Source organism: Streptomyces sp. NPDC001970, assembly GCF_053594115.1.
The window spans coordinates 1-57671 of record NZ_JBSFDW010000022.1; the positions used below are offsets into that span (position 1 = coordinate 1).

Annotated in this window: 46 protein-coding genes, 6 tRNA genes, 1 pseudogene and 1 riboswitch (1 of these 54 running past the window's edge); of the genes and pseudogenes, 29 read left to right on the top strand and 24 right to left on the bottom strand. The window is 71.0% G+C overall.

Annotated elements, in window-relative coordinates:
* Positions 1 to 508: 508 nt before the first annotated feature.
* Entirely contained in the window at positions 509 to 1159 is a 651-nt protein-coding gene (locus ACWCP0_RS24710) for a MarR family winged helix-turn-helix transcriptional regulator (RefSeq protein ID WP_451080982.1), read from the bottom strand.
* A gap of 130 nt (positions 1160 to 1289) precedes the next feature.
* On the opposite strand from ACWCP0_RS24710, the gene ACWCP0_RS24715 reads away from it, so the two are divergent.
* Positions 1290 to 2594, top strand: coding sequence for an MFS transporter (locus ACWCP0_RS24715; RefSeq protein WP_451080983.1), 1305 nt, complete (start codon positions 1290 to 1292; stop codon positions 2592 to 2594).
* 79 nt (positions 2595 to 2673) lie between these two features.
* Here ACWCP0_RS24715 and ACWCP0_RS24720 read toward each other — a convergent pair whose 3' ends face one another.
* Together ACWCP0_RS24720 and ACWCP0_RS24725 are read right to left on the bottom strand one after the other, a co-directional pair.
* A complete protein-coding gene (locus ACWCP0_RS24720) occupies positions 2674 to 4362 on the bottom strand; it encodes an ATP-binding SpoIIE family protein phosphatase (protein WP_451080984.1) in 1689 nt (562 codons plus the stop codon).
* A gap of 135 nt (positions 4363 to 4497) precedes the next feature.
* Positions 4498 to 5967: an NAD(P)/FAD-dependent oxidoreductase gene (locus tag ACWCP0_RS24725; protein ID WP_451080985.1), complete on the bottom strand. Its 1470-nt coding sequence runs from the start codon at positions 5965 to 5967 to the stop codon at positions 4498 to 4500.
* 337 nt (positions 5968 to 6304) lie between these two features.
* On the opposite strand from ACWCP0_RS24725, the gene ACWCP0_RS24730 reads away from it, so the two are divergent.
* Together ACWCP0_RS24730 and ACWCP0_RS24735 are read left to right on the top strand one after the other, a co-directional pair.
* A complete protein-coding gene (locus ACWCP0_RS24730; RefSeq protein ID WP_451080986.1) occupies positions 6305 to 7186 on the top strand; it encodes a TetR/AcrR family transcriptional regulator in 882 nt (293 codons plus the stop codon).
* Between the two features lie 238 nt (positions 7187 to 7424).
* Positions 7425 to 9362 carry a sigma-70 family RNA polymerase sigma factor gene (locus ACWCP0_RS24735; RefSeq protein WP_451080987.1) on the top strand — a complete coding sequence of 646 codons (1938 nt, stop codon included), beginning with the start codon at positions 7425 to 7427 and terminating at the stop codon, positions 9360 to 9362.
* A 64-nt stretch (positions 9363 to 9426) separates the two neighbouring features.
* Here ACWCP0_RS24735 and ACWCP0_RS24740 read toward each other — a convergent pair whose 3' ends face one another.
* Together ACWCP0_RS24740 and ACWCP0_RS24745 are read right to left on the bottom strand one after the other, a co-directional pair.
* The gene (locus ACWCP0_RS24740; protein ID WP_451080988.1) at positions 9427 to 9564 is read right to left on the bottom strand and encodes a hypothetical protein; all 138 of its coding nucleotides are present in this window, start codon (positions 9562 to 9564) and stop codon (positions 9427 to 9429) included.
* Positions 9565 to 10326: 762 nt separating this feature from the next.
* On the bottom strand, positions 10327 to 12474 hold the full coding sequence (locus ACWCP0_RS24745; protein ID WP_451080989.1) for an asparagine synthase-related protein: 2148 nt from the start codon (positions 12472 to 12474) through the stop codon (positions 10327 to 10329).
* Positions 12475 to 13191: 717 nt separating this feature from the next.
* On the opposite strand from ACWCP0_RS24745, the gene ACWCP0_RS24750 reads away from it, so the two are divergent.
* From ACWCP0_RS24750 to ACWCP0_RS24765, 4 genes are all read left to right on the top strand, one after another.
* On the top strand, positions 13192 to 14676 hold the full coding sequence (locus tag ACWCP0_RS24750; protein ID WP_451080990.1) for an MFS transporter: 1485 nt from the start codon (positions 13192 to 13194) through the stop codon (positions 14674 to 14676).
* Positions 14677 to 14805: 129 nt separating this feature from the next.
* The gene (gene lhgO, locus ACWCP0_RS24755) at positions 14806 to 16035 is read left to right on the top strand and encodes an L-2-hydroxyglutarate oxidase (RefSeq protein WP_451080991.1); all 1230 of its coding nucleotides are present in this window, start codon (positions 14806 to 14808) and stop codon (positions 16033 to 16035) included.
* Between the two features lie 206 nt (positions 16036 to 16241).
* A complete protein-coding gene (gene trmB, locus ACWCP0_RS24760; protein ID WP_451081095.1) occupies positions 16242 to 17012 on the top strand; it encodes a tRNA (guanosine(46)-N7)-methyltransferase TrmB in 771 nt (256 codons plus the stop codon).
* Between the two features lie 85 nt (positions 17013 to 17097).
* The gene (locus ACWCP0_RS24765) at positions 17098 to 18453 is read left to right on the top strand and encodes a PrsW family intramembrane metalloprotease (RefSeq protein WP_451080992.1); all 1356 of its coding nucleotides are present in this window, start codon (positions 17098 to 17100) and stop codon (positions 18451 to 18453) included.
* Positions 18454 to 18708: 255 nt separating this feature from the next.
* Here ACWCP0_RS24765 and ACWCP0_RS24770 read toward each other — a convergent pair whose 3' ends face one another.
* The 6 genes from ACWCP0_RS24770 to ACWCP0_RS24795 form a co-directional block, all read right to left on the bottom strand.
* Positions 18709 to 19767 (bottom strand): M23 family metallopeptidase, encoded by a 1059-nt coding sequence (locus ACWCP0_RS24770; protein WP_451080993.1) that lies wholly within the window; start codon positions 19765 to 19767, stop codon positions 18709 to 18711.
* An 11-nt stretch (positions 19768 to 19778) separates the two neighbouring features.
* Positions 19779 to 19914, bottom strand: a riboswitch (cyclic di-AMP (ydaO/yuaA leader).
* A gap of 250 nt (positions 19915 to 20164) precedes the next feature.
* Complete coding sequence (locus tag ACWCP0_RS24775; protein ID WP_451080994.1) at positions 20165 to 21334, bottom strand: PP2C family protein-serine/threonine phosphatase; 1170 nt, start codon at positions 21332 to 21334, stop codon at positions 20165 to 20167.
* A gap of 321 nt (positions 21335 to 21655) precedes the next feature.
* Positions 21656 to 22405 (bottom strand): MerR family transcriptional regulator, encoded by a 750-nt coding sequence (locus ACWCP0_RS24780; RefSeq protein WP_451080995.1) that lies wholly within the window; start codon positions 22403 to 22405, stop codon positions 21656 to 21658.
* Between the two features lie 123 nt (positions 22406 to 22528).
* Positions 22529 to 22602: transfer RNA gene (locus ACWCP0_RS24785), tRNA-Met, on the bottom strand.
* Between the two features lie 184 nt (positions 22603 to 22786).
* Positions 22787 to 22987 (bottom strand): DUF5988 family protein, encoded by a 201-nt coding sequence (locus ACWCP0_RS24790; RefSeq protein WP_351231212.1) that lies wholly within the window; start codon positions 22985 to 22987, stop codon positions 22787 to 22789.
* Between the two features lie 54 nt (positions 22988 to 23041).
* Positions 23042 to 23530: an FBP domain-containing protein gene (locus tag ACWCP0_RS24795; protein ID WP_451080996.1), complete on the bottom strand. Its 489-nt coding sequence runs from the start codon at positions 23528 to 23530 to the stop codon at positions 23042 to 23044.
* A gap of 791 nt (positions 23531 to 24321) precedes the next feature.
* Here ACWCP0_RS24795 and ACWCP0_RS24800 point away from each other — a divergent pair.
* From ACWCP0_RS24800 to ACWCP0_RS24840, 9 genes and pseudogenes are all read left to right on the top strand, one after another.
* A complete protein-coding gene (locus ACWCP0_RS24800; RefSeq protein WP_451081101.1) occupies positions 24322 to 24480 on the top strand; it encodes a hypothetical protein in 159 nt (52 codons plus the stop codon).
* A gap of 477 nt (positions 24481 to 24957) precedes the next feature.
* Positions 24958 to 25389: a peptidase inhibitor family I36 protein gene (locus ACWCP0_RS24805; RefSeq protein WP_451080997.1), complete on the top strand. Its 432-nt coding sequence runs from the start codon at positions 24958 to 24960 to the stop codon at positions 25387 to 25389.
* Between the two features lie 137 nt (positions 25390 to 25526).
* Positions 25527 to 26390, top strand: a complete 864-nt coding sequence (locus tag ACWCP0_RS24810; protein ID WP_451080998.1) for a hypothetical protein — start codon at positions 25527 to 25529, stop codon at positions 26388 to 26390.
* A 56-nt stretch (positions 26391 to 26446) separates the two neighbouring features.
* Positions 26447 to 27922 carry a peptidoglycan-binding protein gene (locus tag ACWCP0_RS24815; RefSeq protein WP_451080999.1) on the top strand — a complete coding sequence of 492 codons (1476 nt, stop codon included), beginning with the start codon at positions 26447 to 26449 and terminating at the stop codon, positions 27920 to 27922.
* Positions 27923 to 27960: 38 nt separating this feature from the next.
* A complete protein-coding gene (locus tag ACWCP0_RS24820) occupies positions 27961 to 28647 on the top strand; it encodes an ABC transporter ATP-binding protein (RefSeq protein ID WP_451081096.1) in 687 nt (228 codons plus the stop codon).
* 98 nt (positions 28648 to 28745) lie between these two features.
* Positions 28746 to 29927: an ABC transporter permease gene (locus ACWCP0_RS24825; protein ID WP_451081000.1), complete on the top strand. Its 1182-nt coding sequence runs from the start codon at positions 28746 to 28748 to the stop codon at positions 29925 to 29927.
* A gap of 217 nt (positions 29928 to 30144) precedes the next feature.
* A pseudogene (locus ACWCP0_RS24830) lies at positions 30145 to 30360 on the top strand (site-specific integrase); the annotation flags it as partial.
* On the top strand, positions 30335 to 30553 hold the full coding sequence (locus tag ACWCP0_RS24835) for a holin (protein ID WP_451081001.1): 219 nt from the start codon (positions 30335 to 30337) through the stop codon (positions 30551 to 30553). The pseudogene ACWCP0_RS24830 and the gene ACWCP0_RS24835, both read left to right, overlap by 26 nt.
* A gap of 17 nt (positions 30554 to 30570) precedes the next feature.
* Positions 30571 to 30804, top strand: coding sequence for a hypothetical protein (locus ACWCP0_RS24840; RefSeq protein WP_451081002.1), 234 nt, complete (start codon positions 30571 to 30573; stop codon positions 30802 to 30804).
* Positions 30805 to 30866: 62 nt separating this feature from the next.
* Here the strand turns inward: ACWCP0_RS24840 and ACWCP0_RS24845 are convergent, their stop codons facing one another.
* On the bottom strand, positions 30867 to 31622 hold the full coding sequence (locus ACWCP0_RS24845; RefSeq protein WP_451081003.1) for an XRE family transcriptional regulator: 756 nt from the start codon (positions 31620 to 31622) through the stop codon (positions 30867 to 30869).
* Between the two features lie 305 nt (positions 31623 to 31927).
* On the opposite strand from ACWCP0_RS24845, the gene ACWCP0_RS24850 reads away from it, so the two are divergent.
* From ACWCP0_RS24850 to ACWCP0_RS24865, 4 genes are all read left to right on the top strand, one after another.
* Positions 31928 to 32137: a hypothetical protein gene (locus ACWCP0_RS24850; protein ID WP_451081004.1), complete on the top strand. Its 210-nt coding sequence runs from the start codon at positions 31928 to 31930 to the stop codon at positions 32135 to 32137.
* Positions 32134 to 32601: a glycine-rich domain-containing protein gene (locus tag ACWCP0_RS24855; protein WP_451081005.1), complete on the top strand. Its 468-nt coding sequence runs from the start codon at positions 32134 to 32136 to the stop codon at positions 32599 to 32601. The genes ACWCP0_RS24850 and ACWCP0_RS24855 overlap by 4 nt, the downstream gene beginning before the upstream one ends.
* Positions 32602 to 32663: 62 nt before the next feature.
* Positions 32664 to 33326: a class I SAM-dependent methyltransferase gene (locus ACWCP0_RS24860; RefSeq protein ID WP_451081006.1), complete on the top strand. Its 663-nt coding sequence runs from the start codon at positions 32664 to 32666 to the stop codon at positions 33324 to 33326.
* Between the two features lie 96 nt (positions 33327 to 33422).
* Positions 33423 to 33647 carry a hypothetical protein gene (locus ACWCP0_RS24865; protein ID WP_451081007.1) on the top strand — a complete coding sequence of 75 codons (225 nt, stop codon included), beginning with the start codon at positions 33423 to 33425 and terminating at the stop codon, positions 33645 to 33647.
* A gap of 102 nt (positions 33648 to 33749) precedes the next feature.
* Here the strand turns inward: ACWCP0_RS24865 and ACWCP0_RS24870 are convergent.
* From ACWCP0_RS24870 to ACWCP0_RS24905, 8 genes are all read right to left on the bottom strand, one after another.
* Positions 33750 to 33822: transfer RNA gene (locus tag ACWCP0_RS24870), tRNA-Lys, on the bottom strand.
* Between the two features lie 137 nt (positions 33823 to 33959).
* On the bottom strand, positions 33960 to 36983 hold the full coding sequence (locus tag ACWCP0_RS24875; RefSeq protein WP_451081008.1) for an FG-GAP repeat domain-containing protein: 3024 nt from the start codon (positions 36981 to 36983) through the stop codon (positions 33960 to 33962).
* 35 nt (positions 36984 to 37018) lie between these two features.
* Positions 37019 to 37561 (bottom strand): FG-GAP repeat domain-containing protein, encoded by a 543-nt coding sequence (locus ACWCP0_RS24880; protein WP_451081009.1) that lies wholly within the window; start codon positions 37559 to 37561, stop codon positions 37019 to 37021.
* Positions 37562 to 38309: 748 nt separating this feature from the next.
* Positions 38310 to 38471: a hypothetical protein gene (locus ACWCP0_RS24885; RefSeq protein ID WP_451081010.1), complete on the bottom strand. Its 162-nt coding sequence runs from the start codon at positions 38469 to 38471 to the stop codon at positions 38310 to 38312.
* A gap of 150 nt (positions 38472 to 38621) precedes the next feature.
* Positions 38622 to 41795 (bottom strand): FG-GAP-like repeat-containing protein, encoded by a 3174-nt coding sequence (locus ACWCP0_RS24890; RefSeq protein WP_451081011.1) that lies wholly within the window; start codon positions 41793 to 41795, stop codon positions 38622 to 38624.
* Positions 41796 to 41980: 185 nt separating this feature from the next.
* On the bottom strand, positions 41981 to 44182 hold the full coding sequence (locus tag ACWCP0_RS24895) for a DEAD/DEAH box helicase (RefSeq protein ID WP_451081012.1): 2202 nt from the start codon (positions 44180 to 44182) through the stop codon (positions 41981 to 41983).
* A gap of 208 nt (positions 44183 to 44390) precedes the next feature.
* Positions 44391 to 45023 (bottom strand): hypothetical protein, encoded by a 633-nt coding sequence (locus tag ACWCP0_RS24900; protein WP_451081013.1) that lies wholly within the window; start codon positions 45021 to 45023, stop codon positions 44391 to 44393.
* A 105-nt stretch (positions 45024 to 45128) separates the two neighbouring features.
* Positions 45129 to 45479: a metallopeptidase family protein gene (locus ACWCP0_RS24905; protein ID WP_267245427.1), complete on the bottom strand. Its 351-nt coding sequence runs from the start codon at positions 45477 to 45479 to the stop codon at positions 45129 to 45131.
* A gap of 71 nt (positions 45480 to 45550) precedes the next feature.
* Here ACWCP0_RS24905 and ACWCP0_RS24910 point away from each other — a divergent pair, with 71 nt between their 5' ends.
* From ACWCP0_RS24910 to ACWCP0_RS24925, 4 genes are all read left to right on the top strand, one after another.
* Entirely contained in the window at positions 45551 to 47164 is a 1614-nt protein-coding gene (locus tag ACWCP0_RS24910; RefSeq protein WP_451081014.1) for a metallophosphoesterase family protein, read from the top strand.
* A 225-nt stretch (positions 47165 to 47389) separates the two neighbouring features.
* Positions 47390 to 47462 (top strand) — tRNA-Glu (locus ACWCP0_RS24915).
* Between the two features lie 46 nt (positions 47463 to 47508).
* Positions 47509 to 47583, top strand: a tRNA-Asp gene (locus ACWCP0_RS24920).
* Positions 47584 to 47605: 22 nt separating this feature from the next.
* A tRNA-Phe gene (locus ACWCP0_RS24925) sits at positions 47606 to 47679 on the top strand.
* 234 nt (positions 47680 to 47913) lie between these two features.
* On the opposite strand, the gene ACWCP0_RS24930 is transcribed toward ACWCP0_RS24925, so the two are convergent.
* Positions 47914 to 48120 carry a hypothetical protein gene (locus tag ACWCP0_RS24930; protein ID WP_451081015.1) on the bottom strand — a complete coding sequence of 69 codons (207 nt, stop codon included), beginning with the start codon at positions 48118 to 48120 and terminating at the stop codon, positions 47914 to 47916.
* Between the two features lie 283 nt (positions 48121 to 48403).
* Here ACWCP0_RS24930 and hrpA point away from each other — a divergent pair, with 283 nt between their 5' ends.
* The 3 genes from hrpA to ACWCP0_RS24945 all read left to right on the top strand — a co-directional run bounded on the left by hrpA (position 48404) and on the right by ACWCP0_RS24945 (position 53042).
* Positions 48404 to 52354 (top strand): ATP-dependent RNA helicase HrpA, encoded by a 3951-nt coding sequence (gene hrpA / locus ACWCP0_RS24935; protein WP_451081016.1) that lies wholly within the window; start codon positions 48404 to 48406, stop codon positions 52352 to 52354.
* 100 nt (positions 52355 to 52454) lie between these two features.
* Positions 52455 to 52529, top strand: a tRNA-Asp gene (locus ACWCP0_RS24940).
* Positions 52530 to 52805: 276 nt separating this feature from the next.
* Positions 52806 to 53042 (top strand): DUF6274 family protein, encoded by a 237-nt coding sequence (locus tag ACWCP0_RS24945; protein ID WP_451081017.1) that lies wholly within the window; start codon positions 52806 to 52808, stop codon positions 53040 to 53042.
* Positions 53043 to 53340: 298 nt separating this feature from the next.
* On the opposite strand, the gene bldC is transcribed toward ACWCP0_RS24945, so the two are convergent.
* Complete coding sequence (gene bldC / locus ACWCP0_RS24950; protein WP_003949541.1) at positions 53341 to 53547, bottom strand: developmental transcriptional regulator BldC; 207 nt, start codon at positions 53545 to 53547, stop codon at positions 53341 to 53343.
* Between the two features lie 479 nt (positions 53548 to 54026).
* Entirely contained in the window at positions 54027 to 54872 is an 846-nt protein-coding gene (locus ACWCP0_RS24955; protein WP_451081018.1) for a hypothetical protein, read from the bottom strand.
* Positions 54873 to 55028: 156 nt separating this feature from the next.
* Here ACWCP0_RS24955 and ACWCP0_RS24960 point away from each other — a divergent pair, with 156 nt between their 5' ends.
* Positions 55029 to 56111 carry a Leu/Phe/Val dehydrogenase gene (locus ACWCP0_RS24960; RefSeq protein ID WP_451081019.1) on the top strand — a complete coding sequence of 361 codons (1083 nt, stop codon included), beginning with the start codon at positions 55029 to 55031 and terminating at the stop codon, positions 56109 to 56111.
* 335 nt (positions 56112 to 56446) lie between these two features.
* Positions 56447 to 56710, top strand: coding sequence for a DUF3073 domain-containing protein (locus tag ACWCP0_RS24965; protein ID WP_351231185.1), 264 nt, complete (start codon positions 56447 to 56449; stop codon positions 56708 to 56710).
* Positions 56711 to 56766: 56 nt separating this feature from the next.
* On the opposite strand, the gene purM is transcribed toward ACWCP0_RS24965, so the two are convergent.
* Positions 56767 to 57671 carry the 3' portion of a phosphoribosylformylglycinamidine cyclo-ligase gene (purM, locus tag ACWCP0_RS24970; protein WP_451081020.1) on the bottom strand. The gene runs 163 nt beyond the window's last position, so the window shows 905 of its 1068 coding nt (coding positions 164–1068); the start codon falls outside the window, past its right edge — the gene reads right to left on this strand; its stop codon occupies positions 56767 to 56769.

Consider the following 57671-nt stretch of genomic DNA (forward strand, 5'->3'; position numbering starts at 1 on the left):
ATTTTTGGCACGCTGTTGAGTTCTCAAGGAACGGACGCTTCCTTCGTACTCACCCTCTCGGGCTTTCCTCCGGGCGCTTCCCTTCGGTGTTTCCAGCTTAGCAGATCCGATTTCCGTTTCCGCCACCCGCTGGAGCGGGCTGCCGGGCCGTTCTTCGCTTTCGCGTTTCCCTTTCCGGCGGTTCCGACTCTATCAGACTCTTTCGGGCCTGACTCCCAGTCAGAGGGGGGCTGTCTTCCTGGCTGTTGGGCCGTTCCGACGTTTCAAACCCTAGCGGATTTCCCGGGCGACTCATAATCGAGTCGTCGAAATGAATTTCGGCATGCCGAAATTCATCCCGGTTGGGAGATCGTGCAGAGTTTGGTTGCCGCATCAGCGGCGGGATCGGTCGTCGCAGAACCGTTCCGGCTCCGTGACAACTCGAAGAACCTTACGGATCGGCGAGGGGTGTGTCAACCCGCCCGGCCGTCCATCTTCCCGACACCTTCGGGACAGCTCTCCGGTCCGGCTAGTCCAGGTCGGTGAGCCGGCCGCCCGCGTCCGGTTGGGTGTGCTCCACCCGGCGCAGGACGCGGATGAGCATCTCGCCCAGCACGCCCCGTTCCCCGCTCGTGAGGTCCTGGAGCAGGTCCTCCTCGAAGGCCGTGGCCATGCGCATCGCCTCCAGCCACTTCGCGCGGCCTTCGTCCGTGAGCTCGACGATGACGCGCACCCGGTTGCTCTCGTCGCGGTCGCGGGTGACCAGGCCCTCGCTCGCCATGCGGTCGATGCGGTGGGTCATGGCGGCCGGGGTGAGGCCGAGGCGCTTGGCGAGTTCGCCGGGGCCGAGGCGGTACGGAGCGCCGGCCAGGACAAGGGTCTTGAGGACTTCCCACTCGGCGTTGCTGATGCCGAGGGCGGCGATCTGGCGGCCGTACGCGACGTTCATCCGGCGGTTGAGCCGGCCGAGGGCGGAGACGACCTCCTCGACCTGGGGGTCCAGGTCGCGGAATTCGCGCTGGTATGCGGCGATCTGCTCGTCGAGGCTCGGCTCCTGCGCGGCTCCCGCGGCCTCCACGACCTGCGTGGCTTGTGCGGCACGGGTGTTCTTCGCGGCCTGGACCGAGGTGGGACCGGGTGCCTGCCCGTGGGCGGGCTGCTCGTCGGGGGTGTCGGGCATGCGGCCACTATCCCACGCATCGAGTTGGCATCTAAGTCCTTGGATATGTATTGTTAACGTTCTAACTTTAGCTTCGAAGTCTTCAGACTTCAGTCCTTCCGTACCGACGGACAGACCAAGGCAGGTGAGTATGACCAGGCAGATGGGCGCCGCGATGCGCCGGATCCAGGCGGGGAACGTGCTGAGCGCGTTCGGGCTCGGGTTCACCGTTCCGTATCTCTATGTGTACGTGGCCCAGGTGCGTGACCTGGGCGCCGGTACGGCGGGGGCTGTCCTTGCCGTCTTCGCCATGGCCGCGCTCGTCGTCCTGCCCTTCACCGGGCGGGCCATCGACCGCCGGGGTCCGCTGCCTGTCGTGATCGTCGCCTCGCTGCTCGCGTCCGCCGGTGCGCTGAGCATGGGGCTGTCCGGGAATGTCCCGATGGCCGTGCTGTCCGCCGCGCTGCTGGGTGCGGGAACGGCAGTAATGCAGCCGGCGCTCGCGACGATGATCGTCTGGTGCTCCAGCCCGGCGACCCGGACCCGGGCGTTCGCGACGCAGTTCTTCCTGCAGAACCTGGGGCTGGGCGTCGGCGGTCTGATCGGTGGGCAGATCGTCGACGAGAGCCGGCCCGGCAGCTTCACGCTCTTGTTCGCGATCGAGGCGGCGATGTTCGTCGTACTGGCCGGTGTCGCGGCGACCGTGCGGGTGCCCGCGTGCCCGTCGATCCCGGACGCGATGCCGGAGAACACCGAGGCGAAGGCCCGGGGTGGGCTGCGGGCGCTGCTCGGGCACCGGGCGATGGTGCAGCTGTGCGTCCTCGGGTTCGTCCTCTTCTTCGCCTGCTACGGACAGTTCGAGTCCGGCCTTGCGGCGTACGGCACCGAGGCCGCAGGGATCGACCCGGCGACGCTCGGCTTCGCTCTGGCGGCGAACACGGCCGTCATCGTGGTCGCGCAGTTCGTCGTGCTCAAGTTCGTCGAGCGGCGGCGGCGTACGCGGGTGATCGCGGCGGTCGGGCTGATCTGGGCCGTCGCGTGGCTCTTCGCGGGGTACGCGGGGCTCGGGCACGGCAGCCAGGCGATGGCGACGGCCGCGTTCATCTCCACGTACGCGCTCTTCGGGCTCGGTGAGGCGATGCTGTCGCCGACCGTGGCGCCGCTCGTCGCCGACCTGGCGCCGGAGTCGATGGTCGGGCAGTACAACTCGGCGTTCGCGCTGGTCAAGCAGCTCGCGCTGGCGATCGGTCCGGCCGTGGGCGGGCCGATGGGCGCCGCGCTGCACGGCCCGTACATCGTGACGTTCGTACTCTTCTCGCTCGGCATCACCGCGCTCGCGCTGCGGCTGGGGAAGCGGCTCACGCCCGTGCAGGACCAGCCGTCGCTCGTCTCGAAGTCGCGGGTCGTGGCCAGGCACCTGCCCGAACAGGGCGGCCTCGTGGAGACCGCCGTCTGACGATGGCCGGCCCCCGACGATGGACGCCGTCCGACTCGACCGCCGTCCATCCGAGGCTGCCCACTCGTCGTCCGGTCGCCTAGACGTCGGGCAGCGCGAACTCGCACCACACCGCTTTGCCGCCGCCGGGTGTGCGGCGGCTGCCCCAGGACGAGGCGATCGTCGCGACGATGGAGATTCCGCGACCCGCCTCGTCCTCCGTTTCGGCGCGGCGGCGGCGCGGCAGATGGTCGTCCCCGTCCGTCACCTCGATGATCAGGCGGCGGTCGGTGCGGCGGAGCCGCAGCCGCATGGGCGGGGTGCCGTGCTGCAGGGAGTTCGCCACGAGCTCGCTCGCGGCGAGCACGCCCAGGTCGCGCAGCTCGCCCGGGAACCGCCAGGAAGCCAGCACCCCCGACGCGAACGCACGCGCGCGAGGCGCCGCTTCGACGCCGCCGAGCAGGTCCAGGGCGGCGTTGTGGAACAGCTCCGCATCCGGGCCCCTGCGGGTCGGGTGCTGGAGGACGAGGACCGCGACGTCGTCGTCATGCTCCGCGGTCACGCCCAGGGAGCGGATCAGCCGGTCGCACACCACCTGAGGTGTGCCCGTCGCCCCCGCCAGCGCGCGCTCCAGGGCGGCGACGCCTTCGTCGATGTCCTCGCCGCGCCGCTCGACCAGACCGTCCGTGTAGAGGACGGCCGTGGAGCCGGGCTGGAGCGGGATCGTGCCGGAGGTGTGCAGCCAGCCTCCGGTGCCGAGCGGGGGCCCGGTCGGCTCCTCGGCGCGGTGGACCGTGCCGTCCTCGTCGCGTACGAGGATCGGCAGATGGCCCGCCGACGCGTACACGAGCCGCCCCTCGTTGGGGTCGTGAACCGCGTAGACACAAGTGGCGATCTGGCTGGGATCGATCTCGGCCGCGAGTCCGTCGAGGAGTTGCAGCACCTCGTGCGGGGGCAGGTCGAGGCGTGCGTACGCGCGGACGGCCGTGCGCAGCTGGCCCATCACTGCGGCGGCGCGGACGCCGCGGCCCATGACGTCGCCGATGACGAGGGCGGTGCGGCCGGCGCCGAGTGTGATCACGTCGTACCAGTCGCCGCCGACCGCGGCGTCCGTGCCGCCCGGGCGGTAGTCGGCGGCGATGCGCAGGTCGTCGGGCTGCTCCAGCTCCTGCGGGAGCAGGGAGCGCTGGAGGGTGACGGCGGTTTCGCGCTGGCGGCGCTCGCTGGCGCGAAGGCGCTCGGCGGCCTCGGCGTGGTCGGTGACGTCGGCGGCGAAGACGAGGACGCCGCGGCCGGTGCCCGTGACCGGCTTGGCTTCGGAGCCTGCTCCGGGAGCAGGCGTCGCGGCCCCGGCGGGCAGGCAGGTGATCGTGTACGAGCCGCCGCCCTGGATGCGGCGGGATTTCACGGTGCGGGGTTTTCCGCTGCGCAGCACCTGGTCCATCAGCGGGAGCAGACCCAGCTCGGCGAGCTCGGGGCAGGCCGCGGCGGCGGTGGCGCCGACGGCACGCGGCCCGAACGCGGCGGCGTACGCATCGTTGACGTACGCGATCCGGTGCTCGGGGCCGTGGACGAGGGCGACGAGGGCCGGGAGCGGGCCGAGCAGCTCCCGTACGGAGAAGTGATCGAGCGTGGGTACGCCGGAGTCGGGCACGTCGGTGGCGTCGGACGGGGGCTCCGGCCGCTGGTCGTACTCACCGCGGGCCGCGGGCACCGACCCTCGGTCGATCCGCGCTGCGGCGCGACGCTGCGTACCGGGGAGCCGGGCGCTCCAACGCGTGAAGTTCACGGATTTTCTAGCCTCGTGTGTCGATTGCTGATCGTCGTGGGCGCTCGGCCGCGCCGCGGGGACAGGTCACTCTGTGCAGGTGTCGGCCCACCTATCGTCACACGTCCAGTGTGACCGACGGCACTGACAACGTCGTCAGTACAACCCGGGGTCCTCCCCCGGCCCCGGGTTCCTGCTGCCCTTCGGGCCCTTGGGCGGGTCCTCGTGGCGGCGGGTGAGGGGGCGGGACGGGACGGCGCCCGCGGCGAGTTCGAACTCGGCGCGCGGATGCTCCAACGAGCCCAGCGAGACGATCTCACGTTTGAAGAGCCCCGACAGCGTCCACTCGGCCAGAATCCGTGCCTTCCGGTTGAACGTGGGCATGCGGCTGAGGTGGTAGACGCGGTGCATCAGCCAGGCCGGGTAGCCCTTGAGCTTGCGGCCGTACACATGCGCCACGCCCTTGTGCAGCCCGAGCGACGCCACGGATCCCACATAGGCGTGGGCGTACTCCTTGAGGGGCCGGCCGCGCAGCGAGGCGACGATGTTCTCGGCGAGCACCTTGGTCTGGCGTACGGCGTGCTGTGCGTTCGGCGCGGTCTCCTTGCCGGCCTCCTTCGCGGTGAGGTCGGGTACGGCGGCGGCGTCACCGGCCGACCAGGCGTGCTCGACGCCCTCGACGGTGAGCCGGGCGGTGCACTTGAGGCGGCCGCGTTCGTTGAGCGGCAGGTCGGTGGAGGCGAGCACGGGAGCGGGTTTGACGCCGGCGGTCCACACGACGGTGCGGGTCGGGAACCGGGTGCCGTCACTCAGGACGGCGACGCGGTTCTCACAGGACTCCAAGCGGGTTTCCAGCCGTACGTCGATGTTGCGGGCGCGCAGCTCACGGATGGCGTACCGGCCCATCTGCTCCCCGACTTCGGGGAGGATGCGGTCGCTCGCCTCGACCAGGACCCATTTCAGGTCCTCCGGCTTGATGTTGTGGTAGTAGCGCGTGGCGTAGCGGGCCATGTCCTCCAGCTCGCCGAGCGCTTCGACGCCTGCGAAGCCGCCGCCCACGAAGACGAAGGTGAGGGCCGCGTCGCGCAGGGCGGGCTCGCGGGTGGAGGAGGCGATGTCCATCTGTTCGATGACGTGGTTGCGCAGGCCGATGGCCTCCTCCACGGACTTGAAGCCGATGCCGTACATGGCCAGGCCGGGGACCGGAAGCGTACGGGAGATCGAGCCGGGGGCGATGACGAGCTCGTCGTACCCGAGCTGGATGCCGCCCGCGCCCTCCTCGGCGGTGGCGAGGGTCGTGACGGTGGCGGTGCGCTTGGCGTGGTCGACGGTCCTGACCTCGCCGATGAGGATCTTGCATCTGCTCAGGACACGGCGGAGCGGGACCACCACGTGGCGGGGCGAGATCGCGCCGGCCGCCGCCTCGGGCAGGAAGGGCTGATAGGTCATGTACGGCTCGGGCGCCACGACGAGGATCTCGATGTCGCCTCGCGCCAGCTCCGCCTTGAGTCTGTCCTGGAGGCGGAGCGCGGTGTACATCCCCACGTAGCCGCCGCCGACGACGAGAATGCGCGTGCGCGGCGAGGAGCCGGGTGCCGTGTCCCGGGAGTATGCAGCCTTCACCATCCCATGACGCAACGGCCCCAGGAGTTTGTCCACAGGCCCGGCAAATTGTGTGACCGGAGGTTTTCGCCGGGCACCGACGGCCGGAACCCGGGTGCCGGGGAAGGTGTGCAGGTCAGGGTGGGCGAGGGGGGTGGCGGGAGGGTGCCGAATCGGGAACGTTCCGGCCCTTGCTCCGATCGGGGGGCACACCGTGCGGAAGAGCCCCTTCTGAATTGACCTCGACTCAACTATGTTCGTACTTCGTCGGGGTGTCGGGTCGGTGACTCGTCTGCTTCACCTCGGCTGTCAGGGCGGGGCGTCTCCGGGGGGAGACGACTTCATTACCGGGGGAACGGTTATGCACATTCAGGATTCGCATTGGCAGGCCGCTGTCGCTTCCGACGGCAACGGACGTGCGGTGGCGGGGGCGGTGGCCGGAGCGGGGACCGCCGGGGGCCTGGGCGGTTCCGTGGCCGGAGGGCCTGGTGGAGCCGGTCCGGCCGGGCGTTCGGCTCCGCTGCGCGTGGACGCGCAGCGCAATCTGGAGCATGTTCTGCGGGCCGCGCGCGAGGTGTTCGGCGAGCTGGGCTACGGCGCGCCGATGGAGGACGTGGCGCGCCGGGCGCGTGTTGGTGTGGGCACGGTCTACCGCCGCTTCCCGAGCAAGGACGTGCTGGTGCGGCGGATAGCCGAGGAGGAGACCTCCCGGCTGACGGAGCAGGCGCGTACGGCTCTGGGGCAGGAGGAGGAGCCGTGGTCGGCCCTCTCCCGCTTCCTGCGGACGTCGGTCGCGTCGGGCGCGGGCAGGCTTCTGCCGCCGCAGGTCCTGCGCGTCGGCGTGGACGTGGACGACTCGACGGTCGTGCCCGAGGTCCTGGGCGGCGGCGAACAGGACGGCCGGGGCGACGGCCGGGAGGAGTCGCGCGTGCCGCAGCAGCGGCAGGGCTTCGGCGGGCAGCCCGAGTTGCGGGTCGTCGGGGCGCGTCCGGCGTCGGCGTCGGTGCAGCTGCCGGTGGCCGAGCAGGACGACGCGGGTGCGGGCGAACTGCTGGAGGTCGTGGGGCGGCTGGTCGAGCGGGCGCGGGCGGCCGGTGAGCTGCGGCGCGATGTCACGGTGGCCGATGTGCTGCTGGTGATAGCCACGGCAGCACCGTCACTGCCGGACGCGGCACAGCAGGCGGCGGCCTCTGCCCGGCTGCTGGACATCCTGCTGGACGGCTTGCGGTCGCGGCCTGCGTGATGGCCGGCGCAACGCTGCGGGCCGCGGTTGCGCGGCCCACGGCCCGTCAGGTGGAAGCCGGTCGTACGGCGCAGTCGTACAGTCTGTTGAGCATTCCTCGTACGGGTGAAGGCTCGTGCCCGGTTCCGGAAGGCTTCCCCGGATGAGTGGTTGCCGGAAGGCTGTGTCCTGAGGCCCATCGCTCTGTGGCACTCTTGCCCGGTGTTCGTGTCATTGGGTGCGTACAAGGGCTTCCTCGATGAGCGGTGACGGGCGGGACGAACCACTCGGCGGTGCGACCGGCCCGGAGGCCGGCGGTGGCGGGCGCCATCGGCAGGTCCCGAGCCAGGGCGGACCCGGGCACCCGATGGCCGCCGGGCATGCCTCCGAGGCCGAGTTCGGGCGGGACGTCGACGCGAGTGTGCCGTCGCAGCGCGAAGGCGGAAGCGGGGCCATGGCCGCCGGTCTGCAGACGTCGGACGGCGACTTGATCCAGCGGTTGCGGCTCGGCGACGACAGTGCGTACGAGGAGCTGTTCCGCCGTCACTCGGACGCGGTACGGCGCTACGCGCGCACGTGCTGTCGCGACGCGCACACGGCGGACGACCTGACGGCCGAGGTGTTCGCGCGCACGCTGCAGGCGGTGCGGGGCGGTGCCGGGCCCGAGCAGGCGGTACGGGCGTATCTGCTGACGACCGTGCGCCGGGTCGCCGCCGCCTGGATGAATTCCTCGAAACGGGAGCAACTGGTCCAGGACTTCGCGGTCTTCGCCGAGCAGGCCGCCCGTGCCTCGGAGGCGACGGACCAGGAGACGCTCGATCTGGGCGCGGACGTACGGGCCATGCACGAGGCCGAACAGTCGCTGGCGCTGCAGGCCTTCCGCTCGCTGCCCGAGCGCTGGCAGGCGGTGCTCTGGCACACGACCGTCGAGGAGGAGTCGCCGAGCGAGGTCGCACCGCTCTTCGGACTCACCGCCAATGCCACGGCGGTGCTGGCCAGCCGGGCCCGCGAAGGTCTCAAGCAGGCCTATCTGCAGGCCCATGTGAGCACCGCGCTCACGTCGGGCGGCGACTGCGCGCGCTACGCCGACCGACTCGGGGCCTTCGCCCGGGGCGGGCTGCGGATGCGGGCCGAGCGAGGGCTGCGCAAGCACCTGGAGGAGTGCGCCACGTGCCGGCTGGCCGCGGGCGAACTGGAGCAGGTCAACGCCGGGATCCCGGCCCTGCTGCCGGTCGCGGTCATCGGCTGGTTCGCCGCCGGGTGCTCGCTCAAGGCGGCGGGGATCATGGCAGGCGGTGCCGCGGGCGCGACGGGTGCGGGTGCCGCCGCGGCGGCGACCGGGTCCGGTGGGGCCGCGGGGTCCGGCGCGCAGTCCGGAGGAGCCGCGGCGTCGAAGGGTCTCGGCGCTCCACTGAAGGCGGGGCTCGCCGCGGCTGCGGCCCTCGCGGCGGCCGCCGGGCTCGTGTTTGCGCTCTCGGGCGACCCCCGGCCGGCGCCGCAGCCCGAGGCGAAGCCGCCGGCCGCGCAGCCCGTCGTACCGGGGGCCGCCCCGTCACCGAAGCCGGAGCCCCCGGCTCCGCCCGCGGCGCCGGACCCCGAGCCGACTCCGCCACCGGAGCAGCCTTCGCCCGTGCCGACCGACGCGAAGCCGGCAGCGGAGGATGCGAAGCCGCCTGCGGCCGAGCCGACCCCGAAGCCGACACCGGCGGATGCGAAGCCGTCGGCGACCAAGCCGAAGACACCGCCGCCCCCGGCGCCCGCCCCGCGGGTCTACCAGGTCAACCGGCTGGAGTACGGCGTGTTCGGCGACCACACCCGGCCGGAGGTGCGGCTCGGCCGGAGCAGCTGGCTCTGGCAGCGCTGGGGCATGTCGATCGACGGCACCCGGTACGGTCACGGGATCTCGGTCCACGCGATGTCGTCCGTGACCATCGACCTGAACCGCGCGTGCACCTCGTACGACGCACTGGTCGGCGTCGACGACATGACGCTGGGCCTGGGCACGCTGCGGTTCTCGGTGTACGCGGACGGAGCGCGGCTGTGGCGGTCGCCGGTGATGCGCGGCGGCGATGCGGCGGTGCCGGTGAGCGTCGGTATCTCCGGGCGGAAGACGATCCGGCTCGTGGTGGAGCCGCACAGGCCGTTCGACTCGGTGGCGGTCGCGGACTGGGCGCAGTCGCGCATCAGCTGCGGCTGAGAAGATATCCGCCGGGCGTCCGGGCGCCTGTCGGTATGCACAGGCGCCCAGGGCCTGGGCCGGATCAGCCGCCGCTGCGCGTTGCGGCCTCGAGAGCCTCGATGACCTGGGTGGGCGTGAGTCCGGCGCCGGCGATGCGCTCCGCCTCGTAGCGCAGGTCACCGAGGTTCTCGCGGGCCCGGGCCTCGACGGGGTCGGTCATGCGACGCTCGGGCACGGACCGGTGTACGCCGCCTCGCCACGCCTCTGCCGCGGCGAGGATCCGCACAGGCGAGCCGGTCCTCGTCGAGCCGCGGCAGCAGGGATGCGGCGCTCTCCGCAAGATGCGCGGTGACGATCTCGGCGCAGCGGGCTCCTGTGCGGCCCGCAGGGCCGCGGCCATGTCGGCGATCTGGCGCGGCGTGAGCATCCGCAGCCGGGCGGCGGCCGGCTCGATGGCGAGCGGCAGATCTCCGCGGAGATACCGCCCCGGCCCCGGCCCCGACCCCGCGGGCGCGCGTCGTTTTCCGGTGCGGGGCTGCGCCTGGCGGTGCGCGGTGCGCCTGGCGGTGCGCGGTGCACTTGGCGGTGCGCGGTGCGCCTGGCGGTGCGCGGTGCACTTGGCGGTGCGCGGTGCGCCTGGCGGTGCGCGGTGCGGGGTGCGGTGGTGGCCGGTGCCGCGACGGTGACCTGTGTGTCCGTCCTCGAACTCCCCCTACGCCCTGCGGCGTGGGGGGACCCCGGACCGGCTGGGTGCGGCTGCTGTCGGTGGGTGGGGGTCGGCCCCTCCGGGCTCGCCTCCTCGACATCGGTGGGTACGGCGTCACCCGGCACCACCGCCCGATTTCTGCGGGGGCGACCCTGCACGGCCCCGCCCCCGCCGTCCCCCGACTCCGGCCCGGTGGTTGGTACAAAGCCTGATTCGTGGCGCGCGGCGTGGGCGATCACGACCCGGCACGGGGCAACCCCGCACCCCGTCGGAGGCCTACGCCTGCAGCGTCGGCCGGGGTGGCACCCCCGCCGCCACCGCGCGGCTGCGCGGGGCCGCCGTGCCCGTCCAGCAGGTGCCGCGCCGCGCGAGGAGGCGGCGGAGCCAGAGCTCCGTGGAGACCAGGTCCGCGAGCCCGTCCAGCGGGACCGGCTCCCCCTCCGACGCCGCGCGCAGCGCCTTGCGGACGACGCGTGCCTCGACGATGCCCGCGTCCGCGAGCAGCGGCGTGTCGAAGAGCGCCAGCAGCTCGGGCAGCGCCAGCCGCAGTCCCGCCCGTGTCGCCGCCGTCGCCACCGCCTGGGACGTCGCGCCCCAGCCTGGCGGCAGGTCGTGGATGCCCGCGTCAGCGAGCACCGACCGCAGGACCGTCGCCCGCGCGCCCGGCTGGACCCGGAGCGCCTCGGGCAGATCGCGCGCGGCACGTACGACCTGGTTGTCGAGAAAGGGCGCGTGCAGCCGCTGGCTGCGCACCTCCGCGGCCTGCTCCAGGACCCGGTGGTCCGCGGCGTACCGCGTGAGCGCCGCCCGCGCCCGCGCCTCTCCGGGCCGCTGCACCGACGTCGGCCGGGTCGCCGCCTCCTGCAGACGAACCGATACTTCAGCGAGCGCCTCCCCGGTGAGCCACCGCGCCGCCGGCCCCGGCCTGGACCAGGCGAGGGCGGCCAGGGACGCGCCCAGCGGCCCGTTCACCGCGGCGGTTGCCCGGTTGGCCGAAGGAAGGTGGGCCGCGGCGGACTCCAGGCCGGTCCGGTACGGCGTACGGGCCAGCCGCCGCGCCGCCCGGTACACCGTGAGCGGAACGAGCAGCGAACCCGCCGACGCCCCCTGCGCCCGTGCCAGCGCCGAGACGGGCCGCAGCAGCGGCCGGCGCCGGCGGTCCATCAGCAGGTCGGCGAGGCGGGCCGGATGTGCGTCCAGGACCTGCCGGGCGCCGAGCCCCGTGAAGTGGTCCGCGCTGCCCGCGGCGAGCCGGCGCCGGTGCCGTTCCGCCAGGACCAGGGAGGGGCCCGGCTCGTCCGTCAGCGGCCCGGACTCCAGGTCCGCGTACGGCAGCGCCTCCTCACCCGCGGCGACGACGACGTGGTGGAGGCGCGGGTTCTCCGCGATGGACCGGGCCCGCTCCAGCTCGGCCTCCCGCCCGGTACCTCCGGTCAGGTCGTTGAAGGTGACGGCCAGCAGCCGCTCGCCCGCCCCCGTACCGTGCCCGAGGATCGTGCCCGGCACCCCGGGCAGCCCGGCGGCGAGCAGTGCCAGCGTCCCGGAGGCGCTGCCTCCGGACAGGTCGGCGCCGATGCCGGGCGCGGGCGCGCCGCGTGCCGCGCGCCGTTCCGCCGGGCCCATCCCCGGCACGGGACCGGGGTCGGGCGGCAGCGTCTCGGGCGCGTGCCGGGGCGCGGTGAGTCTCGCGCGTACGGCGTCGACCAGCGCGTCCCGCATCGCGTCGATCGCCCGGCCCGCCTCGAGCTGGGGCGCGGCGACGGCGAGCGAGGCGACCGGCTCGTACCCGGTGATCTCGCGCGAGCCCTCACGCAGGATCAGCGCATGGCCGGGCGGGATGCGCTTGACGCCCGCGTACGGGGTGGAGTCGCGCAGCGCCTCCGGGGTCTCGGGGCAGGCGAGCAGCGCGGCCAGGTACCCGATGTCGAGCGGGGCCTCGATGAGGTCGGCCAGGGGGAGGGCGGCGGTGGCGTACGCCGTGCCGTTGGCCCAGGGCGTGTAGAAGACGGGCCGCGCACCGGCCAGGTCTCCGGCGACGGTGGTGCGGCGGCCGACCTGCACCACAGCCGTGTAGCTGCCGGCCCACGCGGTGAGATGCCTCAGCGCGCCGCCCCGCGCCGCGAAGAGGCCGACGCGGAGTTCTTCGTCCGTGGCGGCACAACACCCCAGTACGGCAAGGCGGGTGAAGGGGTCGACGGTGACGACCCGCACTTCGTCCGGCCGCCAGTCGCCCACCGCCCAGAGCGGATCGGGGTCACCCCAGAGCAGCTGGGCGCCGACGGGATGGACGGTGCGGCTCTCGTCGCCGGCGTTCGAAGGGCCCGTTCCGGCATCGGCTCCGGCACTGGCTCCGGTGGTGGTGCGGACAGAGCCCGCCGTCCCGAAGCTTGCGGCGATACTGCTCCACCCCACCAGCCACCGCATCGCGCCTCCACAGCCTGTGGACAACCCTCGGCACCCTCGGACCACCCGATTCGGCACACCTCGATGAGGACATGCTGCCACGACAACGGCGCACAGGAGGGGCTCCGGGTCGCGTGCGCAAAAAGTGAACGCGCCCCTGGCATTGGCCATGTGCCGTCGGTCCGACAGGCAACGGCGCCACGCCCCGGAAGGTGCGGAGAGTACGCGAAGGAAGGGTGAAATTCGGCCATTCTCCGAACGTCACGGAACCAAACGTCAGTCCGACACTCCGGCCATACGCACAGTCCGGGAGGCGCCCTTCGCCTCCCGGACCGGTCCGCCGCCCGCGGGGATTGAGGCGGCAGTGTTCCCCCAGCCCACTGGAACCTGCGCCAGCGGGCCGACCCACGCAGCACTCATGGAAGCGCTCCCGCCACGGCCGGGCGAGAGCGCACGGACGGGCGCACGGCCACACACCGGGAGCACGACGACGGCCGGGACCGACCCGGAACGCACAACAATCCCGCCATACGGAACACCACCCCTTAACGGTCGGGATCCGGCGAACTACGCTGTGTGTCACTGCTGTTCTCCGCGGGGGGTGCATATTCCGAGGGGCTCGGCCACGCGCTCTTGCGGCCGGGAATCAAAGGGGCGTCCCCGGGGGAGAACGCAGCACGAATGCCGTGCGCCTGCACCGGGCGCCCCGGCGGCCGTCTGTGTGTCGAGGGGTGGCGCATGTCCAGGGAGCAACGCGGGCCGAACGACAAACTCGGCACCGTTCTCGCCCTCGCGGGAATCAGCAACGCCGGCCTCGCCCGGCGGGTCAACGACCTCGGAGCGCAGCGCGGTCTGACCCTTCGTTACGACAAGACGTCGGTGGCCAGGTGGGTCTCCAAGGGCATGGTGCCGCAGGGCGCCGCGCCTCATCTCATCGCCGCCGCCATCGGGCAGAAGCTGGGCCGCCCCGTGCCCCTGCACGAGATCGGACTCGCGGACGCCGACCCGGCCCCGGAGGTCGGGCTCGCCTTCCCGCGCGACGTGGGCGAGGCGGTGAAGTCGGCCACCGAGCTGTACCGGCTGGATCTGGCCGGGCGGCGGGCGGGCGGCGGCGGGATCTGGCAGTCGCTGGCCGGCTCGTTCGCGGTGAGCGCGTACGCGACGCCCGCGTCCCGCTGGCTGATCACCCCCGCGGATCCTTCGGTGGAGCGGAACGCGGACCGCGCGGGCGAGCGGTCGACGGAGCGTTCCGCGGACGGAGGTTCCGACGTTCCGGCCGCGGAGGGCACGTTCGAGGACGGCCAAGTCCGCGTCGGCCACACCGATGTCGCCAAGCTGCGCGAGGCAGCGGAGGACGCGCGCCGCTGGGACTCCAAGTACGGCGGCGGGGACTGGCGTTCGTCCATGGTCCCCGAGTGCTTACGCGTCGACGCGGCGCCGCTGCTCCTCGGTTCGTACTCGGACGAGGTCGGCCGCGCACTGTTCGGGGCGACCGCGGAGCTCACACGGCTGGCCGGCTGGATGGCCTTCGACACGGGCCAGCAGGAGGCGGCGCAGCGGTACTACATCCAGGCGCTGCGCCTCGCCCGCGCCGCCGCCGACGTCCCGCTCGGCGGGTACGTCCTCGCGTCGATGTCGCTGCAGGCGACGTACCGGGGCTTCGCCGACGAGGGCGTGGACCTCGCCCAGGCGGCCGCGGAGCGCAACCGCGGACTCGCCACCGCCCGCACGATGAGCTTCTTCCGCCTCGTGGAGGCCCGGGCGCATGCGAAGGCGGGCGACGCGGCCACGGCCGGTGCGGCGCTGAAGGCCGCGGAGGCCTGGCTCGAGCGCGCCCGTGACGGCGACCCCGACCCGTCCTGGCTGGGCTTCTACTCGTACGACCGGTTCGCCGCCGACGCCGCCGAGTGCTACCGCGACCTGAAGGCCCCCCGCCAGGTCCGCCGCTTCACCGAGCAGGCGCTGTCCCGGCCGACGGAGGAGTTCGTACGGTCGCACGGGCTGCGGCTCGTCGTGAGCGCCGTGGCCGAGCTGGAGTCGGGGAACCTGGACGCGGCGTGCGCGGCGGGAACCCGGGCGGTGGAGGTCGCGGGCCGCATCTCGTCCGCGCGTACGACGGAGTACGTACGGGACCTGCTGCACCGACTGGAGCCGTACGGCGACGAGCCGCGCGTGGCGGAGCTGCGGGAGCGGGCACGGCCGCTGCTGATGGCCCCTGCGTAGGCCGTACCCCTCGTGCGGGCCCGGCTGTACCCGGTACGGGCCGGCCGTACCCGACCCGTGTGGCGTGTCCCACCTGGTTTAACGCGATTGTCACTGGGCCAGTGCACTATCGGGGGCGGGAGGAGTGTCATGACGGCGGCATACGACTGCGACGTGCTGGTGATCGGCGGCGGAATCATCGGTCTGTCGACGGCGTACGCCCTGACGCGCGCCGCGCCCGGCACCTCCGTCGTGGTGCTGGAGAAGGAGTCCGGCCCCGCGCGCCACCAGACCGGGCGGAACAGCGGGGTGATCCACAGCGGGATCTACTACCGGCCGGGGTCGCTGAAGGCGCGGTTCGCCGTGCGGGGCGCGGCGGAGATGGTCAAGTTCTGCGCGGAGTACGGAATTCCGTACGAGGTCACCGGAAAGCTGATCGTCGCCACCGGGCGCGAGGAGCTGCCGCGGCTGCACGCCCTCGTGCAGCGGGGCAGGGAGAACGGGATTCCGGTGCGCGAGCTGGGCCCGGCGCAGATCGCGGAGTACGAGCCGCAGGTGCGGGGCGTCGCGGCGATCCATGTCGGGACGACCGGGGTGTGCGACTTCGGCGCGGTCGCGGCGCAGCTCGCGGAGACCTCGGGCGCTTCGGGCGCGGAGGTCCTCTACGGCGAGCAGGTCCGTGCCGTCGACCGGCGCCCGTGGGGTGTCGCGGTGCGTACGTCCTCTGGGGGTCCCGGCGCCGAAGGCAGGGGGAGGATCGTCCGGGCGCGGGTCCTGGTGAACTGCGCGGGGCTGTACTGCGACGAGGTGGCGCGGCTCGCGGACGACGAGCCCGGCATGCGGATCGTCCCCTTCCGGGGGGAGTACTACGAGCTGAGGCGCCCCGAGCTCGTGCGCGGGCTGGTGTATCCGGTGCCGGACCCCGCGTTCCCCTTCCTCGGTGTGCACCTCACCCGCGGCATCGAGGGCGCTGTCCACGTCGGTCCGAACGCGGTGCCGGCGCTCGCCCGCGAGGGATACGGCTGGTCGACGGTCCGCCCGCGCGAGCTGGCGGCGACGCTGAGCTGGCCCGGGTCCTGGCGGATCGCCCGCCGCCACTGGCGGTACGGCGCGGGCGAGCTGCACCGCTCGCTGTCGAAGCGCGCGTTCACGGAGGCGGTGCGGCGGCTGCTGCCCGCGGTGACGGAAGACGACCTGCGGCCGGTGGCGGCGGGGGTGCGGGCGCAGGCGGTGCTGCGGGACGGGACCCTTGCGGACGACTTCCTCATCAAGGAGGCCCCTCGCACGGTCCACGTCCTGAACGCACCGTCCCCGGCGGCGACGGCGTCGCTCCCGATCGGCCGCGAGGTGGCAAGGCGCGCGCTGGCGCACCTGGCGTGAGGCGCTGCCTCTGATCATTCTGATCATGCGGACCAGGGCCCTGCCCCTGCCCTGACCGCGGCCGTGCGACGCCTGCCTGCCCGGTACCGTCCGTGCAGCCCGGGTGTCCGTCATCGGACGGCTCGGAACGAGCCCCGCCCGCCACGGGGCACCAGGGCGGGGAGAAGCCCGCCGCAGGAGCACGCCACCCGCCGTACAATCGGGTCATTGTGTCTGAGTTCGAGAACGTCACCACCAAGGGTCCCCGCACGAAGGGCGAGCCGCGGTTCCCGGGCGGGCCCGCCGCCGATCCGGCCGGGTCGCACCACGAGCGCCGGATCCGCAGCTTCCAGCCGCGCCGGAGCCGGGTGACCGCCGGCCAGGGCGAGGCGCTGCTGCGGCTGTGGCCCACGTGGGGGCTCGACATCGACGGGCTGCGGACCCTCGATCTCGCCGAGATGTTCGACGGGCTGCCGGTCGTCCTGGAGATCGGCTTCGGGATGGGCGAGGCGACCGCCCAGATGGCCGCCGCCGACCCCGGGACCGGCATCCTCGCCGTCGACGTGCACACGCCGGGCCAGGGCAATCTCCTCGGGCTCGTCGACAGTGCGGGCCTCACCAACGTCCGTGTGGCCAACGGTGACGCGATCATCCTGCTCCGCGAGATGCTCACCCCGGACGCGCTCGACGGGCTCCGCGTGTACTTCCCGGACCCGTGGCCGAAGAAGCGCCACCACAAGCGCCGGCTGATCCAGCCCGAGTTCCTCACGCTCGCCGCGAGCCGGATGAAGCCGGGCGCGGTACTGCACTGCGCGACCGACTGGGAGCCGTACGCCGAGCAGATGCTCGAGGTCCTCTCCGCACACCCCGGCTTCGAGAACACCCAGGCGGACGGCGGCTACGCGCCCCGCCCCGCCTTCCGGCCACTGACCCGGTTCGAGGGGCAGGGCCTGAACAAGGGGCATGTGGTGCACGACCTGCTGTTCCGCCGCAGGTAGCACCCCGGGCGCCGCCCGACCCGCCGCGTAAGTCCGTCGCGCAACCCCGTCGCGCACTGTCCGTGCCCCTGGTTAGGGTCGTCGCGTGTCCGACTGGTCCCCGCAGCCGCAACCGGCCGCGTCGCACCCCGCCGTCCCGGCGTGCGACGAACAGCCCCTGTTCGACGCCGTGCCGGCGCGTGCGCAGTGGCGCTACCGGCCGAGCCGCGCCCTCTGGCGCAGCAAGGCCCTGCGGGTCGGGGCCCTGGTCACCCTGCTCGGCCTCTCCGGCCTGGTCATCCTCGCGCTCGTGCGCGAGCAGACCGGCACCGAGGGCTTTGTGGTGGGCCTCGGCCTCGCCGTGCTGCCGGTCCCGCTGCTGATGGCGGCGTTCCGCTGGCTGGACCGCGTCGAGCCGGGCCCGTGGCGCAACCTCATCTTCGCCTTCGCCTGGGGGGCCTGCGCCGCCGCGCTCGTGGCGATCATCGCGAACTCGTTCGCGACCCAGTGGATAGCGACCGCGACGGCCGATCCGACATCAGCGGACACGATCGGCGCGACCGTCGTCGCCCCGATCGTGGAGGAGAGCGCGAAGGCGGCCGCCGTCCTGCTCATCTTCCTCTTCCGGCGCCGGGACTTCACGGGGATCGTCGACGGTGTCGTCGTGGCCGGATTCACGGCGACCGGCTTCGCCTTCACCGAGAACATCCTCTATCTCGGCAATGCGTTCGGCGAGGACCAGGAGTTCGGCCACTCGGGCTTCGCGTCCGTCACCGCGGCGACCTTCTTCGTACGGATCGTGATGTCGCCGTTCGCCCATCCGCTCTTCACGGTGCTGACCGGCATCGGCTTCGGCGTCGCGGCGATCACGGCACGGCGGCGGAGGTTCCGCAGGACCGCGCTGCCGCTGCTCGGCCTCGCGCTGGCGATGGGCATGCATGCGCTGTGGAACGGCTCGGGGGTGTTCGGCCCGTGGGGCTTCTACGCGGTGTACGCGGCGTTCATGGTCCCGGCCTTCGGGCTGCTGACCTGGCTGGCGGTCTGGACCCGGCAGCGTGAGCTCCGCACGGTCGCGGCCCAGCTCCCCGCGTACGCCGCGGCGGGCTGGCTCTCCCCCGCCGAGCCGCTCGCCCTGTCCTCCATGCGGGCGCGCACGATGGCCCGCGACATGGCGGGCCGCACCCACGGCCCCGCGGCCGCCCGCGCCGTGTCCGAGTACGAGGCCTTCGCGACCTCCCTCGCCTTCCTGCGCCACCGCGCCCACCGCGGCACGGCGGGCCCGGACTTCGTCGCCCGCGAGCAGGAACTGCTCCACCACCTCTGGCAGCGCAAGCACGTCGCGTCCCCGGCGCTGACGTACGCGGCCCAGGCGTCGGGCAGCGTCTTGCTTCCGGCTCCGGCTCCGGCTCCGGCTCCGGCACCGTACCGGGACTACGGGGGCTACAACCCGTACCGGGGATAGGCCGACAGCCCTGACGTCGGGGGGGGTGCCGCCAGGGCTGCCGGGGTCGTACGAGCGCGAGGAAACGCCCGGAACAGGACGCCCGGAATCGGGCGAAGCATGTGAGCGTGAAAAGTGACGTGCAGGGTGACCGTGGACGCGAACGCCGGACGCCGGACGCCGGACGCCGGACGCCGAGAGTGGTACGACGCATCGGGGCATCGGCGCTTCGACGCATCACGAACCGTCGAAGCGCCGAACCGCCGAAGCGGTGAATCAGATGCTCTGGCCCTTGTCGCGCAGCCACGCCGCCGGGTCGATCCCGGTGCCGCCCGCGGTGTGCACCTCGAGGTGCAGATGCGGTCCGGTGACATTGCCGGTGGCGCCGACTCGGCCGATCGTCTCGCCGGTGGTGACCGTCTGTCCGGCGGACACGGTCATCGAGGACAGATGCGCGTACCAGATCTCGGTGCCGTCCTCGAGCTCCAGCACCACGCGGTAGCCGTAGGACCCGGACCAGCCCGCCGACTTGACGGTGCCTCCGTGCACGGCCTTCGCCGGCGTACCCGTGGGCGCCGCGAAGTCGAGGCCGGTGTGGTAGCCGGAGGACCACATGGAGCCGGCCTGGCCGAAGGTCGAGGTGATCGTGTAAGAGGACGTCGGCAGGGAGTAGCTCGCGGCGAGCTTGGCGAGCCGCTCGGCCTCCGCCTTGCGCGCAGCCTCCTCCTCGGCCAGCCGCTTCGCCTCCGCGGCCTCGGCCTCGGCCTCGGTCTGCTGGGCCTTCGCCTCGGCGGCCGCCTTCTCGGCGGCGGCCTTCTCCGCGGCAGCCTTCGCCTCGGCGTCGGCCTCGGCCTGCTGCTGCTCGGCCTGCTGGAGGATGCGGGCGCGCAGTGCCTCGCCCGCGCCGGCCACGTTCTCCCCGCCGTCCGTGGCGGACGACGTGTCGGCGACGGAGAGCGCCGTGAGCGGCGCCGCGTTCCCGTTGCCGTCCTGCTCGTCGGACTCGTCCGACATCAGGGAGCCCACGCCCGGCAGCGACTTGGCGTCCGGGAGGTTGTCCGTGATGGTGTCGGGCAGGGATATGGAGACGGCGGGCTTGTCCTGCGCGGTGGCCATGCCGCCGGCGCCGACCGCGGCGATGACGCCGACTCCGAGGACGGTGGAGCTCCGGGCGAGTCCGTTGCGCTGCTTGACGACGCGGTGCCTGCCTCGGACCGGGCGGACGGACTCCTCGGTCGGGTTCCACTCCTCCGCGCCGGCGGTGGGGACCCACTCGCCGGCAGGGAACCATTCGGTGGTGGGAGGCTCTTGGAGGGCAGGCTCGTTGGACGCCACGGAGGCGTGCTCCTTTCCTTCCTTCTCGCCTACCGGGTTAGCTGACGGGTTCGGAGCAGGAAGGTCTCCTACGAGCACCATAAAGTGCCCGATTCACCCCAATTGGTGGTTCCCCGGTTCCCTTGCGGAATTCGGCGCGTGCGCACGGTGCCGTCTCTTGCGACGGCTGGGACGACCGCGCTGCGTTATCGAACGTTAATAGACACCGGGGCCGTATTCCAAGCCGTTCCCACTGATCGTTAACGACTTTGCCCTGGACTTTCCGTGCGCAAGAGGGGGGAATCGGGCGAGTTGACTCCACCTCACCTACCCCACAATTTCTGACGGTGCATCAAATGTTATGCGGAGGGCTCCCTTTCGATTACGTTCCGTCGCGATCGGAGGAACCGTGGGCGATTCAGGGAACCACCGGCATCGTGCGGCGCCGCTCCGGCTGCCGCTCCCCCGGCCGGCTGACCGCCAGCAGCGCCATGTCGTCCGCCGACCCGCCGTTCGTGTGCCGCTGCACGTCGGCGACCACCGCGTCCAGCAGTTCCTCGGGGCCGGGGAAGATCCGGCCGCTCAGCCGCTCGCGCGGATCGTAGAAGGTGCCGTGCGCGTCACGCGCCTCGGACAACCCGTCCGTGTAGAGCAGCAGCGTGGCCCCGGCCGGAAACACCGCCTCGTCCACCCGGTCCGGCCAGGTCCCGAGATCGCCCATGCCGAGCGGTAGCGCCGGCTCGCTCGGCTCCAGTACGTCCAGCACGCCGTCCTCGTGCAGCACGAGCGGCGGCGGATGGCCCCGGTTGACCACCCGCACCCGCCCGTCGCCGCGCGGGATCTCGGCGAGCAGGGCCGTGGTGAACCCCTCGAACACGTCGGGCTCCGAGCGCCGCGTGCCACCTCTCTTCAGCGCCCGCTCCAGCCGCTGCGCGACCCCCTCCAGGGAGGGCTCCTGCTCGGCCGCCTCCCGGAACGCCCCCAGCGCGATGGCTACCGCCCCGACCGCGTTCAGCCCCTTCCCCCGTACATCCCCGACCACCAGCCGCACCCCGTACGGAGTGTCCTGCGCGGCGAAAAGGTCCCCGCCGATGAACGCGTCCGCACGCGCCGCCTCGTACCGCGCGGCGATCTGCAGCCCGCCGATCCGCTCGGCGGGCGAGGGCAGCACCGCCCGCTGGGCGGCCTCCGCGATCTCGCGCGCGGAGGCCAGGCGCTCGCTGCCCTGGTGTACGACCCGGTTGAGGTAGAGAGCCAGCACGGCGACGGTGAACACGGTCAGCAGCTCGGTCACCGACGGGATCTGGCCGAGCGTGCCGTTGTACGACCGCAGCCCCAGCACGGCCGCGACAGCACCGATGCCGACCAGCAGGGTGTACAGCGGGGTGAAGAAGGGGGCGGCCACCAGCGGCGACGCGGCGAAGAGGGGCGATGCGGTGTACGTCGCGGGGGTGGCCAGATCGTAGAAGATCCCGCCGACGATCAGCACCACGGGCAGCACCCGGACGATCCGGCGGCCGCCGTCCCGGCGCGGCGCGGCGCCGTCATCGCCGATGCCGTCGTCGCTGTCGCCTGTTCGCTGCCCCACCAATGGTCTCCTGCCCGGTCCGCCCACGGGGCGGACCTACCGTGCCCCACCCAGGCTGGCCGGAGCCGCGCCGCGCAGCGAATCGCCGTCGGCCAACCGGGCTAGCTCCCGGGTCTGCGTCCGGGGTCCCACGTCCACCGGGCGGACGGCCCGGGCCGCCGGCCACCAGGGGGCCCTCCTGGTGACCTCAGGAACAACGGGTCTCGGTCGGGCGCGGCCGTCGTCCGCCGTCACCCGTCGCGGCCTGTCGCGGGCCTTCGCGGCCTTCGTGGGCCTGCGTGGGACTGCGTGGGACTGCGCGGCAGTCCGCGCCGGCCGTTGCTAGTCGTCGCTGAGGTTGTGCTCCGCGTACACCTTCATCGCGTCGCGAACGAACGCCGCCGCGCCCTCGCCGTACCGGTCGTAGTTCGCCGCGAAGCGCGGGTCGGCGACGTACATCTCGCCGAGCCCGATGACGTACGACTTCGTCGGCGCGACCGTCACCGACAGCCACTCGAAATGCCGCTGCGCGATCGCCTGCACCTCGTCGCTGTCCGCTGCGAGCCCGTCCTTGAGCGCCTGGCCGAAGTCACGGGCGATCCCGGCCTGCCGGTCCTGGAAGGCCTGCTTCTCCTGGGCGCTGAGCGAACGCCACCAGCGGTCGCCCTTCTCGTATGCGTCTCGGCCCCAGCGCTCGGTGACCTCCTCCTCGTACTGGGTGTGATCGAAGCCGTCGAAGACTTCTTCCGCCATGAGTTCCTCTCCTCTCTCCGTGCGGTCGAGAGTGGTCCGCACCGAGGCGATCTGCCGCCCGATGCGCTCCCGCTCCTGCTCCAGCAGCCTCAGATGGGTGCGCAGGGCGGCGGCCGTGTCCCGCTGTCCTTCCAGGACCTGCGCGATCGCCGGCAGCCCGAGCCCCAGCTCGCGGAGCAGCAGAATGCGCTGCAGCCGGATCAGGGCGTCCTGGTCGTAGTAGCGGTAGCCGTTGCTGCCGATCCGGCTCGGCACGAGCAGCCCCAGCTCCCCGTAGTGCCTGAGCGTGCGGCTCGTCGTACCGGCTTTCCTGGCGATTTCCTGGATCGACCACTCCATGCCCTTCACGCTAGAACTTGACGTTACGTAAAGGTCAAGCGGCGAGAGGGCTGTGCCCGGCGCGGCCGGACCCAGACGCACCGAAGGCCCGGATCCATCAGGATCCGGGCCTTCGGCCTTGAGTAGCGGGGACAGGATTTGAACCTGCGACCTCTGGGTTATGAGCCCAGCGAGCTACCGAGCTGCTCCACCCCGCGTCGGTGAACACCACCTTACGCCATCAGGAGCAAGATCCACTCCATTTACGGTCGCGGGGTGCCCCGGGCGGCTCCTGTGCGGCTGCCGGGCAGCTCAGGACAACCCCCATCACACCGGCAGGGCCCGGCCTGTACCGGGCGCCCGACCGGGTCCCTCACGTCCACGTCCCGCGGGCCGCGGGGCCTACTCGGCGACTTCCGTGCGCTCCCACCATTCGTACACGGGCAGCCGCCCCTCCGGGCTGTCCTCATGGCGCGACGTGACCTTGAAGTGCTCGTACCCGCCGCGGTGCGGAATCTTCAGCTCCTGTCCGGGAGGGGTGATCGGCACGATCTGTCCTGACAGATCCTCCGGGCCACCCTCCAGGAGTGCCTTGCTAGTCATAAGTCCAGTTTTCCCGCGACTGGCACCCGATGCACCTTGTCGGATCACGTCGGGTCACAGCCGATCGAGGAACGCATGGAGATTCCCCCTGGTGCGCTCGATCTGCTCCTCCACTGTGAGCGACTCCTGGAGGCGCCCGCCGGGCACCGACTGCTTCTTGCCGCGTACATAGAGGGAGCAGTCGAGGTCGGTGCACATGTAGAGGCCGACGGAGTTCCCGTCGCGGCCCGCCTGGCCGGTCCTGCGGGCGGCCATGAGCGAGACGCCGCCTCCCGGGTGGGTCGTCAGACACAGGGAGCACATGCTGCGGTGCAGATGGCCGCGCTGCCGGGACGGGAAGCGCAGGGACACCCCGACGATCCGGCCGTCCCGCTCGGCTACGACATAGCTCCGGTCGGGCGCGGCGGGATCACGCCACCCCAGGAAGTCGAGGTCGCCCCAGGGCTGCTCGGCGAGATCGCGCGGGACGGCCAGCCGTTTGGCCTCACCCTTCGAGCAGTTGACGAACGACGCGCGGATGTCCTGTTCGGTCAGTGCCTTCATGCCTCCGACGCTAAGCTTCCCTAAAGGCATTAGGCAAATAATTAATGCATCTAGGCACAGAGGGCGCCCGCTCCTCATGTCGACTCGCGCCGGCCTGACGGGGGCGAGGCGACCGGGTGGCCGGGTGACTGGGTGACCGGGTGGCCGGGTGGCCGGGTGACCGGTGGGGGAAACGGCGGTGGACCTGGCGGACGGGCCGGGTCCGGCGGCGTCACGGTGTCCACGCCGACGCGCCGCGTCGGCGACAGGGACGCCCGTCAGGATCGCCCGGCGCCCGACGGTGTCGGCCAGGGCAGCGTCCCGGGTACGGGCGGCTCCGACGGTGCGGCCGGTCCCGCTGGTCCTCCCGGGCCGCAGGGCGAACCTCGGGCCGGCCGGACCTAGAGGGGAGCAAGGCCCCGAGGAGGATGACAGGGACGGGCAGGCGTGCCCGACCGGCTACAGCCGGCAGCCCGCCAAGGGCGACCCAGACGCCCTCGCCTGCAGGAAGGACGGCGCCCCCGAGCCGGAGCCAGGGACGCCGGGTCCCGTTCGCGACGGCGTGTGTTGCGCAGTCCGCTCACGCATCGCTCACGCATCCCGTGCAGATCTGCCGTTTCGATGCCCCTCGCCCTTCAGCTCGCCTGGCATGAGGTCGGAAGAGTGTCACCGAGGCTCCGCATCCCCTCCGGCGCGGGCACCGCCGTCAGCCGCGCCGGCCACTCCGCCAGGATCCGCACCGCCTCCCGCGAGCCCGTGCCCGGGGACACCACAGCCGACGTGTGCATCGTCGGCGGCGGACACAGCGGACTGTGGACGGAGTACCACCTCACAAAGGCCGTGCCCTTCCTCAACTGCTCACCTACATGTACGCCCAGCGCCGCACCGCCGACCGCCGCGAACTCACCGCCGGCACCACCCGGACCGACCGCATCGCCACCCTCGCAGACAAGATTTCCGGCCGGCACTGAAGCACCCCGCCCGCGTGGGGCGGACCCTCGCGGGGCGTAACCACGTCGTGTTGCGAGCTGCGCGAACGCCAAGGCGGGACGGGGCACGCCTGCATGCGCGACCACCGGCATGTGGTGATCCCCACCGACGAGCACCGACCGGCGCCGCCCGTAGCCTGCTCGACCGCATCATTTCGGCCAGCCACACGGCTCAATGCAGTCGCAAACGCGCCCTCACCTCTACTCGCCGCAACCGGCACGAGGTGGTCACCCAAACAGAAAACTCCAGCTCGAAGGGGCTTGAAGAGGAGGGGTGGAACACTTGCCCGAAGATCATCTCTGCCCTAGCATCCGGGCGAAGCTCGCCGACCGGCAAGCCGAGGGGCTGCAGCCGGCAGGCGATACCGCTCTGTTCTGCATGTCCTGATGGTCCATCACATGCCCACATATATACGCCTGTGCCCTAAACAGGCGATCTCAGCAAACATGGAGCGGTATATGAACATCGCAGTCTCGCGCGCTCTGCGCACGGCCACCATCGGCGCGGCGGCTGCCGCGATGGTCTTCACCGGAACCGGTTCGGCAAGCGCCGCCCAGTTCAACTCGGTGTGCGAGGCCAAGGAAGTGTGCATTTACAAGGACTCGTACCTGGGCGGTCCGTGGATCGATCACCAGTACGCCGATCCCAACTACTCCAACAACACGTGGACGGTGTCCCTCCCTGAGGAGAGCACCAATGACAGAGCCTCGTCGCTCGACAGTTGGGACACCAACTGGAAGGTGCGCTTCTTCACCAACTCCTACTACGGCGGGAACTGGTACACCCTCGGCGTCTACGGGCGCGCCAACACGGTTCCCCACAACGACCAGTACAGCTCGCACTGCTGGAACGACGGCGGCGTTCAGGGCTACTCCCAGTGTGACTTCTAAGCGCTGAGCTCCCCCTCCGTTCCCGTCCTGATCCCGGTCAGGACGGGAACGGAATCCCCCACCTCGTCGTGAAACCCTGAACGGAAGTCATCATCGTGGCCGATACAGCACGCCGTAGTTCCCGATTCCCGTTGTCCGTGCCTGCGAGCATTCTCGCTTCGGCCGCGATCCTCCTGACCGGCTGCACCTCAGCGGCCGCGGGCGGAGACGGGAGCCAGGGTGCCGCCGGTGAGCCGATAGCGATCGGCAAGGTGAGCGTCATCTCCAGCGCCGAGCAGTTGACGTTCCCCCTCGATGCCTATCAGCTGAGCCCGCAGCAGTCCCGGAAGATCGAGGAGGCTCTCGATGTCCTGGTGAGCGACTGCATGACGAAGCAGGGATTCACCTGGGCCGTACCCAAGCGCCCTCCGCTGCGCGACGGCACTCGCAACGGCCGGCGGTACGGCCTTCTCGACCCGGAGGAAGGCAGCCGGACCGGCTACCACGGAACCGCCTCCACCGGAAAGGGAGCCAAGGGAAGCGAAACGGGCCAGGACGACTCGGCAGCGGCGCAGCAGGCTGCCGGCGTCTGCGTCATCTCCCAGAAGGCGAAGCTGAACGGTCAGCAGAAGGCGGACAAGGCCGCCACCGGTCCCGACGAGTTCATCGAGCAACTCGTCATGCAGGACGCGGCCAGGGCCGAGAGGGATCCGCAGGTTCGTGCGGTGTTCGCCAAGTGGAGCGACTGCATGGACGAAGCCGGCTACTCCTATGCGGGTCCCTGGGACGCGAACAACGATCCGGAGTGGGGAGAGTCCGGAACTGCGACGGACAGTGAGCGGGCGATCGCCACGGCCGATGCGAAGTGCAAGATCAAGACCAATCTCGCCGGGGTGTGGCTGGCCGTCGAAACGGCCTACCAGCAGCGCACCCTCGAGGCGAACGCGGAAGGCCTCGAAGCGGCGAGGAAGGCCAATGAAACGCGGCTTCGCAATGCCGCCGACGCCATCGGCCGCAGCTGACGCGGATGCCCAGGCCGCCCGCAGCCCGAGAGACCGCCTTCGACGAGGAGTGCAACGTGTCCCCTGAACTCAGGGTCACCGGACCGGCCGACGAGGCCGGAGCAACCCGGGGCAGCTTGTCGCGGCGACGCAGGTGGGTGGCCGCGATGACCGCGGGCGCCGCCCTTGCGGCAGTGGCGGGTGTGGCCGCGTCGATGGTGATCAAGTCACCTGCGCAGGCCGCTGCGGAGGCCGGGCCACCGCCCGCGGATGTGCTGACCGCCGTGGTCGAGCACCGTGTGCTGCACGAGACGGTGGTTCTTCGTGGCACGGTGACTGCCGGTCAGACCGTTGCGATCAGCCCCACGGTCAGTGGCGTCGAAGGAGCCGGCACGCCCGTGGTGACCAAACTTGTCGTCGGCCCCCGGGACGAAGTCGCTGCGGGCGACGCCCTGTTGGAGGTGTCGGGACGGCCCGTGTTCGTACTCGAAGGCGGGTTGCCGGTGTACCGGGACCTCAAGCCGGGCGCCGAGGGTGACGACGTCGCCCAGTTGCAGAAGGCGCTCGGGAAGCTGGGACATGGCACGGGATCCGACACCTCGGGAAGATTCGGCACCGGCACGAAGACCGCGCTCAATGCCTTCTACGCCTCGATCGGCTACGACCCCCTTCCGGCCCAGGCCGACGGCGGTGCTGCGGTCAAGGCGGCGCAGGAGTCCGTGACGGGAGCCCGACGGGCTCTGGAGGACGCCCGTGACGCGCTGCGGGAAGGCGTGACGCAGGGCCAGGGGTCCTCCGCCGCAGGGTCGGGCGGTGACGGAGGAAAGGGCGGGGCCTCGGGCAGTGATCTCCGCAAGGTTGTTGACCGGGCGGAAGAGGACCTGGCCAAGGCACAGAACTCCCTGGCGGAGGCGCAGGCGGCCGACGGCCCGATGCTGCCCGCCGGTGAAGTGGTGTTCCTGAAGGGCTTTCCGGCGCGCGTGGACAGCGTCTCCGCTGGCGTCGGCTCACCCGTGTCAGGTCCGGTCATGACGGTGTCCGCCGGTGCCCTGGTCGTTGAAGGCCTTCTGCAACAGCATCAGAAGGGCATGGTACGCGTCGGCCAGAAGGTGCAGATCCTCTCGGAGCTCAGTGGCGTCACCGCCACGGCGAAGGTGCATTCGGTCGCAGAGAGCATGGACACCGGCCGCGACCAGGCCGCCGGCCAGGATGCGGGCGATGAGGGCGGTGCCACTGGCCGGCCGGGGTACGCCCTCGTGGTCCGGCCGGACAAACCCTTGGACACGAAACTAGCGGGCCAGGATGTCCGCTTGACGATCGAAGCGGCGTCGACGGACGGCAAGGCACTCGTTGTACCCATCACCGCGATTTCGGCGGGAGCCGACGGCAAGACCACCGTCAACGTGGTCACCCCGGGCGGAGGGATCCGGCGGGTGGAGGTACGCCCAGGGACCACCGGTGACGGCTATGTGGAGGTCGTTCCGGTGGGCTCCGGAGGGCTGAGCGAGGGTGACAGCGTCGTGACGGGCGCCGATCTGCGGACCACTCCGTGACCGCGCCACTGGTCACGGCGTCGGCCCCGGTCCAGGACATGGCGGCCCCACCGGTGATCGAGCTGAGGCGCGTGGGCCTGGTTTACCCCGGGCCACCGCCGGTGGAGGCCCTCAAACCGTGTGATCTCCTCATCCGCCGCGGTGAGTTCGTCACCGTGGTCGGCCCCTCCGGATCTGGCAAGTCCACGTTTCTCAACATCGTGGGACTGCTGGACGTGCCGACTGCCGGAACGTATCGGCTGGATGGGACCGACACCGGGGCGCTGAGCGACGGCGACCGTACGAGTCTTCGCGGCCGCCGGATCGGATTTGTCTTCCAGTCCTTCCATCTCCTGCCGCACCGCAGCTCTCTCGAGAATGTCTGCCTCGCCATGGTCTACAACGGCGTACCACGGTCCGAACGCCGGGAGCGCGCCCGCGAGGCACTGGTCCGTGTCGGCCTGGAGCACCGTGTCGACGCCGTGCCCACCACCTTGTCCGGCGGAGAGCGCCAGCGCGTCGCGATTGCGCGGGCTCTGGTGGCCAGGCCCTCGCTGCTGCTGTGCGACGAACCGACAGGAAACCTGGACACGCACAACGCCAACACGATCCTGGCGCTCCTCGACGAACTGCACGCGGACGGAATGACCGTGGTGGTGATCACTCATGATCCGCAGACCGCCGCGCGCGGCGCGCGAACAGTGACGATCCGGGACGGCGTGCTCCAGGAACAGGTGGTCGCGTGAAGATTCGTGGACTCGTCAAAGTTCGGGGACTCGCGCGAGCCCCTCGTCGGCCCCGCCCGGAGCGCCCCGTCGAACCATCGTGCTTCACCTGGCCCGACATGCTGTCGGAGTCCCTCGCCGGAATGCTCCAGCGCCCGGCCCGGTCCGCGCTGACGGCTCTGGGCACCGTTCTGGGTGTGGGCACGTTTGTCGCCATCCTCGGACTGACCGCAACCACGTCCTCCCAGATCGACGGCCGGTTCAACGTCCTGTCCGCGACGGAAGTGACCGTCGAGGACATCGCACGGGAGCGCGACGAGTTCGCCGGCCCGGCCTTTCCGCAGGACGCGGATGAGCGCATCGAGAGACTCAACGGGGTCGAGCACGCCGGCGTGTACTGGACGGTCCGGCTCGACAGCGACATCACGGTGCGCTCGTCCCCCGTCGGCCGCGGCGCCGAAGGCACGAAGATCGATGTGGTCGCCGCGTCCCCGGGAGTCCTGAAGGCAGCGGCGCCCCGGCTGTCCCAGGGGCGGATCTATGACGACTACCTGTCCGGCAGCGCCCAGCCCGTGGCCGTCATCGGCTCCGCCACGGCCGCCCGCCTCGGCATCACGACCCTGGAAACCCGTCCGGCGATCTTCATCGGCGACGAACCGTTCACCGTCACCGGCATAGTCGAAGACGTCGAACGCAAGGCGGACCTGTTGCTCTCCGTCATCGTCCCGCGTACTACCGCGGAACGGTTCTGGGGCGTGCCGACCGACTCCGCCGCATCCATGTTGATCGCCACGGAAATCGGTGCGGCCCAGCAGATCGCCCAGGAAGCACCGACAGCCCTCCGTCCGGACCATCCCGAATACCTCCGGGCGGTCCCCCCACCCGACCCCAAAACCCTGCGTTCGCACGTAACCTCGGACCTGAACCAGCTCTTCCTGCTGCTGGCCGGGATCTGCCTCGTCATCGGTGCGGTGGGCATCGCCAACACCACGCTGGTGGCCGTGCTGGAGCGCACCTCGGAGATCGGTCTGCGTCGGGCGTTGGGCGCACGCAGCCGGCACATCAGCGTCCAGTTCCTCGCCGAATCCGGTGCCCTCGGTGGGCTCGGGGGCCTGATCGGCACCTCCCTCGGCACCATCACCGTGGTCGCGGTGGCGGTCGCCCGCGAGTGGACGCCCGTTGTCCACCCTGGCACCGTAGCCGCCGCTCCGGTGATCGGCCTGGCCACTGGCCTGGTCGCCGGCCTCTACCCCGCCTGGCGGGCCAGCCGGATCCAGCCCGCCGAAGCCCTCCGCCGCTGACCTGCGGACGACACAGCCCGCAGCCATGAGAAAGCCCAGGGCAGCGACGCACTGTCCTGAGCACTGGAGCCCCCTCTCAGGTTCGAACCGACGACCGCCGCTTCACCAGAGGGCCGGCAAGATCGTGACGGCGGGTGCTGATCCATGGCACCGGGCCTCCCTCTTTCCCCAGTTCAGAGGCTTACCGACGCAAACCACATGCCGTCCGATCCACTGCCGGGCAGCGTTGAACGCGGCGATCAGCCAGCAGCTCATCACGTTCAACCCGGCAGCCCACGTCGAGTTGGAGTCCGGCAAGCGGCCGAAGCCGCTTCTGTGGGCCGAGCAGCGCGTGGCGCGCTGGCGGGCGACCGGCGAGAAGCCCTCCGCCGCCATGGTGTGGACGCCGGAACAGTTCGGCGCCTTCCTTGACGCCGCCGAGGGCGAGCGGCTGTAGGCGGGTACGTACCTTCGCGCAGGGCACGCTCGGCGCCGTCGGCGCGGACCAGCTCGGGATCCTCGATGTCGACTGGGGCCAGGCGTTCTCTGTCGGCGGGCTCGCCGCGGCCCTCGCGCTCCTGACCGCTGTGGCAACGTCTGGGGGGTCGGAGGGCCCGGGCGTGACTGAGACTGTGAGTCGCCGGTGACGCCGTCGGACCCGGGCGTGTACATCAGCCCGGCTCAGACCTACCAGGAGGTGCGGGAGCTGTCGAAGGCGTTCGGTCGCATGGAGTCCAAGCTCGACGCAGTCCTCAACGACAACCGGGACATCCGGGAAGACGTGCAAGACCACGCGACCCGCATCCGCGCCCTGGAAAGCAAGGTATGGGCGGCCGCTGGCGGCGCCACCGTGCTTGGCGCCGGAGCCGGGATCCTCGCCCAAGTCCTCCTCCGCTGAACACCGCGCCCCCCGCCTGATCCCTCACGGGGTCGGGCAGGGGCGCCTTCGTGCGTCCAGGCTCAGGCGTCGGGCCGCTTGTTGTACGCCTCAAGCGTCGCCTTGTTCGTCGACGCGTCCTGGAACACAAGCTCCCACGGGCCGGTGTTCACGTCGAACTCCTTACCGAAGCCCACCCACTTGCCGGTCATGCGCCGCCCGGTCGGCTCGACGAGCAGCTGAATCGCCCCGTGGTAGCGGGCGCCCCGGTAGTACCCCTCCGTCGCGGTCTGCTCCGTCCAGGTGCCGGTGGCGACGTGTCCGTCGACTTCCAGGTCCATCGTCAGCGGGCTGTCGGACGAGCCGGGCAGGCTGCGCACGGTGAGCCGGTTGCCATGCTGGAGCACGACCACGTAGTGCTGACCGGTGTATGCCGAGTCGCGGCCGCTGGAGAAGTACTCGTAGCGGGACAGCCACACCCCGGAGTAGTTCCGGTGGGCGCTCTGCGGCTCGGCCTGTGGGGTGGTGGCCGCGGGCGCGATGCCGTTCGTCGACGCCTCGACGTCGTGGCCGCCGTGGCCGTCCTCGGAGACCCGAGCGGCCGCCGCGGCGAAGCCCAGGGACTCTATGGGCAGGCCGGTGACGGATTCCAGTGCGCGGGCGTAGACGGGGCGGGGTGAGGTGGTCACCCCGGATTCCCAGCGTTGCACGAGTCGCTTGTTGGCGTCGTTGGGCTGGCCCGCTCGGGTGCCGGCATCTCGCACGGCGCGGGCGAAGTCGTCTTGGGACATGAGCAGGCCGAGGCGGACTGCTCGCAGTGCGCTGTTCGGTGTGGCCATGAGAGCAAGGTAGCCCCAACCACCCTGGGATGACACCGAAATGACGCCCCGTGTGTCGTCGGTTTGACGCCTGCACTGACGCCGCGCAACTCTCTGTGGTCACGTCATGGTGAATCCGTGACGACGACAGGTAACGGCCCATCACATCGCGGCCTGACCATCAGCGTTTACCGGGTCAACCCCGAGACGAAGGCACGAACCCCCGTCAAGGAGTGCGTCCTCCCGGCCACTGATCAGCCAGCGTTCTCCCTCGCCTTCCCGGCATGCGCCTGTGCGCGCTGCCTCGGCAAGGAGAGCGGGACGCGATGAGCCCCATGTGGGACGAGGAGCCCGAGTACGACGAGGGCTTCTGCGCCGCCTGCGGCCGCCGTACCGAGAAGGGCATCGTCACCTGGGTGCCCCGGATGTCAGCCGCCGACGTGCGCCTGATCGTGCACGCCAACCCTGCCGACTGCCCGCCGAACGTCACGCCGACGTCCTCAACCGAGGACACGTCCACACAGGAGGAAGCATGACCATCGCGTTGGAGCGTCCCGTGGGCACCACCGACCCGGCCACCCTGGTCGAGACCGAGGTGATGGAGCGGCTCACCGCCCGCATCACCAAGGAGCACGCCGACATCGGCGAGCCGATGGCCCGCCGCATCGTCGCCCAGACAGCCGCGTTCCTCGCCGCCGGCGCGCACACCCCCGGACAGCGGCTGGTGCCGAGCAAGCTGGTCGACATCGGCTGGCACACGTTCATCCTGCACACCGTCGACTACGCCGCCTTCTGCGAGCGGGTCGCCGGACGGTTCGTCCACCACGTACCCGACGACGAGACCGAGGCTGACGGCCGCGACTCCAAGACGGGCGAGCCGCTGCGTAATGCGGTGGCCGCAATGACCGCCGCAGGCCTCACCGTGGATCACGACCTGTGGCCCACATCGGCCGAGTGCGGCCAGTGCCACGCCGGATGCCACGACAGCCCCAAGACGTAACCCACCTTGCGGCCGCCCGGTAATCCCCTGCCGGGCGGCCGCCCGCGTGAAAGGCCAGCACGTTGACCGACACCATCGCGTGGGACGTGTACGCGAAGAGCAGCAAGCAGCGCCGCCAGGTGAACGCCGCCGGCCAGACCACCTGGTTCAACTGGACCCAGTACCCCGACCACGGCCCCGGCGCGGAGGTCCTCGATATCAGCCTCGGCTCAGCCGTGCTCGAGCTCGGCTGCGGCACCGGAGGCAACCTCGCCCACCTGGCCACCCTCGGCGCCTGTGCGATCGGTGTCGACGTCTCCCCCGCCCAGCTCGCCATTGCCAAGGACCACTGGGGCTACATGCCCAGCCTGGAGTGGGAGCACGCGGAGGCGGTCACCTACCTCACTCAGACCGGCGAGGAGTTCGACGCCGTGTTCTCCGTGTTCGGCGCGGCCTGGTTCACCGACCCCGACGTGCTGCTGCCCCTGGTTCGCAAGCGGCTCCGCCCAGGCGGTGTGTTCGCCTTCTCCCACCGGCCAGCCATCGAGGGCTGCTACGGCTGCCAGGCCGCGTACATCAACCGCTCCGAGGATCAGGACCCGCTCGTCGTGAAGCGCTGGGACTACAAGCCCGACCGCTGGGTCGAGATCCTGGCCGAGCACGGCTTCACCGCCACTGCCGAGGTGCTACCGGCCCCGCCCGGGGACCGGACGGTCGGCACCCTGCTCGTCCGCGCTCAGGCGTAGAGCCACCCAACGGCCCCGGTCAGCCACCGTCCCGGCCGGCCGGGGCTTCTTCATGTCCCCGGATGCGCGCGGATCCGGACGGGCGGACGCTGGGGCATGGCGGAAGAGGCGCCCGTGGTCGTGCACGCGCTGTCGTCGGACGGCGGTCGGACGGTGACGATCCACGGCAGGCGCATCGGCGTGGCTTTCCACCTGCTCGACGTGGTGGAGTTCCTGCGCCGCGCTGGTCTGCCCGAGGCGGATACGACCATGGATGACCCCGCGCTGATCGAGTGGCGAGGCGGCGGCCCGGACACGTGGGGTGCACCCCTAGACGCATGATCGTTAGCACTTCGGCCGAGCGTCGGCCGAGCAGACGCCCGATATGCCCTCCGGAACAAGATCAGCCCCACGCCAGACGGTGTCTGACCTGGGGCTGAGGCGTAGGCCGTGTGGGACTCGAACCCACAACCAACGGATTAAAAGTCCGCTGCTCTGCCAATTGAGCTAACGGCCCTCGGCACAACACCCCTGAGCATAGCCGGACCGCACCGACCAGCCGATCGGGTATTGGCGGTGTGCCCCCGGCGGGGGAGCCGGGGGCACACCAGAGCGGGTGCCGGGGCGTGCGTCGGGGCGGGTGCCCCGGGAGCGTCAGAAGATGCTCTTGTACGCCTGCCAGCCGCCGCCGAGCGGCTTGGAGGAGCCGAAAGAGCCCGCCCCGTTGCCGTCGTTGCGCCAGAGGTTGCCCGCCGTGTCGCGGGAGACCAGATCCGCCTTGCCGTCACCCGAGAGATCGCCGATGCCGACGATCGTGTCGCGGTTGGCGCCCCAGTCCTTGAAGACGAGGACGCGGCTCTTGAACGTGCCGTTGCTGCGGCCGTCGAGGCGCCACAGCTCGTTGGAGCCGTCCTGCAGGAGCAGGTCACCGTTGCCGTCGCCGTTCAGGTCGCCGACGCCGACGACCTTCTTGTACGCCGACCAGTTGGTGCCGATCTTCACCCCGGACTTCAGCCGCCCGTCCGCCTTGCCCGCGTACAGCCACATGTCACCCGTCGACGCCGCACGCGCGACCAGGTCGGGCAGCCCGTCACCGGTGATGTCACCGGGCGAGGTGAGCACGTTGTGGACGTTCCAGCCGGTGCCGAGCGAGGTGTACGAGGAGCCCGACTGCAGGGCGCTCATCTCGCAGCCGCCCTCGTAGCGGCGGAGCTCGCCCGCCGAGGTGCGCATCAGGACGTCGTTGCAGCCGTTGTCCGTCGGGTCGCCGAACGCCATCTGTGCGGTGATGTTCTTCCAGCCGCCGGAGTAGTTGGCCCCCGCCTCGCCGAAGCTTCCACCCGCCTTGCCGGTGCGCTGGTACAGGGTGCCCGTGCTGTTCGTCGCGAAGAGGTCCGGAATGCCGTCGGGGCCGAAGTCGTGGCGGACCGCCTTGCCCTGGAGCATCGTGAAGGTGCCGGACTGGACGAAGTCCGCGCCCCTGCCGTCGGCCGGGGTGCCGCGGAGGGTCCAGGTGTACTCGCCCGAGGGCAAGAGCTTCCCCTGGGCGTCCGTGCCGCCCCACCCGAGGGAGGCACCGAAGCGCGTGGGGCTGTACGTCGCCGAACTGACCAGCGCGCCGGAGGTCTTGCGCCGGATCTCGGTGGTCACAGAACCCATGGGACCAGTGGTCGGCCACCACACACCCCATGCGTTGGTCCGGGGCCGGAAGGACGAGGCCGGCGTGACCGTCCGGACGGTCGTGAGAGCCGAGGGGGTGACGCCGGTCGGCGCGATATGGGTCGCGCCCGCAGCGTCCGTGTACGCGATGTGGCCCCGGTACTTGTCGACCGTCCAGGTCACCCGCCGGTCGTGACCGTCGCTCCCGGTGTGCGGCAGCGCGGCGATCGTGCGCGCGTGCGCCGTGCCCGACGTGATGGCGGTCAGTCGCAGCTCGCCGTCCGCGTGGCGCACGGTGAAGCCGTCGCCGAGCAGGACGTCGCCGCCGTCGACTCGGACGGACTTCTTCGCCGTACGGTCGTAGACGCCTGCCGGGCCGCCGCTGCCGCACGACCAGTACAGCCAGCGGTGCAGCGCCTGGATCTCGGACGGGACGCAGGGTGCGTCGGTGGCGACGGTCCCGAGATACTCGCCGGTTGCCAAGTCGTACGAGGTGAAAGTGCCAGGCGTCGCGGTGGCGCTCCACAGGGTGTCCCCGTAGACCGCCGCGGCCACCCTGTCCCGCTCGATCTTGGTGACTCCACGCGACAGGTCGAGGATCAGCTGCTTGTCCTGCGTACCGCTGTCGTAAATGGCCCAGCTACCGCCGGCGTCGACGAGCCGTCCGTCTCGGTGGCCGGTCAGCACCCGGTACTCGATCGCATCGTCGCCCTGCCGGGCGAGATAGGTCACGTGCTCCCCGTCGGAGCCGAAGAGACCGGAGTCGGTGGCCCGGATGGCGTATCGGGCCCGGTGCTCGCCCACCACCGGTGCGACGCCGACGCCGACGTCGTACCTGTGGAGGTAGCCGTTCGCGGTGACGTCGGGCCGAGGCGTCACGCCCTCCGCCACGTGGAGCACGCCGCGGTCGAGGCTCAGCCCGTAGCGCACCGGCTTCGCCTTGGGGACCGCGCGAATCGTCTGCGGAGTCGAGGAACCGGGTGCGATGCGGCGGAACGCCCAGTCATTGCCGTCCTCCGCGCCACCCAGCGCGATCACTCCGCCGTCGCTCGCCTGGATCACGTCGGAGGCGTCCGGCAGCAGTTCCTTGACGCCGGAGCCGTCCGCGAGACCCGCCGCGTACAGCGGCTCGGCGATGCTGTCGTTCGTCTTCGCCGACGTCCGTACGGCGTAGACGGTGTCACCGCCCAGCGCGATACGGAAATTTGGCGAGCCGGCCGACGAGGCCGGCAAGGCCACCGTTCGCTCGGGGGCGTCGGGTTCGGTACGCGAGCGGACATGGACGGTGCCGCCCGCCACCCAGGCGACGTTCCACTCGTCCATGGCCCAGTTCGAACCCAAGGCCGCCGTGCTCCATACGATCTTCCCCGAGGCGAAGTCCACGTACCCAAGCGTGGAGCCGAGAGCCGAATACCAGCTGAGCAGACCGCCCTGGCCATCGGCGGCACGCAGGATGACTGAGCGGGCATCCGCGGGCAGCCCGGTCACCGCCCGCGCCGACCAGCCGCTGCTCGAAGGCGTCAGCAGATGGACCCCCGAGCTGCTCGACTCGGTCGCCTGGTACGCGCTGATCGTGAGAAGGCCCTCCGGAGCGCCGACCGCTCCGAGGAACGTCTCTCCTGCCGGGAGCTTGCTGTCGGTCGTCGTACCGGTTGTCGTGTCGAACACCCGCTGGATGCCGAACGAGTCCGAGTGGTAGGCGATGACCTCCCTGCCGTCGGGCAGGCGGACCACCCTCGGCGCTCCCGGATTGATGTGCGGGAAGTCCCGGACGACCGTGCCGTCGTACGAGCGCCATTGCCGGCGCGGGGCGCTCTCGCCGAGGTACAGGTAGCCGGTGGCACCTGCGACCTTCACCGAGTCATTGAATAGGTGCTCCTTGCCGTACTGCTGGATCACCACCTCCGGCGGCAGGTCCGCAGCCAGGGCCGGCGCAACGCCCAGCGGCGCGAGGGCGATGGCAAGGCTGAACGTTGCCGCGACGGCGATGCCGCCGCGGACGAGGGCGCGTCTGCCCAAAGTCTTACTCCTTTATCAAAGGCGAGTAGTTGGCGTCAGCCGATGCTGACGTAGCCCTTCCACTGGGTCATGGCGAGCTGCTTGCGGACCGGGAACACTCCCTTGTCGTCCGCGTTGTAGAGGTACGCCGCGCCCGTCGGCGTACGTGCGATGAAGTCCTGGTGACCGTCGGCGTCCATGTCGCCGCTCGCGACGATCGCGTTGAAGGCGTTCCAGCCGTAACTACCCTTCGTGCGGGGCGAGAAGCTGCCCTTGCCGTTGCCCCGGTACAGCCACAGGACGCCGGCCGCGTCCCGCGCCAGCAGGTCGGAGCGGCCGTCGCCGCACAGGTCGCCACGGCCGGCGAGCGCGGTGAAGGAGCCCCAGCCCGGGCCGATCTTGGTGCGGGCGGCGAGCTTGCCGTCGGCGGTGCCGGGGTGGAGCCAGAGGACGCCGGAGCCGTCGCGGGTGAGGACGTCGGGGTTTCCGTCGCCGGAGATGTCGCGGGCGGGGATGATGCGGTTGTAGATGTTCCAGCCGGTGCCGAGCTGGACCTTGGTCGCCTTGTCCAGGCGGCCGTAGTCGACGTTGAGGTTCACGAACCGGTAGAGGGTGCCGCCCTTGGTCCTGCCCAGGAGGTCGCCGTTGCCGTCACCCGTGACCTCTCCCAGCTGGGAGAGGTACGAGTAGTCGTCGTAGCGACGTGGCTGAACGCCTGGCCCACAGGAAAGGTGATGGTCCGCTCCGTCCCGTCCCGCATGTCCTGCAGAACGACCTGCTGCTTCTCACTGTGCAGGCGGGCCACCGTGTCCGTACCGGTGCCGAGTACCCGGCTGGCGCCCTTGTGGTCGAAGGATCGGGCCGATCCGTCAGCGTAGGAGACCCAGGTTGTAGCCCCCGTCGTCGTCGCCACGAAGGAATCCGGTCGCACCCGCGACAGGCAGCCTCCGCGCATTGGGATCCAGGGACTTTTCCATGGGGATCGTGAGCACAGCCGGCAGCGCCTCCGCAGCCCCGGCGGGAATGGCAACCAGTGGTGTGACAGCGGCGCATGCTGCTACGACGGCAATCGCAAGTGCTCTGCGCGCCAGAACCGGAATACGACGGCTCAATACGGGTCCCTCCCCAGAAAGCCCGGAAATGACATGGAGAGGTACCCCGACGACATCACGTCCGGGCGAAATGAGAAGCCCCCAGCTCCTACCCCATGCAAGTGCGCTGACTTTAACAGCCGTCCCACAGACAACGGAAGCGCTTTCGAACCCGTTCAAAGAAGAAACGTGGCCAGTACGACGACTGTGTCGCCATACGGGCCACGCTGGGTTACCGGAGCTCGCAGGCGCCGTGTCAGTGCAGGGTCTTGTAGGCCTGCCAGCCGGGGCCGATCTTCACCCGGGCGGCGAACGTGCCCGCACCGGTCCCGTTGTACCGCCACAGCGCACCGGACGCGGCACGATGTGCCGCGGTCGACACCGCGAAAGGCGCGTGCCCCCAACGCAAACCCTCCATGCAAGTGCGGTGACTCTAACAGCGGCCGCGCAGGCAGCGGAAGACATTTTCGAACCCGTTCAAACAACAAAGCGTGGCCCGCACGACAACAATCGTCGTACGGGCCACGCGACCCTCCGCACCTCGCACGCGGCGTCGGCGGCGCAGATGTCAGTAGAGCCCCTTGTACCCCTGCCAGCCGGTCCCGATCCTCGCCGTCGCCCCGAAGGACCCGGCCCCGTTCCCGCTGTTGCGCAGCAGATCACCGGCGGTGTTACGGGACACCAGGTCGGCCTTCCCGTCACCGGTCAGGTCCCCGACGCCGACGAAGGCGTTGCGGTTCTTGCCCCAGTTGTTGCCGAACACCAGCACCCTGGGCTTCACCGTGCCCGCCGCCGTGCCGTCGTACCGCCACAGCGAGTTGGCCCCGTCCACCGCCAGCAGGTCGCCGATGCCGTCGCCGTTGAGGTCCCCGGCACCGAAGATCGCCCGGTACAGCTTCCAGTTCGTGCCGATACGGACCCGCGACTTCAGCTTGCCGGCGCCATCGTCGGCGTACAGGTACATGTCCCCGGTCGTCGTCTGCCGTGCGACGAGATCCGGACGTCCGTCACCGGTCAGGTCGCCGGGCGACGTCAGCACGTTGTACTGGCTCCAGCCCGTGCCGATGGAGGTGTACGACGTCGTCGGCTTCAGCGCCGCGCCGCACTTCGGCTTGTACGCGCGCAGCTCGGACCCGAGCCGTACGAGCAGGTCACTGCACCGGTCGCCGTTCAGGTCGCCGACGGGCACCGGGACGGCGGAGGTCGACCAACCGCTGCCCGAGAGCTTGCCGGAGAGGCCCTGCGGATCGAACTCCGTGGGGAAATGGACCGACAGCGTGCCCGAGGAGCTGAGTGTCAGCAGGTCACCGACGCCGTCGGGACGCCCTGGGTCGCCGAAGTAGTCGCGGTGCACGGCCGCACCGTCGCCGAGCGTGCCGCGCCCCGAGGCGAGCGTCACGGCGCTCGTGCCGCCGCCCGCCGGGACCGCGGCCAGGGACCAGCTGAACCGGCCGTTGGGCGCGTACGCACCCGAGTCCGTGCGGCCGTTCCAGGACACGGAGATCTCGGCGCGCGCATCGGTGCCGGTCAGCTTGCGCAGCACCTTCCCGGCCGTGTTCCTGATGGTGAGGGTCCACGAGGCGGCGGGACGCGAGAGCGTCCAGGACCCCTCCCACGTGGTGTGGCCGGGCTCACGGAGCCAGAGCCCGTCCTCCACCTCCGAGCTGATCACGGTCGGCGGCGTCGACGGACGGACGACGGCACCGACGACGTGCACCTGCTCCAGCGCGCCGACATAGGCCACCATTCCGGTGTACTCGTCCACGGCCCAGCGGTAGCGGCGGTCCATGGTGAGGGCGGTGGCGGGCAGGGTGGCCAGGGCACGGGTGAGGGCCGTACCGGACGTCACGTCCGTCAGCAGCAATGTGCCGGAGGCGTGGTCGTGCCGCACGGTGAAGCCGTCGCCGAGCAGCACATCGCCCGCGGCCACCGCGACCGACGCCTTCCGCACCGTGTCGTACACCCCGGCGGGACCGGTACTTCCGCAGCTCCAGTAGAGCCACTTGCCCGCGGCCTGCAGCTCCTTGGGCACGCACGAGGCGCCGCCCACCGTCACCGTGCTCGTGGTCTTCGACGTGCGCAGGTCGTACGAGGTGAGCTGCCCCGCCGTGGTCGTCGGGCGCCACAGCACGGGCCCGGCGAGCGCTGCCGCCCGGACAGTACCGGTGAGCTGGACGGTCCGGCCGAGCTCGCCCACGTACTGCTTGGGGGCGGAGCCGCCGGAGTTGTAGACGACGTAGCCGTCCGACACGTCGACGATCCTGCCGCCGGCGGTGCCCGCGGGGAATTCGAGCCCGCCGCCGGACGACCCGTCGTCGTCCATGGGGGCCGCCCAGTCCAGGTTCTCCTCGTACCGGTGCTCCAGCTTGACGTCGCCGCCGGTCGCGTAGTTGCCCCAGATCTCCCGGCACTTGAGTGTGCTGACCGGGCATTTGGAGGCTGCCCCGGGTCCGGCGACCGGGACCTTGGGCACGGGCTTGCCCGTCGTGCCCAGGTTCCAGGAGTTGGTCTTGAGCGAGCTCCCGGACTCGTAACCGACGCGCAGGTGGCCCCGGCTGAAGGCGAGGGAGCCCTTGGCGGTCTCGTACGGCGCGAGTTTCAGCAGTTTGGTGAGGCCGAGCGAACCATCGCCGCCTTGCCTGATGCGCCAGGCCCACCAGTTCGTCGCGCTCGTGCCGCCGGTGACCAGGGCGGAGCCGTCAGGTGCGGGCTGGACGCCCTGGCCGGACCGGGCCAGCAGGGTCTTTGCGGGACCACCGTCGAGCGGCAGAGCCTTCACGGGGTCACTGGCGTCCGGCTCCGAACTCTTCGCGGCGAGTACGAGCCAGTCGTCGACGAGCGCCGCGTCGGAGCCGTACGCGACGTCTCCGGCAAGGGCATGCGTCGTCTCCGGGGCGGTCGGCGCCGTCCGCTGTTTGAGGTGCAGGGTGGAGGAAACGGTGTCGTACCAGCCGATGCGTTCGTCGTCCAGCACCGTCTCGGGCGGCTCTCCGTCGTACTGACCGAGGTCGCCGAGGCCGGTGAACGCCTCGGTCATGGTCGCGGTGGCGAAGTCCACGTAGCCGAGGCGGTAGTCCCCCTCGGCGACGGCGTACAGAACGACGACTCCGTCGCGGTCACCTGTGGTCACGGTGATGTAGCCGGATCCGTCACCGGCGTCCGGGAAGCCGGTGACGGGACGGGTCCGCTCTTCCCCCTCCACGATGTCCATCAGGGAGAACGTGTCCCGGTGGTGGCCGGCGACGACCACGGACCCGAAGGTCCCCTGGTAGGCGAGATCGTAACTGTCGAGCTGCCGGGTCGCTCCGGTCGCCATGTCCCGCAGGGTGACGGGGAAATCGCCGGCCGAGGGATCCCCGGGCATCGCGACGGCGTCGCCCCCACGGCCGAACTCACCGTCGCGGCAGGAGCTGTAGATGTCGTAGCAGTCGGACCCCGCCCAGGGCCCCTTGTGGATGGCGCCACTGTCGTCGCGGACGGAGACCGTGGTGGAGCCGTCGTACGTGCTCCACAGCATGCCCTCGCTGTCCCGCCCGCCCTGGCGGTAGAGGAAGCCGGTGTCGCCTGCCGCGAGGAGCTGTGCCGGCCGCGGTGTCGTTCTGCTCGGATTGTCCAGCACCACTTCTGGTGTGGCGGTCTCCGCCGCGGCTGTACCGACGGCCGCCGGCAGCAGGCCGGCCGCGATACAGGTGGTGATGAGTGCGGAAGCGAGCGCACGACGGCGCACGCGAAGTCTGGCCAAGAAAAGACCCCCCAAGGTCCCCAGAAAATCCCCAGCTGCCCCGAAAGGGGCGCGGGAAGGCGCCCGACCCCCCAGTCGTCGCCGATCGTCGCCGATCACCCGCACAAGTGCGCGGATCATAGCAACGGGCCCGGACAGCACCGCTCTCGCGGTGCTGTCCGGGCCCGTCGGGGTCCGGTTGCGCGTCAGCCGTTGCGCTTCCAGCGCGGCTTGTCGTCACGGCGGCCGCCGCCGAACGAGCCGGTGCCGGAGCCGGAGCCGGAGCCGCGGTGGTCGTCCCGGCGGCCGTACGGGCGGTCGTGGCCGGCGGAGCGGAAGCCGCCGCCCGAGGGGCGGTCGTCACGGCGGTCACGGTTGAACGGACGGTCGCTGCCACCGCGGTGGTCACGGCGCTCGAAGCCACGGTCGTTGTCGCGGCGCTGGAAGCCGCCCGAGGGGCGGTCGTCACGGCGGTCACGGTTGAACGGACGGTCGTTGTCACGGCGCTCGAAGGAACGGCCACCGCGGTCGTCGCGACGGTCGTCACGGCGGAAGCCGCCACGGTCGCCGTCCCGGCGGTCGTCACGACGGTCGTTGTCCCGACGGAAACCACCCGACGGGCGGTCGTCACGGCGGAACCCACCGCGGTCGCCGTCCCGGCGGTCGTTGTCCCGGCGGAAACCGCCACGGTCGTTGTCACGACGGTCGTCGCGACGGTCGTTGTCGCGACGGAAACCACCGGACGGACGGTCGTTGTCGCGGCGGAAACCGCCACGGTCGTTGTCACGACGGTCGTCGCGACGGAAGCCGCCCTGGTCGTTGTCACGACGGTCACGGCGCTCGTAGTTGCCCCGGTCGTCGCGGTACGACGGACGCTCCTCGCGGGTCTCGCGCACCGGCTCCGCCACGACGGCAGTCGCAGCCACGGCCTCCGCCTCGGCAGCCTCCGTCACCTCGGCGACCGCGGCCTCCGGGTCCTCGCCCCGCTCGCGCGCGGCGCGGGCGACCAGGCGGTCGGCCTCCTCGCGGAGTTCGGCGGCACGGCGCTGGACGCGCTCCAGCTCCTTGGCGAGCTGGGCGGCCTCGCGCTCGGCCTGCTTGGCGGCGTTGTTCGCGGAGTCGGCCTGGACCTCGGTCAGCGAACGGGCGCCGGTGATCTCGGCGACCTCCGGGTCGAACGCGCCGGCCCCGCCGACGATGTGGCGCGAGGCGTCGACGCCCGCGTCCTCCATCAGGCGGAAGATCTGGCGGCGCTGGTGCGGGAGCGCCAGCGAGACGACCGTGCCGGACTGGCCGGCGCGGGCGGTACGGCCGGAGCGGTGCAGGTAGTCCTTGTGGTCACCGGCCGGGTCCACGTTCAGGACGAGGTCGATGCCGTCGACGTGGATGCCGCGGGCGGCGACGTCGGTGGCGACGAGCGCGTTGACGTAACCGTCCTTGAAGTCGGCGAGGACGCGGGTACGGGCGCCCTGCGTCATGCCGCCGTGCAGCGCGTCCGCCTTCACACCCGCGTCGACGAGCTGCTCGGCGATGCGGTCGGCGCCCAGCTGCGTACGGACGAAGATGATCGTGCGGCCCTTGCGGGCGGCGATCGCGGCCGTGACGGGCGCCTTGTCCTTCGGCTTCACGACGAGGACATGGTGGGTCATCGTGGTGACGGCGCCCTGGGCGGCGTCGACCTCGTGGCTGACCGGGTTCACCAGGTAGCGCTTGACGAGCGTGTCGATCTCGTTCTCGAGCGTCGCGGAGAACAGCATCCGCTGGCCGCCGGTCGGGATCTGGTCGAGCAGCTCGGTGACCTCGGGCAGGAAGCCCAGGTCGGCCATCTGGTCGGCCTCGTCGAGGACCGCGACCTGGATCTGCTCGAGCGAGCAGGCGCCGCGGTTGATGATGTCGCGCAGTCGGCCCGGGGTGGCGACGAGGATGTCGACGCCGCGCTCGAGCGCGTAGATCTGGTTGCCCATGGACGTACCGCCGCAGACGACCTTCATCTTGAGGCCGAGCACGTCGCCGTAGGGCTGGAGCGCGTCCGCGACCTGCATCGCGAGCTCACGCGTGGGGGTGAGGATGACGCCGCGGGGCTTCTTCTTCTCCGTGTGTCCGCCGGCCAGCGTGGCGAGCAGCGGGAGACCGAAGGAGAGGGTCTTGCCGGAGCCGGTACGGCCACGGCCGAGGATGTCCTTGCCGGCCAGGGCGTCCGGGATGGTCGCGGCCTGGATCGGGAACGGGACGGTGACGCCGTTCTGGGCGAGCTTGCGGACGATGCCCTCGGGGAGTCCGAGGTCACCGAAGGTCACCTCGGGAGTGGCGTCGGCGGCCGTGTCGGCCTCCTCGACCTCGACCTCGACGACGTCGACGATCTCGTCGGTCTGGGGCAGGACGGCACGGTCAGAACTGGAAATGGACATGCGAAATGCGAAACCTTCCGGAGTCTCGGCACGCGCCCAAACTCCGTGATTCGCAATTCGACCGCCTCAATGCGGTCAGCCACGGCAAGGGAGAGTACGCGCCACACGCGGCGCGCTTCTGTGGTGGCGCCGGGCAAATGGGATCAAACGATCTACCACCATACGCACCCTCCACCCCCGAAGGCAAACCGCCTGACTGCGGCGCTCGTCACATCCACCGCCCGCCACCCGGACCCCGTACCCGCGACGCGGGCTCCATCTGCGGTGATGCCGTCGGCTCGGCGCGCACCCCCTCCCCGTCCTCGTCGGCCGCACGCATCGCGCCCATCTGCGTGTCGGCCGCCGGGGACGCGGACGGCGAGTCGGTCGGCGCTCCCGACGGGTCCGGGCCGGGCGGGGTCGGGTCCACGGGCGGGGTCGACTCACCGGCCGGCGGAGTGGGCTCCGCCGACAAGGTCGGCTCACCGGCCGGCGGCGTGGGCCCCTGCGGATCGGCGGGCTTCACGCCCCCGCTGCCACCGCCACCCTTCGGCGGCTGCGCGGACGACGCCACGGACGCGCTCGGGCTCGCTCCGGCTCCCGCGTCCTCGCCGCCGCCCTTGCTCGCAGCCCCGCCGGACTGCGCCGCTCCGCCCATGCCCGTACGACCGTGCCCACCGGCACCGCCCTGCGCGGCTCCGCCGCCGTCGGGCTCGGCCGCGGCCCCTTTCTGCTGCGGGGACTTCACGGGCGCCCCTTCACCGCCGTCGTCGCCGATGCTCATGCAGCCTGCGGAGGCCGCGACCGCCAGGGCGGTGGCGATCCATACGGCACAACGGCCGGGGGCGGACAACTGGCGCACGAGCGGCACCTCCGGGACACGGGACGCGGTTTCCCTGCCCAACTCCCTTTGCCCTGCGAGGGACACGCCCGGAGCCCCCTCGGCTGCTGCAAGGGGCCGAAGGACTCACCCGTAGCCCAGCGCGTGCAACCGCTCGTCGTCGATTCCGAAGTGATGGGCGATCTCATGGACCACCGTGATCTCGGTCTCGGCGACGACGTCCTCCCGCGACTCGCACATCCGCAGCGTCGGCCCCCGGTAGATCGTGATCCGGTCCGGCAGCACGCCGGCGTACCACTCGCCGCGGTCGGTCAGCGGAGTCCCCTCGTAGAGCCCGAGCAGCTCGGGATCGTCGGCGGTGGGTTCGTCCTCGACGAACACCGCGACGTTGTCCATCAGCCGCGTCAGCTCCGGCGGGATCCTGTCCAGCGCCTCGGCCACCAGTTCCTCGAACTCCTCGCGCGTCATCTCCAGCACCCGGCCATTGTCACGCACACCCGTCCCCGGCCGCGGGCATAGCCCACCCCGAGCCTGGGCATACGGGACCAATGGTCCGCGCTCGTGAACGGCTTCGCGCCCTCCTCACCGGCATCACGCGCCGATACCACCGGCCCCGGTCAACGCTCCGGGCCCGGTCGCGCCGCCGGTCGAGCCACACCGAGACCCTCGCCCAGCCTCTCCCCGACACCCCCACCGACCTCTCGCACCCCACGCGCCCCACACGTCCCTACGCCCGCGCACTCGCCCTGCTCGTCGTCGTCCTGACGGGAGCCTGGCTCGGCCTGCTCGTCGTCGGGGCCGTCCGAACGCCCGTGGGGCCGATGGACACGACGATGACCCTGCGCCCGTCCCTCACCGGCGGCACGAAGATCAACGTCTCGCCGCTCGGCGCCCTGGAGCTGGAATCCCATGTGGCGCCCATCCGCCTCGACGTCGATGTCGACCGGCTCGACCCGGTCCGCTCCCAGGCACTCGTCGAGCACCCCGAGCGCCTCTCGGGGCTCCAGTCCGAGGTCAGCCAGGACGTCACGGCGGGCGCCCGCGAACTGGCGTGGCGCTCGTGCGTCGCCGTCGTCTCCGGCGCCACCGCCCTCGGCCTCGCGGTCTACCGCCGCCCGCGCCGGGCGCTCGCGGCGGGCGGCCTCGCACTCGTACTCCTCGCGGCCTCGGGCATCAGCGCGTACGCCACCTGGAACCCGAAGTCCGTGCTGGAGCCGAAGTTCTCGGGACTGCTGTCCTCGGCCCCCTCCGTCGTCGGCAACGCACGCTCGATCGTCACCGAATTCGACGTCTACCAGAAGGAGTTGGCACGCCTGGTCACCAACGTCACGAAGCTGTACGACGCGACGTCCACGCTTCCCGTCTACCAGCCGGACCCCGGCACGATGCGCGTCCTGCACGTCTCCGACATCCACCTCAACCCGGCCGCGTGGCACATCATCGGCTCGCTCGTGGAGCAGTACGAGATCGACGTCGTCATCGACTCCGGCGACACCATGGACCACGGCACCGCCGCCGAGAACACGTTCCTCGACCCGATCCCCGACCTCGGCGCGCCCTACGTCTGGGTCCGCGGCAACCACGACTCGCCCACCACCCAGCATTACCTGGAGCGCCTGAAGAACGTCCACGTCCTCGACGACGGCCGCGCGGTCACCGTCGCGGGCCTGCGGGTGGCCGGCACCGGCGACCCGCAGTTCACCCCGGACCGCTCGACCCAGCCCCAGGGCGACCCCGCCGAACGCATGGCCGGCATCCGACTCGCCTCCGCCCTCCGCGACCAGCACCGCGCGGGAACGCCCGTCGACATCGCCGTCGCCCACAACCCCGTTGCGGCCCGCGAGACCGACGGGGAGGTCCCGCTCGTACTGGCCGGCCACGTCCACCACCGCGAGACCGAGCTCCTCCCCCTCGGCACCCGCCTCAAGATCGAGGGCTCCACGGGCGGCGGCGGCCTGCGCGCGGTCCAGAACGACGAGCCGGAGAAGGTTCGCGCCTCCGTCCTCTACCTCGACCGGGGCACCCGCCGCCTCCAGGCCTGGGACGAGATCACCCTGGGCGGCCTGGGCCTCACGACGGCCGAGGTCAGTCGCCACCTGGCCACCCCCGAACCCGCGACAGGACCGCCGCCCGGGTCCCCCTCGGCAACGCCCCCCGAATGACCCACGCCGCTCCGTTCCGCGAGCGCCCCCGGAGCCGCCGCGCCGTTGCGGGGGCGCCGCCGGGCCGCCTGGCCGCCCTCCCCGGGGGGCGAACCCCGGCCCTCCGCACTGCGCCTCCGGGGGCCACGCCCGAACCCCCGGGAAAAGCGTTTTGGCGATAGCTCCCCGCATCCCATATGCTTCTCACGTCCCCGACGCGCTGCGAAGCGCCCAGGTGGGCCCTTAGCCCTCATCGTCTAGTGGCCCAGGACGCCGCCCTTTCAAGGCGGTAGCACGGGTTCGAATCCCGTTGGGGGCACGCATCACCGTGTGCGAGACTGTGTCTCGCACAATGCATCACCTCTGGTCCTGTGGAGCAGTTTGGAGTGCTCGCCACCCTGTCAAGGTGGAGGCCGCGGGTTCAAATCCCGTCAGGACCGCTGCAGCTCGCAAGAGCTGCGTGGCTGGGTAGCTCAGTTGGTACGAGCGTCCGCCTGAAAAGCGGAAGGTCGCCGGTTCGACCCCGGCCCCAGCCACAGTCGCCCTCATCAGGGCAAACACCCTCGTCGAAGATCTTCGGCGGGGGTGTTCTCGTGTCGGTTGTGCCGACCGGTTACGCCAACGGCTCACGAGAGCGTGCGCCGATCATGCCGGATGGCCCCGAGCCTCCGGCCAGCCGGTCGGCCGCCGCCAGACGTACGCCGGGCGGCGTCCACTCTGCCCGCACGTCGCGGGCCGCCTGCCCTCCGTGACGTCACGCGGCTTCCCGGTCAGATCACCGAGCGGATCGTGCCGCCGTCCACGCGGAGCGTGGCGCCGCTGCCGTAGTCGCCGTACGGACTCGCCGGATACGCGACGGCGCCCGCGATCTCCTCGGGACGGCCGAATCGGCCGAGCAGCACCCCGCACAGCACCGCCACCAGCGCGGCCACCACCGCGAAGGCGTCGCGGCCCCGGCGGCTGCCGGCGCTGGGCACGGGCGGGCGGTCTCCTGCCCGTCGGCTGCCGTAATCGGTCGATGTGCCGCAACCGTACGGGGCGCCGGGCCTCGTCCGGCCGGGCAATCTCACTCCGCCGGGCCTCGTCCGGCCGGGCAATCTCACTCCGCCGGGCCTCGTCCGGCCGGGCAATCTCACTCCGCCGGGCCTCGTCCGGCCGGGCGATCTCACTCCGCCGGGCCGTATCCGGCCGGGCGACCCCGCGCCGCCACCGCAAATGGGTTCGCCAGTCCGCTCGCGCGGGTGCGATCCTGGACTCCGTATGTCTACTCTCGCCGATCTCCAGACCCAGCTGGCCGAGATCCCGCTGCGCGACGCGCACCGGCTCGGCCGGCGGCTCGAAGGCACCCGCCGGATCCGTAAGCCCGAGGCGCGACAGGCCGTGCTGGACGAGATCGCGGCCGAGGCGGCCAAGGCAGCTGCCCGTACCGCCGAGCGTGCGGCGCGGATGCCGCGGGTCTCGTACCCCGAGCAGCTGCCGGTCAGTCAGAGGAAGGACGAGATCCTCGCGGCGATACGGGACCACCAGGTCGTGATCGTCGCGGGTGAGACCGGCTCCGGCAAAACCACGCAGATCCCGAAGATCTGTCTGGAGCTCGGCCGGGGCGTCCGCGGCATGATCGGGCACACCCAGCCCCGCCGGATCGCCGCCCGCACGGTCGCGGAGCGCGTCGCCGAGGAGCTGCGCACCCCGCTCGGCGAGGCCGTCGGCTGGAAGGTCCGCTTCACCGATCAGGTGGGCCAGGACACCTTCGTCAAGCTCATGACGGACGGCATCCTGCTCGCCGAGATCCAGACGGACCGCGAGCTGCGCGCGTACGACACGATCATCATCGACGAGGCGCACGAGCGGTCCCTCAACATCGACTTCCTGCTCGGCTATCTGGCCCAGCTGCTGCCCAAGCGCCCGGACCTCAAGGTCGTGATCACCTCCGCGACCATCGACCCCGAGCGCTTCTCCCGCCACTTCGGCGATGCGCCGATCGTCGAGGTCAGCGGGCGTACGTATCCCGTCGAGGTCCGCTACCGGCCGCTCCTGGAGGAGGACAGCGAGGAGTCCGACCGCGACCAGATCACCGCCATCTGCGACGCCGCCGACGAGCTCCAGGCCGAAGGCCCCGGCGACATCCTGGTCTTCCTCTCCGGCGAGCGCGAGATCCGCGACACCGCGGACGCGCTCCTCAAGAGAAACCTGCGCCACACCGAGGTCCTCCCCCTCTACGCCCGCCTCTCGCACGCCGAGCAGCACCGCGTCTTCCAGCCGCACACCGGCCGCCGCATCGTCCTCGCGACGAACGTGGCCGAGACGTCGCTGACTGTCCCCGGCATCAAGTACGTGATCGACCCGGGCACCGCCCGTATCTCCCGCTACAGCCATCGCACCAAGGTCCAGCGCCTCCCCATCGAGGCCGTCAGCCAGGCCAGCGCCAACCAGCGCAAGGGCCGCTGCGGGCGCACGTCCGACGGCATCTGCATCCGGCTGTACTCCGAGGAGGACTTCGAGGCCCGCCCCGAGTTCACGGACGCGGAGATCCTCCGGACGAACCTGGCGTCCGTCATCCTCCAGATGACCGCCGCCGGCCTCGGCGACATCGAGAAGTTCCCCTTCATCGACCCGCCGGACCACCGCAACATCCGCGACGGCGTGCAGCTCCTCCAGGAGCTGGGCGCACTGGACCCCACCCAGAAGGACCCGAAGAAGCGGCTGACGCCGATGGGCCGCAAGCTGGCCCAGCTGCCCGTCGACCCGCGCCTCGCCCGGATGGTCCTGGAGGCCGACAAGAACGGCTGTGTCCGCGAGGTCATGGTCATCGCGGCCGCGCTCTCCATCCAGGACCCGCGCGAGCGCCCCGCCGACAAGCAGGCGCAGGCCGATCAGATGCACGCCCGGTTCAAGGACGAGACGAGCGACTTCCTCGCCTTCCTCAATCTCTGGCGGTACGTACGCGAGCAGCAGAAGGAGCGCGGGTCCTCCAGCTTCCGCCGGATGTGCAAGCAGGAGTACCTGAACTTCCTGCGCATCCGCGAATGGCAGGACATCTACGCGCAGCTGCGCACGGTCGCCAAGCAGATGGGGATGCATCTCGAGGAGCCTTCGGCGGACACTGCCGCCCCGGAGCAGTCCGTCCACGTCTCGCTGCTCGCCGGGCTGCTCTCCCACATCGGGATGAAGGACGTGAAGGACGGCGCGAAGAACGAGTACCTGGGCGCCCGCAGCGCGAAGTTCGCCGTCTTCCCCGGCTCGTCCCTCTTCAAGAAGCCCCCGCGCTTCATCATGTCGGCCGAGCTCGTCGAGACGTCCCGCCTCTGGGCCAGGGTCAACGCGAAGATCGAGCCGGAGTGGATCGAGCCGCTCGCCGGTCACCTGCTCAAGCGCACCTACAGCGAGCCGCACTGGGAGAAGGACCAGGCGGCGGTGATGGCGTACGAGAAGGTCACGCTCTACGGCGTGCCGATCATCGCCCAGCGCAAGGTCAACTACGGGCGGATCGACCCGGAGACGAGCCGCGAGCTTTTCATCCGCAACGCGCTCGTCGAGGGCGACTGGCGCACCCACCACAAGTTCTTCGCCGAGAACCGCAGACTCCTCACCGAGGTCGAGGAGTTGGAGCACCGCGCCCGGCGCCGCGACATTCTCGTCGACGACGAGACCCTGTTCGACTTCTACGACCAGCGGGTGCCGGAGCACGTCGTCTCCGGCGCTCACTTCGACTCGTGGTGGAAGCACAAGCGCCGCGAGGAGCCCGAGCTCCTCGACTTCGAGCGCGAGATGCTCATCAACGAGAAGGCCGGGGCGGTCACCAAGGACGACTACCCGGACTCGTGGCGCCAGGGGCGGCTGAAGTTCCCGGTCACGTACCAGTTCGAGCCGGGCGCGGACGCGGACGGTGTCACCGTCCACATCCCGCTCCAGGTCCTCAACCAGGTCACGGACGAGGGCTTCGACTGGCAGATCCCGGGGCTGCGCGAAGAGGTCGTCACGGAGCTGATCCGCTCCCTCCCCAAGCCGATCCGCCGCCACTACGTGCCCGCGCCGAACTACGCGAAGGCGTTCCTGGAGCGGGCGGTGCCCCTGCAGGAGCCGCTCCCGGTCACGCTGGCGCGTGAGCTGCAGCGCATGGTCGGCGTGCCCGTCTCGGGCGACGACTTCGATCTCTCGAGGGTCCCGGACCACCTGAAGATCACGTTTCGGATCGTCGACGAGCGCCATCGCAAGCTCGCCGAGGACAAGGACCTGGAGACGCTGCGACTCCAGCTGCGGCCCAAGGCCCGTCAGGCCCTCTCCCAGGCCGCCGCGGCCACCGCCGAGCGTTCGGGCGGCACCGCCGTCGAGCGCACGGGCCTCACCGACTGGACGATCGGCACGCTGACGAAGGTCTTCGAGACCCGGCGCGCGGGCCAGCCCGTCAAGGCGTACCCGGCCCTCGTCGACCAGGAGGGAGTCGCGGCGGGCACCGTCGCCGTACGCCTCTTCGACACCGAGGCCGAGCAGGCCCAGGCGATGTGGCAGGGCACGCGGAAGCTGATCCTGCTGAACATCCCGGTCAACCCGGCGAAGTTCGCGTCCGAGCGGCTGACGAACCAGCAGAAGCTGGCCCTCTCCCGCAATCCGCACGGCTCCATCCAGGCGCTCTTCGACGACTGCGCGACCGCGGCGGCGGACAGGCTGATCGCCGACCACGGCGGCCCGGCCTGGGACGAGGAATCGTTCCGGAAGCTGTACGACAAGGTCCGCGCGGACCTCGTGGACGCGACCGTGCGGACCGTGGACCAGGTCGGGCAGATCCTGGCCGCCTGGCAGGCCTGTGAGCGCCGTCTCAAGGCCACGAACAGCCTGGCGCTCGTCAAGAACGTCCAGGACGTCCGGGAGCAGCTGACGGCCCTCGTGCCGGCCGGTTTCGTGACGAGGACGGGCCTGCGGCGACTGCCCGACCTGATGCGCTACCTGATCGCGGTCGACCGCCGGCTCCAGCAGATGCCGACGGCCGTCCAGCGCGACACGACGCGCATGGAGAAGGTCCACGAGATGCAGGACGAGTACGCCTGGCTCCTGGAGCAGCTGCCCAAGGGGCGGCCGGTGCCGCAGGAGGTCCTGGACATCCGCTGGATGATCGAGGAGCTGCGCGTGAGCTACTTCGCCCACGCCCTGGGCACGGCGTACCCCGTCTCGGACAAGCGCATCGTCAAGGCGATCGACGCGGCGGCACCGTGAACGGCCATGACGCGGCCGTTGTCTTGCTTGAGTTCGACCGGACCGTCTGACCTGCTGTACAGTCTCTCTCGCAGCCAAGGAAGTACGGGCTGCAAGATCTGGTCCTGTGGAGCAGTTTGGAGTGCTCGCCACCCTGTCAAGGTGGAGGCCGCGGGTTCAAATCCCGTCAGGACCGCAGCAACGAAAGGCCCTCGCATCGCTTGATGCGGGGGCCTTCGTCATGCGGGCCCGGCGCGCCCCTGCACCAGGCGGTGCGGGGCCTTGCCGTGCAGCCCTCGGGGCCGCGCCCGCGGGGGAACCGCCATCGCACACAGCACGTCCCGTCAAGACCGCGTCAATACGGAAGGCCCCGCACCGTTTGGTGCGGGGCCTTCTGGCGTATTGACGGGGCCACTTGCCGCCGGTACCCAGTCAAGACAGGGGTAGGGGCCCCCGACCGCGGAGGTGGCGCATGGCGGCATCCACAGCGAGGCACGAGACCCGGGCGCTGCTGCGCGCCCATCTGGCGGCCGTCTCGGGCTACCGGCACTTCACCGGGCACTGTCCGGTGTGCCATCGACTGCTGCGCCTCGCCATGGACGCCACGGATGCCACGGACGCCCCGCACGCCACGGAGGCGGTGGTACCCGCCGAGCCGGACGGGACGACCACCGAGGGCGACACCTCGGCCCGGCCTCCGGCCATGTGACGGGAGTCACCTCACGAGTTTTCTGAACGGGGGAACTTACCCACTCCCTACAAGGACCCAATTTAATATGTGCAATTGCACCGCTCTGAGAGAGCCTCGCCGCCACTCCGAGCGACCCTCTGGCCAGCACATCGTCGGCCCACGGCGCCGACCGCGCGGCGCACAAAAAAGATCGCGCTGGACCCGGCGGAGTCCAGCGCGATCGACGACGAAACCTGTTGGGGCAGGCGCCCGCCGTGTCGAGCTCTATTTCGGGCTGCGGGCTTGGGGGGCCCGGCTATGCCCTGCTATCGGGGTGTCAGGCCTCGCTGCGCTGCTGCGGAATACCCGCAAGCAGTGCGCGGACCTCTGCCTCGCGGTACCGGCGGTGTCCACCGAGCGTACGGATGGACGTGAGCTTGCCAGCCTTTGCCCAGCGAGTGACCGTCTTCGGGTCCACGCGGAACATCGTGGCAACCTCAGCCGGGGTCAGCAGCGGCTCGGCATCAGGGGTGCGAGCGGTCATGAGCGGCCTCCTCGGGAGAACCGAACCCTCTCGGTTCTTTCCTCTAAATTCTGCACCTTGACCCGCGTTGCCCGAAATGGCAGACGCGGGCCGAGTCGGTTATAGGACGAACGGCTTGTCCTCGGCACTACAACTACACCATCTGTCCAGCCACGTCGGCCAAACCGATGGAATTGCCCTCTCAGGTGTTCATCAGCGGCGGAAGCCGATGGACCATGCCATAACGGACAGTCACGTCACAGTGACGATCAGTCACAGAGCGATCAGGAGTCGTCAGACCCCCCATAGAGTGCAATGCTGAGCAATCCGCCATTTATGTAGACGGAAGGAACCCTCCCCGGACTCCTTGTCCTATTTTGGCACGAGGGTGGGCGATGGACGCAAGGAGCGACTTAGTGCTGTCCGTCACGCTTGAGCCAAAGGCCCGGATCGGGACCTACGTCCCGCCATCACCCGTTCAGCAGCTCGTCACCGGAACGTCAGTTCGCGAACTGCCGGTCCCGCACCGCCCGCCACCGCTCCGCGAGCCGCCCGTACGCCTCGCCCGCGCCGTCGCCGTCACCGGCCCTGAGCGCCGCGATCCCCTCCGCGAGGTCCGCCGCCGAGCGGTCGTCGGCGAGTTGCTCCGGGGTGAGGGCGTGGACGAGCCCGCCGTAGTCGAGCTCGACGAGCGAGCGCGGGTGGAATTCCTCCATCCACTTCCCCACATCCACCAGGCCCTCGGTCAGGGGTCCCTCGTCGATCGTCTCCCTCAGCGCTTTGAGCGCGCGTGCGAGCCTGCGCCTGGCCTGCACCATCGGCGTCCGGTAGCGCAGCAGCGGCGGCACACCGGGCACGTCCCCGGGCTCGTACTCGCGCTCCTCGTCCGCAAACAGCGCGAACCAGCGCACCGGCACCTGCCACACCGCCGTCCTGATCCACGGCCGGGCGTCGGGATTGCGCTCGCGCCACGCCTCGTAGTCCGCGACGGCCTGCCCGCGCACCACGGGCGGCAGCACCGCGTCCAGCACGGGCTCGGGCAACTGCCCGGCCAGCTCCTCCAGCGCCAGCCAGCCGCGCAGTCTGGTGCGCCAGGGGCAGACGCAGACCACCCCGTCCACCTCGGCGACGAAGGCCTCCGCGCTCTCGTGGACCGGCACCGGCACGGGGGGCGTCGGCAGCAAGTCCGCCAGGGAGCGCCGGAGTTCGTCCTGGGCCGTGGGTGTGCGGCCGCTGCGGGCGTAGCGCGCCCAGTGGCTCCGCTCCGGCTCGGGAAAGGCCGCCAGCGGCTCGTACACCCGCAGGTAGGAGGCGTACGGGACGAGCACAGAAGTGACGGCCGGCATGTCGCAAATCCTTCCACGCACGTACTCCGGGAGGGGGTGATCCTCGGCACTGGGTCGGATCTACGCACCCGTAGGACTTACTCTCTTGCCCACCGGGTCCCTCCCCACCCGCAGGAGGGTCCACAAACCGCCGCTTCGTACTTGGGAGTCACCACCGTGACCGATGTGACCGACGGCGTCCTGCACACCCTGTTCCACTCGGACCAGGGGGGCCACGAACAAGTCGTGCTGTGCCAGGACCGCGCCAGTGGCCTGAAGGCCGTCATCGCCATCCACTCCACCGCCCTGGGCCCCGCCCTCGGCGGAACGCGCTTCTACCCCTACGCCTCCGAGGAAGCGGCCGTCGCCGACGCGCTGAACCTCTCGCGCGGGATGTCGTACAAGAACGCCATGGCCGGTCTCGACCACGGCGGCGGCAAGGCCGTGATCATCGGGGACCCGGATCTGATCAAGACCGAGGAGCTGCTGCTGGCCTACGGCCGGTTCGTGGCGTCGCTCGGTGGCCGTTACGTCACGGCCTGCGACGTCGGCACGTACGTCGCCGACATGGACGTCGTCGCGCGCGAGAACCGCTGGACCACAGGACGCTCCCCGGAGAACGGCGGCGCGGGCGACTCGTCCGTCCTCACCGCGTACGGCGTCTTCCAGGGCATGCGCGCCTCCGCGCAGCACGAGTGGGGCGACCCGACGCTGCGGGGCCGCAAGGTCGGTGTCGCCGGCGTCGGCAAGGTCGGCCACTACCTGGTCGAGCATCTGCTGGAGGACGGCGCCGAGGTCGTCATCACGGACGTGCGGGAGGAATCGGTGCGCCGTATCACCGACAAGTTCCCGCAGGTCGCCGTGGCCGAGAACACCGACACGCTGATCCGCACCGAGGGCCTGGACATCTACGCCCCCTGTGCGCTCGGCGGCGCCCTGAACGACGCGACCGTCCCCGTGCTGACCGCGCGGATCGTGTGCGGAGCGGCCAACAACCAGCTCGCGCACCCGGGCATCGAGAAGGACCTCGCCGACCGCCACATCCTCTACGCGCCGGACTACGTCGTGAACGCGGGCGGCGTCATCCAGGTCGCCGACGAGCTCCACGGGTTCGACTTCGACCGGTGCAAGGCGAAGGCGTCGAAGATCTTCGACACCACGCTGGCCATATTCGCACGTGCGAAGGAAGACGGCATTCCGCCGGCTGCGGCGGCCGACCGGATCGCCGAGCAGCGGATGGCGGAGGCGCGCCGCCGCTGAGCCGGCGGCGGCCACGGACGCGACCGCGGACGCCGCCGGGAAAGCGGTCACGACACGGCCACGGAGCGGATGCCCGCCGACCGGGGAGACAAGACTCACGCCGGTCGGCGGGTCGACCGCCAAGAAGAGGTTAAAATCGCGGTTGACCAGCGAGGACAGGGCGCCTCGCGGGTTCTGCGAGGTGGCACGTCATGCGGGCGGCGTACCGTATGGCCGCGGAAGCAGGTACCGTTGAAGCCCTACGGACCGGTCTCTCCAAGGAGAGCCCGTTCCGAATCATGAACGCGTGTCAAGACTCTGGGGCCGTCGAGCCCCGTCACCGAGGGGGTCGAGCCATGGGGCGCGGCCGGGCCAAGGCCAAGCAGACGAAGGTCGCCCGCCAGCTGAAGTACAACAGCGGCGGGACTGACCTGTCGCGTCTGGCCAACGAGCTGGGCGCATCGACTTCGAGTCCGATTTCTAGCGAGCCGCCGAATGGTGAGCCGTTCGAGGACGACGAAGAAGACGACCCGTACGCCCGCTACGCGGAGCTGTACAACGACGACGAGGACGAAGAGGACGAAGAGTCCGGTCCCTCGTCGCAGCGTCGCGGCGCTTGACGCCTGCACACTCAAACCCGGCCCGGGGCCTCGCCCCGGACCGGGTTCTGTGCTGTTCAGCTCGCGTAGTCGCCGCTCAGTGCCGCGCCGGTGGTGTGTTCGCCGCGCTCGGTGATCTCGCCGGCGACCCAGGCGTCGACGCCGCGGTCGGCGAGCGTCGTCAGCGCCACGTCGACCGACTCCGCCGGGACGACGGCGATCATGCCGACGCCCATGTTGAGGGTCTTCTCCAGCTCCAGCCGCTCGATCTGGCCGGCCGAGCCGACGAGGTCGAAGACCGCGCCGGGGGCCCAGGTGGACCGGTCGAGGGCTGCGTGCAGGCCGTCGGGGACGACGCGGGCCAGATTCGCCGCGAGCCCGCCGCCGGTGACGTGGCTGAAGGCGTGCACCTCGGTGGTCCGGGTCAGCGCCAGGCAGTCCAGCGAGTAGATCTTGGTCGGCTCCAGCAGCTCCTCGCCGAGGGTGCGGCCGAACTCCGGGATCTCGCGGTCGAGCGTCCAGCCCATGCGGTCGAACACCACGTGGCGGACGAGCGAGTACCCGTTCGAGTGAAGGCCGGAGGACGCCATGGCGATGACCGCGTCCCCCGTACGGATACGATCCGCGCCCAGCAGCCGGTCGGCCTCCACGACGCCCGTACCGGCGCCGGCGACGTCGAAGTCGTCCGGACCCAGCAGGCCCGGGTGCTCGGCGGTCTCGCCGCCGATCAGGGCCGTTCCGGCCAGCACACAGCCCTCGGCGATGCCCTTCACGATGGCGGCGACACGCTCCGGGTGGACCTTGCCCACGCAGATGTAGTCGGTCATGAACAGGGGCTCGGCTCCGCAGACGACGATGTCGTCCATGACCATCGCCACGAGGTCGTGGCCGATCGTGTCGTAGACGCCCATCTGACGGGCCAGATCGACCTTGGTGCCGACGCCGTCGGTGGCGGAGGCGAGCAGCGGGCGCTCGTAGTGCT

Bases quoted from the DNA above. Each gene is read 5' to 3' on its own strand.
- ACWCP0_RS24750 (WP_451080990.1), top strand. From the start codon at position 13,192: ATGTCCAGGGAGCAACGCGGGCCGAACGACAAACTCGGCACCGTTCTC.
- ACWCP0_RS24845 (WP_451081003.1), bottom strand. From the start codon at position 31,622: ATGGCCACACCGAACAGCGCACTGCGAGCAGTCCGCCTCGGCCTGCTC.
- ACWCP0_RS24790 (WP_351231212.1), bottom strand. From the start codon at position 22,987: ATGACTAGCAAGGCACTCCTGGAGGGTGGCCCGGAGGATCTGTCAGGA.
- ACWCP0_RS24955 (WP_451081018.1), bottom strand. From the start codon at position 54,872: ATGCCGGCCGTCACTTCTGTGCTCGTCCCGTACGCCTCCTACCTGCGG.
- ACWCP0_RS24805 (WP_451080997.1), top strand. From the start codon at position 24,958: ATGAACATCGCAGTCTCGCGCGCTCTGCGCACGGCCACCATCGGCGCG.
- ACWCP0_RS24850 (WP_451081004.1), top strand. From the start codon at position 31,928: ATGAGCCCCATGTGGGACGAGGAGCCCGAGTACGACGAGGGCTTCTGC.
- ACWCP0_RS24885 (WP_451081010.1), bottom strand. From the start codon at position 38,471: ATGGAGGGTTTGCGTTGGGGGCACGCGCCTTTCGCGGTGTCGACCGCG.
- ACWCP0_RS24910 (WP_451081014.1), top strand. From the start codon at position 45,551: ATGGTCCGCGCTCGTGAACGGCTTCGCGCCCTCCTCACCGGCATCACG.
- ACWCP0_RS24865 (WP_451081007.1), top strand. From the start codon at position 33,423: ATGGCGGAAGAGGCGCCCGTGGTCGTGCACGCGCTGTCGTCGGACGGC.
- ACWCP0_RS24855 (WP_451081005.1), top strand. From the start codon at position 32,134: ATGACCATCGCGTTGGAGCGTCCCGTGGGCACCACCGACCCGGCCACC.
- ACWCP0_RS24965 (WP_351231185.1), top strand. From the start codon at position 56,447: ATGGGGCGCGGCCGGGCCAAGGCCAAGCAGACGAAGGTCGCCCGCCAG.
- ACWCP0_RS24725 (WP_451080985.1), bottom strand. From the start codon at position 5,967: ATGGTGAAGGCTGCATACTCCCGGGACACGGCACCCGGCTCCTCGCCG.
- ACWCP0_RS24825 (WP_451081000.1), top strand. From the start codon at position 28,746: ATGCTGTCGGAGTCCCTCGCCGGAATGCTCCAGCGCCCGGCCCGGTCC.
- ACWCP0_RS24735 (WP_451080987.1), top strand. From the start codon at position 7,425: ATGAGCGGTGACGGGCGGGACGAACCACTCGGCGGTGCGACCGGCCCG.
- bldC (WP_003949541.1), bottom strand. From the start codon at position 53,547: ATGACCGCTCGCACCCCTGATGCCGAGCCGCTGCTGACCCCGGCTGAG.
- ACWCP0_RS24795 (WP_451080996.1), bottom strand. From the start codon at position 23,530: ATGAAGGCACTGACCGAACAGGACATCCGCGCGTCGTTCGTCAACTGC.
- ACWCP0_RS24895 (WP_451081012.1), bottom strand. From the start codon at position 44,182: ATGTCCATTTCCAGTTCTGACCGTGCCGTCCTGCCCCAGACCGACGAG.
- hrpA (WP_451081016.1), top strand. From the start codon at position 48,404: ATGTCTACTCTCGCCGATCTCCAGACCCAGCTGGCCGAGATCCCGCTG.
- ACWCP0_RS24730 (WP_451080986.1), top strand. From the start codon at position 6,305: ATGCACATTCAGGATTCGCATTGGCAGGCCGCTGTCGCTTCCGACGGC.
- ACWCP0_RS24740 (WP_451080988.1), bottom strand. From the start codon at position 9,564: ATGACCGACCCCGTCGAGGCCCGGGCCCGCGAGAACCTCGGTGACCTG.
- lhgO (WP_451080991.1), top strand. From the start codon at position 14,806: ATGACGGCGGCATACGACTGCGACGTGCTGGTGATCGGCGGCGGAATC.
- ACWCP0_RS24780 (WP_451080995.1), bottom strand. From the start codon at position 22,405: ATGGAGTGGTCGATCCAGGAAATCGCCAGGAAAGCCGGTACGACGAGC.
- ACWCP0_RS24715 (WP_451080983.1), top strand. From the start codon at position 1,290: ATGACCAGGCAGATGGGCGCCGCGATGCGCCGGATCCAGGCGGGGAAC.
- ACWCP0_RS24745 (WP_451080989.1), bottom strand. From the start codon at position 12,474: ATGCGGTGGCTGGTGGGGTGGAGCAGTATCGCCGCAAGCTTCGGGACG.
- ACWCP0_RS24945 (WP_451081017.1), top strand. From the start codon at position 52,806: ATGGCGGCATCCACAGCGAGGCACGAGACCCGGGCGCTGCTGCGCGCC.
- ACWCP0_RS24710 (WP_451080982.1), bottom strand. From the start codon at position 1,159: ATGCCCGACACCCCCGACGAGCAGCCCGCCCACGGGCAGGCACCCGGT.
- ACWCP0_RS24820 (WP_451081096.1), top strand. From the start codon at position 27,961: ATGGCGGCCCCACCGGTGATCGAGCTGAGGCGCGTGGGCCTGGTTTAC.